The following is a 49,962-nucleotide window of genomic DNA, read 5'->3' on the forward strand; positions in this document are numbered from 1 at the left end:
GCCGCCGTCCGCAGCCACAGCAGGGGCGCTTCCCCCGCCGCCAGCCGCGCCAGGATCAGCCCCAGTCCCGCGCAGGCCCCTTCCTCTTCCGCCGCGCCGAAAAATTCATGAACCCGCCCCCGCGCCAGACCGCCGTCCAGAGCCGCGTCCAGCGCGGCATGACCCGTCCTCATCCGCGCATGGGGCCGGGAGGCTGGAACAGTCTCCAGCGATGCGATATGCCTTTTCAAGGCGATAAGGGTCCGTACCGACTCGGTCATGCCATATGTTCCTGGTTTGTTCTTTTCCTGCTTCCGCGAGCGGCTGTCAATCAGGCGCAGGCCGCGCCCTCCCGATTCTTTCAAATCGCTGACAGACGGGTTCAGCCTCACGACATCGCCCCACTCCTAAAAGAGGGATATGAGGGGCAAGAGGCCCCGCGAAGATGAAGGCGAACGGCATGTTGAGGAAAATGATGCTGGCGGGCTTGATGACCGCGACGGTCCTGGGCGGGATCGCCCCGGCCTACGCCCAGCGGGGCGACGACAATGGCTGGCGCGGGCGCGGCGGCGAGCGGTCGGCGCGGCCCGACGGCGGACGCGGGGGCCAGGGCAACGGTCAGGCGCAACGCTGGCAACAAAGGCAGGCGGAACGTCCGGCGCCGACGCCTCAGGCTCCGGCCCAGGCCCAACCGCAATGGCGCGGCAATGACGCTCGCCCCGAACAGCGCGGTGCGGCGACGGTGACCCGCTGGAACCGGAATGAACGGCGCTTCGAGACAAGCGTGCGCGACGATAATCGCAACGATCGCAACTGGAACGGCCGCCGCGACGACAATCGTCCGGTCTGGCAGGACAACCGCCGTGACAATGACAGGCGCGACAATGATCGGCGCGACAACGACCGGCGCTGGGACAATGGAGACCGGCGCGGCTGGAGCGGCAACAACTGGAACAACGGACGGCGTTTCGACGACCGCACCCGCTGGGAAGGACAGCGGCGTTGGGACAATAGCTGGCGCAACGACCGGCGCTATGACTGGAACAGCTATCGTGCGCGCTATGGCGACCGCTACCGGATCGGACGCTATTATGCGCCGCGGGGATGGAGCTATGGCTATTCGCGGTTCAGCGTCGGGATATTCCTGAACAGCCTGCTCTATTCGAACAGCTACTGGATCGACGATCCCTATTCCTACCGCCTGCCGCCCGCTTACGGCACGCTGCGCTGGGTCCGCTACTATGACGATGCGCTGCTGGTCGACATTCGCGACGGCTATGTGGTCGACGTGATCCACGATTTCTTCTGGTAACGCCGGAAGATCAATCTCCTGGACTGGCCTTCAGGAACCGGACGCATCGTTGACGATGCGACCACCAAAAACTGGGCCCGGCGTCATGCGTGCCGGGCCCTTTTCATTTGCGCGGGCATGCCGCGCAGTGGCATTGGGGCGGCATGAGCGAATTTGTTGACGATGGCGGCATCGCCTCTATTGCCAGGGCGCGGATCGGCGATGCGGTGCGGGCGCGGCTGGACCGCAATCCGATGGTCAGCCGGATCGATGCGCCGCATCTGGAAATCTATGGACGGCAGGAATTTCTGAGCGCGCAGGAATGCGCGGGACTGCGCGACCTGATCGATGCGGGGGCGCAACCCTCCACCCTGTTTTCCGGCAGCGCCAACGCCGATTACCGCACCAGCGCGAGTTGCAACCTCAGCCCCTGGGATCCACTGGTCAGCGCGGTCAGCGACCGGATCTGCGCGCTGACGGGCATCGCCGCCGATCATGGTGAAACCCTGCAAGGGCAGCGCTATCATCCGGGGCAGGAATATAAGCCGCATTGGGACTATTTCCCGGTGACGGCCAATTACTGGCCCGCGATGCTGAAAAGCGGTGGGCAGCGAAGCTGGACGGCGATGATCTATCTCTCGCCGGTCGAGGCGGGCGGGGAGACGCATTTCCCCCATTGTGAATTCATGGTGCCCCCGGTTGAGGGCATGCTGCTGATCTGGAACAATATGGACCGGGACGGATCGCCCAACGGCTCCAGCCTCCACGCCGCTCGCCCGGTGGAGCAGGGCACGAAATATGTCGTCACCAAATGGTTTCGCGAACGACCCTGGCGACCTTGAGGAGCAGCAACTTCTGCTGGCCAGTGAGGAACACCAATCCTCCCTACGCGCAGCGTGGGGAGGGGGACCATGCGAAGCATGGTGGAGGGGAAATACGCAGGTCGTGCCCCCTTTCCCCTCCACCAGCCTTCGATCCTTCCCATCTCCCGATGAGGAGGATTTGGAATACCACTCCACCCCGTCCTGATTCCTCCGCGTACCGCTCCAACCCTATCGCCCTCGACATCGGTCGCCGGCAAATTTCCAATCCCCGCCTGAAAAGAAAAGCGCCGCTGTCTGATCGTTGAACCGACCAGACAGCGGCGCTTTCTTCCCTTAACCGGGCTTGCCGTTACTGCCCGAAAGTGCGCTGCCACCAGCCACGACGGGGCGTGCCGTCTTCACCTTCCTCGGCCGTTTCAGCTTCGCCATCCACCGTGATTGCCTCCGCCGTTTCAGCGGCAGGCGCTTCGACAGCCGGAACGGCCTCGACAGCGACAGCTTCCTCGACCACCGGCTCGGCCCCTTCGACTTCGCTCAGGGCAGGCTTCTTGCGGCGTGTCCGCTTGGGCTTGGCGGCGGCCTCTTCGGCAACCGGCGCGACTTCAACGGCGGCGGCTTCCTCGGTCCCTTCGACTTCGCTCAGGGCAGGCTTCTTACGGCGCGTCCGCTTAGGCTTGGCAGGGGCTTCCTCGGCCACCGGCGCTTCCGGCGCGGCTTCAGCCGGAGCTTTCACCACAGCCTCCGCCGCTTCGGCGGCAGGAGCGGCGGCTTCCTTCGCCTTGCGGGCCCGTGGGCGGCGGCGGGTCTTGGGCGCTTCCTCCTCGGCGGACGCTTCGGGGGCCGCTTCCGCCACCGGCTCAGGCGCGACCGCTTCGGCCTCGACGGCTTCCACCGCTTCCTCGCTCGCGACGGAGCCTTCGCTCACGCCCTCTTCACCGCCCTCGCGGCGGCGGCGGCCACCCCGACGACCGCGCCGGCCCCGGCGACGGCCTTCGCCTTCACCCTCGCCAGCGGCCTCGACCGGCGCGGCCTCGCCTTTGGCCTCAGCCTCCTCATCGGAAGCCTCCGCATCGTCGACAGCTTCACCCTCGGCCGCAGCCTCTCCATGATGCTCGTCGCGCTGGCCGCCCCGGCGGCGACGGCGACGGCGGCGACGGCGACCGCCTTCGCGATCCTCGCCCCGCTCGCCGCGCTCCTCATGGGCGGCTTCGACTTCCTCGACTTCTTCCTCGTCCAGTTCCTCGACAATATCGAGATCGTCCTCTTCCTCGACGATCGGCGTATAGTCGACCACCCGCTCCGGACGCGGCCCGCTGGCCTCGACCGACATGCGCGCGCCCTCAATCTCGCCATCGGGCAGGATCGCGATGCGAACGCCATAGCGCTGCTCGATCTCATCCAGCTCGTGGCGCTTGTTGTTGAGCACGTAGAAGGCCGCCTCCTGGCTCGCCCGCAGCGTGATCAGGCTGCCGCGACCACGCGCCGCTTCCTCTTCCAGCATGCGCAGCGCGCCCAGACCCGCCGACGAAGCGGTGCGGACAAGGCCCGTACCCTCGCAATGCGGGCACTGGCGGGTCGACGCTTCCAGCACGCCGGTGCGCAGCCGCTGGCGGCTCATTTCCATCAGGCCGAAGCCCGAAATCCGGCCGACCTGAATACGGGCGCGATCGTCCTTCAGCGCATCCTTCATCGCCTTCTCGACCTTGCGGATGTTGGAGTTCATCTCCATGTCGATAAAGTCGATGACGACCAGGCCCGCCATGTCGCGCAGGCGCAACTGGCGCGCAATTTCCCGCGCCGCTTCCAGATTGGTGGCGACGGCGGTCTGCTCGATCCCATGTTCGCGGGTCGACCGGCCGGAGTTGATGTCGATCGACACCAAAGCCTCGGTCGGGTTGATGACCAGATAGCCGCCGGACTTCAACTGCACGACGGGATTGTACATCGCCGCAAGCTGATCCTCTACGCTGGCGCGCTGGAACAGCGACACCGCGTCGGCATATTGCTTCACCCGGCGCGCATGGCTGGGCATCAGCAGCTTCATGAAGTCCTTGGCCGCCTTATAGCCATATTCGCCCTCGACGATGACTTCCTCGATATCCTTGTTGTAGATATCGCGGATCGCCCGTTTGATGAGGTCGCTGTCATTGTGGATCAGCGCCGGGGCATCGGATTTCAGCGTCTTTTCGCGGATTTCGTCCCACAGCCGCGCCAGATAGTCGAAGTCGCGCTTGATCTCCGGCTTGGTGCGCTGAAGCCCGGCGGTGCGGACGATGCAGCCCATGGTGGAGGGCAGCGCCATCTCCGCGATGATCGACTTCAACCGCTTGCGGTCGGCGGCGTTCGAAATCTTGCGCGAAATCCCGCCGCCATGCGACGTGTTCGGCATCAGCACGCAATAACGGCCCGCCAGCGACAGGTAAGTGGTCAGCGCCGCGCCCTTGTTGCCGCGCTCTTCCTTGACGACCTGGACCAGCAGCACCTGGCGGCGCTTGATGACGTCCTGAATCTTGTAGCGGCGGCGCAGCGCCATGCGCTTGCGGCGCAGTTCGTCGGCGGCCTCGTCGCCCTTGCCGCGACGGCCGCGGCCCCTGCCATTGTCCCCGCCATTGCCGTTTTCGGCCGCTTCCTCGCCATGCTCCTCATCGTCATGATGATGGGTGGCCTCGACGACTTCCAGACCGCCGTCGCCCGCATCGGCATGATCGTCATCGTCATAGTCGGCGCGCAGCGCGGCCTCTTCCTCGGCATGCTCGCGCTCTTCGCGCAACAATGCCTCGCGGTCCTCGCGAGGAATCTGATAATAATCGGGATGGATTTCGCTGAAAGCAAGGAAGCCGTGGCGGTTGCCGCCATAATCCACGAAGGCCGCCTGGAGCGACGGCTCCACGCGGGTGACCTTGGCGAGATAGATATTGCCCTTGAGCTGCTTGTGCTCGGCCGATTCGAAGTCGAATTCCTCGATCCGGTTACCTTTGACGACCGCGACCCGGGTTTCTTCCCGGTGGCGCGCATCGATCAGCATACGCATTGTCATTCATTGTTCTCCGGCGATGGCGGCCAGCGGCGCTGGGCCGGGCTGCCACGCGATAGTAGGGGGACGGCGCGAGTTGCTGCATCGTCCGGTTTTGAAGGGAAAATTGCGCGTCTGCTGCCGGGGCAGGGCCGGACCATGTGCCGGACACCGCCAACCACGCCGCATCGCCCGGAACCGGGGCCAGCGTGGATTGGAAATCATGCCTCATGCAGCGTCAACCTGTTCGTGCATCCGTGCCGGACGTCGCCGTCCGCCGATGCCATCGTGATTATCCCCGAAAGGACTGCCGCCTAATATGGCGCGCCTTCCAGGAATGTGAATGGTTAGCAGTCAAAATGGCAGGGAGCAACGGCCCCTCGAAATATTGTTTCGCGGCCTGCGCTTCCGGCGGAACTTCGTCGTGCGGTCTATCGCAAACATGGTAAAGATAAGGTTAACCTTGTTATTTCGACGGAAACGGGCGGCAATGCTTCATTCGACAGGGAAGGGGCTGCGGAAGGCGTCATGAAATTGCGCTGGACGGCCATGGGCGGCGCGTTGCACAAGCGGCGCATGTTCCACGGCCTTGCGCTCGCAAGCATGCTCTTTTCAGGCGCGCCCGCCTCCGCCGCCATGCTCGATGGCGACCGGCCCGGCCCGCGCTTCGGCGCGCCCGCGCACATGGCGCCGCGCCCGGCCAGGCGCCTGCACAGCATCACCGTGCCGATCCCGCCCGTGGCGCGCGGCCTGTCGCTGCCCCCGGTGGAGGGCCCGCGTGACGCCTCCCGCCCGCTGGTGGTGATCGACGCCGGCCATGGCGGTCATGATCCCGGCGCGATCAATCGCGAAAATGGCGAGCGGGAGAAGGACGTGACGCTCGCCATAGCGCGGGCGATCCGCGACCGACTGGTGCAGTCAGGCCGCGTACGCGTCGCGCTGACCCGCGACGACGACCGTTTCCTGGTGCTCCAGGAACGCTACGGCGTCGCCCGGAAGCTGAACGCAGACCTGTTCATCTCCATCCACGCCGATTCGGCGGATAATGAAGAAGCGCGGGGCGCGACCGTCTATACCCTGTCCGAAACCGCCTCCGACCGCGAAGCCGCCCGCCTGGCCGCAAGGGAGAACAAGGCGGACGTTCTGAACGGCGTCAACCTCGGCGGGCAGTCGAGCGACGTGTCCTCGATCCTGATCGACCTGACGCAGCGGGAATCGATGGACATTTCGGTCGGTTTCGCCCGGCTGCTTCAGCGCGAGGCGGCAACCTATGTCCCGTTCCGCGGCACGTCGCACCGCTTTGCCTCCCTGATGGTGCTGAAGGCCCCGGACACGCCGTCGGTTCTGTTCGAGACCGGCTATGTCTCCAACAGCGCCGACGCGGCGTTCCTGGCGTCGAAACAGGGCCAGGCGAACATCGCCAGGGGCGTCGCCCGCGCCATCGAGGTGCATTTCGCCCGCAAACTCGCGGCAGGCGGCGGCGATTAGGCTCAACGCAACCCATCCCGACAATGGCCAATCCACTCTGGCGCTTCCCGCATTTTGACCGTACAGCCACGACCATCATGGAAGAGGCTCGCCCCAAAAACGCCGCATCGTCCTTCGTTCAGCGCCTTCGCCAGGGCGCGGGTGGCTTGCGCGAACGTCTCCAGCCGCATTGGGACAAGCGCTGGTTCCGCTGGATCGCGCTCGGTTTCGGCGGCCTTGTGCTCGCCTATGCGCTCTTCTGGCTGATCTTCGCGCGGGGCCTGCCCGACGCGGCGACGCTGCTCAACTATGAACCGCCGCTGCCCACCATCGTGCGCGACACCAACGGCCAGCCGGTGCACAGCTACGCCCGCGAACGCCGCGTGCAGCTCCAGTATAGCGACTATCCGCCGCTCCTGATCCGCGCCTATCTGTCGGCGGAGGACAAGACCTTCTTCGAACATCATGGCGTCGACATTCCCGGTTTCTTCGGTGCGGTGTTCGACTATGCGACCAAGATCGGATCGGGCCAGCGCGCGCGCGGCGGCTCCACCATCACGCAGCAGGTGGCGAAGAACCTGCTGATCGGCGACGAATATTCCCCGACCCGCAAGGTGAAGGAGATGATCCTCGCCTACCGCATGGAAGGGGTGCTGACCAAGCAGCAGATACTCGAACTCTACCTCAACCAGATATTCCTCGGCCGCAACGCTTACGGGGTGCAGGCGGCGGCCCGCGCCTATTTCGACAAGGATGTGGGCGACCTCAAGCTGCACGAAATGGCCTATCTGGCGATCCTGCCCAAGGGTCCGGCCAATTACCGCCCGGAAAGCCCCACCGGTCATGAGCGCGCCCTGGAACGCCGCAACTGGGCGCTGGGCGAAATGTACAAGAACGGCTGGATCACCAAGGCCCAGCGCGATGAGGCGCAGGCCCAGCCGCTCGGCACCGTGGCGGCTCACGGCTCCAGCTTCGACGCCCGCGCAGGCGGCTATTATATGGAGGAGGTTCGCCGCCGCCTGATCCAGCAGTTCGGCGAAAAGGCGGAGGACGGTCCCAACAGCGTCTATGCGGGCGGCCTCTGGGTGCGCAGCCCCTATGACCCGAAGATGCAGGATCTGACGACCACCGCCCTGCGCAACGGCCTGCTGCGTTTCGACGCGGGCAAGGGCTGGTCCGGCCCCATCGGCAAGATCGACATGGATCGCGGCTGGCAGCGCGAACTGGCGGCCAGCTATATCGATGTCGACTATGCCGGATGGCGCGTCGCCGTGATCGTCAGCCGTGATTCCTCCGCCGCGCAGATCGGCTTTTCCGACGGATCGACCGCCACGCTGCCTGCCGACGCGGCGCAACTGCCCTATCGCAAGAGCGGCGGCCCAGCCTTTTCCGCGATGAAGCCCGGCGACCTGATCGTCGTCGCCCGCAACGGTTCTTCATGGGCGCTGCGCAACGTCCCCGAAGTGTCCGGCGGCATGGTGGTGGAGGAAACCCATAGCGGTCGCGTCCGCGCCATGCAGGGCGGCTTCGACAACCGCCTGTCCTCCTACAACCGCGCCACCCAGGCGATGCGCCAGCCCGGCTCGACCATCAAGCCCTTCGTCTACGCCGCCGCGCTGGACAATGGCATGACCCCGGCGTCGATCATCGTCGACGGGCCGCTCTGCGTTTATCAGGGCGCGGGCCTCGGCCAGAAATGCTTCCGCAACTTCACCGGCGGCAGCGCGGGGCCGCAGACCATGCGCTGGGGCGTCGAACAGTCGCGCAACCTGATGACCGTGCGCGCCGCCAGCCAGACCGGCATGGACCGCGTCGTGCGCACCATCAAGGCGATGGGGATCGGCGATTATCAGCCCTATCTCTCCTTCGCGCTGGGCGCGGGCGAAACCACGGTGGAGCGGATGGTGAACGCCTACGCCATGCTCGCCAATCAGGGGCGGCAGCTCAGCCCCAAGCTGATGGACTATGTGCAGGACCGGCGCGGCAAGGTGATCTGGCCGCAGCGCTGGCGCGCCTGCGACGGCTGCAACATGGCCAATTGGGACGGAAAGCCCATGCCCCGCTTCGGTTTCGAGGGGCGGCAGGTGATGAACCCGATGACCGCCTATCAGGTCGTGCACATTGCCGAAGGCGTGATCCAGCGCGGCACCGCCACGGTGCTGGCGGATCTGAAACGCCCGCTGTTCGGAAAGACCGGCACGACCAATGGCCCGACCAATGTCTGGTTCGTCGGCGGATCGCCCGACATCGTGGCGGGCGTCTATATCGGCTATGACCAGCCCCGCAGTCTCGGCGGCTGGGCGCAGGGCGGCCGCGTCGCCGCGCCGATCTGGAAGGCGGCGATGGCGCCGGTTCTGGAAACCATGCCCAAGACGCCCTTCATCGCGCCCGCAGGCATCCGCATGGTCACCATCGACCGCCGGTCGGGCAAGCGCGTCTACGGCGTCTGGCCGACCGACGAACCCAAGCCCGCCGTGATCTGGGAAGCGTTCAAGCCCGAATCCGAACCCCGCCGCTCGATCCGCAAGGAAGAGGTGGCCGCGCAAGACAAGGCGGCCGCCAACATCGAAGCGACGGTCCAACGCCGCCAGCGCACCGACAGCGACTTCCTGAGGGATCAGGGCGGCATTTACTAACCAGCGGTTGAGGGGAAACCCGACCTATCCTATTCCTCCCTGCGCGCAGCGCGGGGAGGGGAACCGCTCGCGGAGCGAGTGGTGGAGGGGAAATACGCAGGTTGTGCCCCATTCCCCTCCACCACGCTTCGCGCGTCGAAGAGAGTCACGTGCCTCTCTTCGACCCTCCCCATCTCCCGATGGGGAGGAATCGATGTCCACTCATGGCCCTTTCCCAACTCAGAATAGGTGGCTCACCAGCAACAGCTTCCCCCAAAAACATCCTATTCTTCCAACAGGCGTCATTTCAGCCTGTCCTATTCCCCGCCCACCATTCTACCCCGCATCCCTCTTTGAAACGGCCGATAAAAACCCGCTTCGCATACGCGCGCCCAGGCACGCGCGCGCATACGGTGTGAACTTCGACGTAAATCCGCCATTTTCCGCCAATCTTTCTCCACAGGCCGCGCAAGGATTGAATCTTCCCAAATCCCCCGCCCTCGGATAGGGGCAGGCACTTGATGCGTTTGCCTCTCCTGAGGGCCAGGCGCCCCGACATTCTGGAGACCACCCATGCGCGCCGAAGCGCAGCAATATATCGACCGCATCGACGCCGCGCTGGACCTGCTGCGCCGCTTCCTCGACTGGGACCGCGCCCTTCGCCGCCTCGACGAGCTGAACGCCCGCGTCGAAGACCCGACGCTCTGGGACAATCAACGCCAGGCACAGGAGGTGATGCGCGAACGCACCCGGCTCGACGCCGCGATCGGCGCGACCCGCGCCATCGACAGCGAGAAGACCGACACCGCCGAACTCATCGAAATGGCCGATGCGGAAGGTGACGAGGATATGGTGAACGAAGCCATCGCCTCGCTAAAGGCCCTGGCCGACCGAGCGGACGAGGACAAGATCAAGGCGCTGCTGGCGGGCGAAGCGGACGCCAGCGACACCTATCTGGAAATCCATGCGGGCGCGGGCGGCACGGAAAGCCAGGACTGGGCGGAAATGCTCAGCCGCATGTACCGCCGCTGGGCCGAACGGCGCGGCTACAAGGTGGAACTGGTCGACTATCAGGCGGGCGACCAGGCGGGCATCAAGTCCGCCACCTTCCTGTTCAAGGGCGAGAACGCCTATGGCTATGCCAAGACCGAAAGCGGTGTGCACCGCCTGGTCCGCATCAGCCCCTATGACAGTTCGGCGCGGCGCCACACCAGCTTCTCGTCCGTCTGGGTCTATCCGGTGATCGACGACAATATCGAGATTGAGGTCAATGAAAGCGACCTCAAGATCGACACCTACCGCGCATCCGGCGCGGGCGGCCAGCACGTCAACACCACCGACTCCGCCGTCCGCATCACCCACGTCCCGTCGGGCATCATCGTCGCGTCGCAGAATGACCGGTCGCAGCACAAGAACCGCGCCACCGCCATGAACATGCTGAAGGCGCGCCTCTACGAAGCCGAACTGCGCCGCCGCGAAGAAGCCGCTTCGGGCGAATATCAGGCCAAGACGGAGATCGGCTGGGGGCACCAGATCCGCTCCTACGTCCTCCAGCCCTATCAGTTGGTGAAGGATCTGCGCACCGGCGTCACCTCCACCTCGCCCGACGACGTGCTGGACGGCGCGCTCGACCCCTTCATGGCCGCCGCCCTGTCGCAGAAGGTGACGGGCGAGAAGGTCGATGTGGAGGATGTCGACTGATGAAAGTCCCGGCGATGGCAGGATGCTTGCTCCTGCTGGCGGGCTGCGGCCCGTTTTCGTCGGACAATAATGGCGACCGCCCGGCCGCCGCCCGCGCCTTCCCCCGCGCCGACCGGCCGGTGGCGCCCATCGTCTCCACCCGCTGGTCGAGCGAGGAGGCGCGCGACCGGGTGAACGAGGCCGAAGACATTATGGACCGCGCCGGCATCCGCGCCGGCATGACAGTGGCGGACATCGGCGCGGGCGAGGGCTATTACACCGTCCGCCTCGCGAAGAGGGTGGGGGACAATGGCCGCGTGCTGGCCGAAGACATCATGCCGGAGGTGATAGAGGCGCTGTCCCGCCGCATCACCCGCGAGGATTGGCGCAATGTCAGCGTCCGCCTGGGCGCGCCGGAAAATCCCCGGCTGCCGGACAACAGCTTCGACCGCATCCTCATGGTCCATATGTATCATGAGATCGCCGAACCTTACGCCTTCCTCTGGAATCTCAGCCCCGCGCTCAAGCCCGGCGGCGAGTTGATCGTGGTCGACGCCGACCGGCCGACCGACCAGCATGGCACGCCGCCGCGCCTCCTGGCCTGCGAATTGTCGGCCATGGGTTTCCGGCTGGAGGAACTGGTGCCCAAGCCGACGGCGGGCGGCTATTTCGCCCGCTTCAAACGCATCGCGGCCCGCCCTGAACCATCCTCCATCATACCCTGCGCCTTGCGGTCCTGACCCCCTATCATCCTGAAATGCTTTCCTTCGCCCATAATATGGTTAATGGGCGGCCAGCATGATTCTCATGCCTTGGGGGAGGGGCGGGATATGACGGACCTGATTGACGCCGCCGGGGAACGGCGGCTCGATCCGCGCCACAAGATGTTCGGGCCGGTCGCGCTGCGTTTCGGCGGCACGGCCGCCAGGGCGCATTTTCTGGACCTGTCCTGTTGGGGCGCGCTGGCCTATTGCGAAACGCCGCCGGGGACAGGCGCCTATCTCATCGTCGAAGCGCTGGGCGTGCAGGCGAGCGCCCGCGTCATCTGGGCCAACGGCAAGCGTTTCGGTATCCAGTTCAACCAGCCCTTGGCGCAGGACGCGATGGACGCGTGGATCGAAGGCGCCTGAACTTCCTTTTCCCTCAGCCCTTCCGCCGCCGCCACTTCCGGAAGAAGGACATGCCCAGCAATCCGCCGCCGACGCACGCCGCGATCGCTCCTCCGGCGCTTGCCAGCGCCCAGGCGCCGGCCGCCAGCAGGCCGGTCAGGAAATCGACGATGATCAGCGTGAGATGGATCATGACCTTAGGAAGGCGTCATTCCTGGCCAAGTTCCTTCGCCTCCTGATATTTCAGTTCCAGAAAGCGGTTCTGCACGGCCAGCTTGTCGCGATCGCCGCTCGCCAGCGTTTCGCTCATCCGGGAAATTTCCGCGTCGATGACGCCGAGTCCCTCGATCAACTGCTTTTCCGGCACGCGGCCATTGCGCTCCTCCCGCCGCAGGGGTTCGGGGATGGACCGGTATCCGGTGACGAGTTCGGGCAGATGATCGGCCAGCAATTTGCGGATTTCCTGTGCGGCGGGTTCCTGCTCGCCCAGCCGCTCCAGTTGCGGTGACAGCGTCTCCAGCTTGACGCCGATGCTGTCGACCAGCGTCACGGCAGGGGCGGGCAGGGCTTTGCGCTGGTTTTCCAGCCATATCTCAGTCTGGAGCGGTAGGGCGGTCAGCGCGGTTTCCGCCAGCGCCTCGGTCCGGACGCGCCGTTCGCCGGGCAGCGCCGCGATCAACAGCACCGCCGCCAGCATGACGCCCAGCGCGATCATCACCCCGGTCGTGCCGAGCGGAACGACAAAGCCCGCCACCGCGCTGGCGACCAAGACCGCAACCACCGCCCAGAAGGCATATTTGACCTTCCGCATCAGCGCGGCGTTGCGCCGTTGCCGCGCCCGCGCCGACAGGCTCCGCCCGCGCTCGCTATGGCGGCGCAGCACCGCCTCCGCATCGGCCAGCACCCGGTCGGAACGGTTCATGGCTACACCGCTCCCACATCGAACGGAGGCCGGGAAATATTCATCCTCACGCCTCGATCGAACTCAACAGGGGATTGTCGATGCGAGCCTGGCTCGCGGCCTGAGCCTGTCCTTCGGCGCGGGCGATATAGCCCTTGGACTTCTCCACCTCGTTCGACAGCGTGTTCACCGTCGTCTTCATATTCTCCAACGCCTTCAGCTTGAACGTGTCGATATTGTCCATGGTGTCGTAGATATTCTGGAAGGCGCGCTGCAACGTCTCGATGGGAATGGGGCTGGACGCGGCCTGTTCGTGAATCTGCGCGGTCTGGCTCTTCAGCATCTCGCCGGTCGAATCGATCATGTTCGCGGTCGTCGAGTTCAGCGCGGTGATCTGCTCCAGCACCAGCTTCTGCCCCACCAGCGCCTGCGCCACGGTCACGGCTGTGCGCAACGCGGCTACCGTGGTGGTGCTGGCCCGGTCCACGCCCTTCACCAGTTCCACATTATTCTTCTTGACCAGATCGAGCGCCAGATAGCCCTGAACGGTCACCGCCATCTGCGTCAGCAAATCCTGCGTGCGCTGGCGGATGTAGAATAGCGCGCTCTCCCGGATCGCCTTGGCCTTGGCCGGGTCGGTCGAATCCAGTTCCAGCGCCTTCGCCTCCAGCCGGGCGTCCAGCGTCTTGGAAATATGGATCATCTGCTCCAGACGGCCCATGGTCTGCCACATATTCTGCCGCTCGACATCGATGGCGGCATTGTCCTTGATCAGCACGTCCTTGCCGCTGGCGAGCGACCCCAGGATCGAATTGATATGGCTCTGCGCGCTCTTATAGCTGTCGAAATAATCGCGCATCCGATTGCCGAAAGGGATCAGCCCGAACAGCTTCTTCGGCGCGGTCAGGCTGCCGCGCTTGCCCGGATCGAGATCCTCGATGGTCCGGCGCAGTTCCGCCAGATCGACGCCGACCTTATTGTCGCTGTCCATCGCCCGCACCGGCCGGTCCAGGAAGCGGTTGCTGTGCCCCGCCGCCTCGGCGATTTCCTTCCGCCCCATATTGGTGAGCTGGTCGACCCGCTGGCCGAATTCCGGCGAATTGGCGTCCTGCGCGACCAGATCGTCGATGAAGGCATCGACCTTCTCGTCCAGCTTCGATCTTTTGTCATCGTCCAGCGGCACCAGCCCCGCCGCCTTTTCGGGCGCGACCGGCGGCACCGGATCGGGCGGGGTCAGGTTCAACGTGTCAGCGGTGGCGGTCGGCGCGGTCGAAGCCATGTCATCTCCCAGGGGCGATCAAGGGTTTGCACTGTTATATGTATATAGAACAGTCCGGCTGCAAGCCTGTCCTCCAAGCTAGAGGCGCGGCCCCATCATTGCAATCTTGCCGCCCGCCCGCAAAGCTTGCCGCAACGCGTCATTTCCTGTAGGGGCGCGCGCAAACATCCTGGACAGGCGCGGTGCCCGCCGGGAAACCCGTAAATCCCGAAGGCTATTCATGTCCCTGCGTAATATCGCGATCATCGCGCACGTCGACCATGGCAAGACCACGCTTGTCGACCAGCTTTTCCGTCAGTCCGGCACCTTCCGCGACAATCAGCGCGTCGAGGAACGCGCGATGGACTCGAACGACCTGGAAAAGGAACGCGGCATCACCATCCTGGCGAAGCCCACTTCGGTCGAATGGAACGGCACCCGCATCAACATCGTCGACACGCCAGGCCACGCCGACTTCGGCGGAGAGGTGGAGCGCATCCTGTCCATGGTCGACGGCGTGATCCTGCTGGTCGATTCGTCGGAAGGCGCGATGCCGCAGACCAAGTTCGTGACCGGCAAGGCCCTTGCCCTCGGTTTGCGCCCCATCGTTGTCGTCAACAAGGTCGATCGCCCGGACGAGCGCATCCAGGAAGTGCTGGACGAAGTGTTCGACCTGTTCGTGACGCTGGAAGCGAATGACGAGCAGCTCGACTTCCCGGTCCTCTACGCTTCGGGCCGCAACGGCTATGCCAATGAAGACCCCAGCCTGCGTTCCGGCACGCTGGAGCCGCTGTTCCAGAAGATCGTCGACCATGTGCCGCCCCCGGCGCTGGACGTCGACGCGCCGTTCAGCTTCCTGGTGACGCTGCTCGATCGCGACAACTTCCTGGGCCGCATCCTGACCGGCCGCGTCAATAGCGGCACGCTGAAGGTCAACCAGCCGATCCACGCCATCGACGCCGACGGCAATGTGCTGGAAACCGGCCGTGCATCCAAGATCCTGTCCTTCCGTGGTCTCGACCGCGTGCCGGTGGAAGAGGCGAAGGCAGGCGACATCATTTCGCTCGCTGGCCTGACCGTCGCGACCGTTGCGAACACCATTGCCGACCCGTCGGTCAGCACCGCGATCAAGGCGCAGCCGATCGATCCGCCGACCCTGTCGATGCGCTTTGCGGTCAATGACTCGCCCATGGCTGGCCGCGAAGGCAGCAAGGTGACGAGCCGCATGATCCGCGACCGCCTGATGCGCGAAGCGGAAAGCAACGTCGCGATCAAGGTGACGGAATCGGCCGACAAGGACAGTTTCGAAGTCGCCGGCCGCGGCGAACTCCAGCTTGGCGTGCTGATCGAAACGATGCGCCGCGAAGGCTTCGAACTCGGCATTTCGCGCCCCCGCGTGCTGTTCGGGGAGGATGAGGCGGGCAACAAGACCGAGCCTTACGAGACCGTCGTGATCGACGTGGACGATGAATTTTCCGGCACGGTTGTCGACAAGATGAACATCCGCAAGGCCGAGATGACCGACATGCGTCCCTCCGGCGGCGGCAAGACCCGCATCACCTTCTCCGCCCCTTCGCGCGGCCTGATCGGTTATCATGGCGAATTCCTGTCCGACACGCGCGGCACCGGCATCATGAACCGTCTGTTCGAGAAATATGGCCCCCACAAGGGCAAGATCGAAGGCCGCAAGAACGGCGTGCTGATCTCCAACGGCGCGGGTGAAGCCGTCGCCTATGCCCTTGGCCCGCTCGAAGAGCGCGGCATCCTGTTCGTGGGCGTTGGCGAAGCGCTTTACGAAGGCATGGTCATCGGTGAGAATGCAAAGCCGGAAGATCTGGAAGTCAACCCGATGAAGTCGAAGGCGCTGACCAACTTCCGCGCCAGCGGCAAGGACGACAGCATCCGCCTGACCCCGCCCAAGAAGATGACGCTGGAACAGGCCATCGCCTATATCGACGACGATGAAATGGTTGAGGTGACGCCCAAGAACATCCGCCTTCGCAAGCGCTATCTCGACCCGAACGAGCGCAAGCGCATGTCCCGGGCCAAGGCCGCGTAAGACACGAATTTCGCGGGATAAAAATGCCGCTCCGGCAACGGGGCGGCATTTTTTACAAGACAATAATAATCGGCTGGCATAGCCTTGGCACATCCGACGACAGGGGGTGTCATCATGGAATATATGTTTTTGCCGCTGAAGCGCTATGCCGACTTTTCGGGCCGCTCCAGACGGAAGGAATATTGGATGTTCCTGCTGGGCTATGTTCTGCTGATGATGGTCACGGCGATATTGGCGGCCGTGGTGGCCGCAGCCGCATCGACAAGATTTACCGGCCCCTTCTTCCTGCTGTTCGGCCTGCTCACCCTGGGGCTGCTGATCCCGTCGCTCGCGGTGCAGGTTCGCCGTTTCCACGATCAGGACAAGAGCGGCTGGTTCTGGCTGCTGAATTTCGTGCCCTATGTGGGTGGAATCATCGTCCTGGTGTTCATGTGCCTGGAAGGGACGAAGGGCCCCAACCGCTTCGGACCCGATCCCAAGGAAGTGGAAAATCTGTCCGACATCTTCAGTTAGGCTGTATCGATCTGGCCGAACAGTCGTGAAGGCATTCGCGCCGCCGCAAGCCGCTGGCATGCTTCCTGCGCGCTTTCTATAGTCGCGCCCGTCCGTTCGTTCTTCCGCGAAAGCTCTTCATGCATCTTCTCATCGGTCTGGCCGGTATCGCGCTGATCCTTGCGATTGCCTTCGCCCTGTCCTCCAACCGTCGCGCCATCAGGCTGCGCGTTGTGGGCGCGGCTTTCCTGTTGCAGGCGGGCATCGCGTTGCTGGTGCTCTACGTCCCCGCCGGGCGCTCGGTGATCGCGGGCATGTCCCGCGGCGTCGCCAACCTGCTCGGCTATGCGCAGGCGGGGACGGACTTCATCTTCGGCCCGCTCGCGAAACCGGAGATCGGCGGAGCCAGCTTCGCCATCGCCGCGTTGCCGGTCATCATCTTCTTCGCCAGCCTGGTGTCGATCCTCTACCATCTGGGCGTCATGCAGCAGGTCGTCCGCTGGGTCGGCGGCGCGATCGAGAAGGTGACGGGCGTGTCCAAGGTGGAAAGCCTCTGCGCCGCCGCCAACATCTTCGTCGGCCAGAGCGAAAGCCCGCTCGTCATCCGACCCTATCTGGCCGGACTCACGCCGCCCCAACTCTTCGCCGTGATGACCAGCGGCATGGCGGGCGTCGCGGGCACCATCCTCGCCGCCTACGCCTCCATGGGGATCAAGATCGACTATCTGCTGGCGGCCAGTTTCATGTCGGCGCCCGGCGGCCTGCTGATGGCGAAGATCATGATGCCCGACGAGCCGGAACGCGAACCCGAACTTCCCCTGGGCGATCATCCCGACATCGTCCTGCCCGAAAGCCGGATCGGCGATACCGGCCCCGCCGCGCTGCTGCCGGGTGGAACGCCCGGCGAACCGATGCCGCCGGCCACCCATGACGAGGAAAAGCCCGCCAACCTCATCATGGCCGCCGCCCAGGGCGCGCAGACCGGCGTGAAGCTCGCCGTCGCGGTCGGCGCCATGGTGCTGGCCTTCGTCGCGCTGGTGGCGTTGGCGAACGGCATCCTTGGCGGCATTGGCGGCTGGTTCGGCTATCCCGGCCTCAGCTTCCAGCAATTGCTGGGCTATTTCTTCTCGCCGGTCATGTATCTGCTCAACATCCCCTGGACGGAGGCGCAGGTGGCGGGCGGCCTGTTCGGCACGAAGGTCGTGCTGAACGAGTTCGTCGCCTATATCAATCTGGGCCAAGTGCAGGGCGCGCTGTCGCCCGCCACCGTCGCCATCGTCACCTTCGCGCTGTGCGGCTTCGCCAATTTCAGTTCCATCGCGATCCAGATGGCCGTCACCGGCAACCTCGCGCCCAACCAGCGGCCGGTCATCGCGCGGCTGGGATTGAAGGCACTGGTGGCGGGCAGCCTCGCCAACCTCATGAGCGCGGCGCTGGCCGGTTTGATGCTCAGCCTGCGTTGATCGTTGCGAGACTATAACGAAAGTTCTACCGCTGACCGGCAGGATCGGCTACGGTTAACATATGGCGGCCAAAGGTTTATTCGCTCTGATGTCCATCTTGCAAGCCATGGCAATGGCGCCTGCATTTGCGCAGGCGCCGAAGCCGGGGACGCTGGCAAGCTATAAGGACTGGACCATCGGCTGCGACAATCGCAGCCGGTGCGAGGCCGTGTCGCTGCTGCCTGAGGGCGGCGCTTGGCCCGACGCGCCGGTCATGCTGGGCATCCGCCGGGATGCAGGCGCGGCCGCCTATCCCGAAATCTGGGTCAGCCGCGACGCCAGGGGGCGGGAGGCGCTGGATTTCCTGATCGACGGCCGCAAGATCGCCAGCGCGGCAAGCGTCGATGGCGAAGCCAGCGTGCAGGGACCGCAGGCGTCCGCTCTGGCCATTGCCATGGCCAAGGGCGGCGGCATGGAAATCCGCGCCAACGGCAAGTCCATCGACCGGCCCTCGCTGGCCGGGTCCGCCGCGGCGCTGCGCTATATGGACGCGAAGCAGGGCAGGGCGGGCACGATGGCGGCGCTCGTCGCGACCGGTCCGCTCGCGCTCAGCGCCGTGCGCCCCGCGCCCGCCACCCCTTCGATCCGGCGGGCCGTCATTCCCGGAGGCGCGCCGCCGCCCGCGCTCTGGCGGGAGGAATTGACGAAGCTCGGCGCGTTCACCGGCTGCGCCGATGAGATGAAGGATGCATCCTCGCCGCCCGACCTGCACCGCCTGTCGAAGACCGAGGCGCTGGTGCTGGTGCCCTGCGGCGCGGGAGCCTATAATTTCTCCGCCGTCCCGGTGATCGCCACCGGCATTGCGGGACGGCGGGCTTTCCGCTTCGCCGCCTTCGACTATCAGCCGGGCTGGAGCGAGGATGACGGCCGTCCATTGCTGGTCAATGCAAGCTGGTCGGCGGAAACGTCCAACCTGCAAAGCTACGCCAAGGGGCGGGGGATAGGCGATTGCGGCGGCAGCGAATCCTATGTCTGGGACGGCACGCGCTTCCGCCTGGTGGAGGCCAGCGCCATGGGCGAATGCAGGGGCGCCTGGCACTGGATCACCACCTGGTCGGCCAAGGTGACGGACTGAAAACCAGGCTTTTTCCTGTCTAATTTGCGGTGTGTTCCTGAGTCCGATCTGGGTTCCTGCCTTCGCAGGAACACGTCACCCTTTTAACATTAAGTGCCTGCGAGGATGAGCGAGAAGAGCCCATCCCCGTCGCTCCATTCGCGTAGCGGCTCCCACCCGCCTGCGCGCAGCAGCAGCCTTTCGTCGCGCGCGCCATATTTGTGGCTGCTCTCGGTATGGATCGTCTCCCCCCGCTCCATGCGGAAACATTGGCCAGCGACATGGAAATGCAGCGGCCGCACCGCCTCCAGATGCATTTCAATCCGCGCCTTGTCGTCATTCCAGACGGCGCGGTGGACGAACCCGTCCAGCGGGAGGTCGCCCTCCAATTCCCGGTTGATGCGCCGGATCAGGTTGAGGTTGAACGCCGCCGTCACCCCCGCCGCGTCGTCATAGGCGGCGATCAGCCGGTCGCGGTCCTTGATCCTGTCCATGCCGATCAGCAGCATGGAGCCTTCCCCCAGCAGCCGGTGCATGGCCCGCAGCAGGTCGACCGCCGCGTCGGGTTCCATGTTGCCGATCGTCGATCCGGGGAAAAAGCCCAGGCGCGGCAGGCCGTCGATGGCGGCGGGCAAGGTCAGCGGGCCGTTGAAATCGCCCACCACCGGCAGGACGGGCAGGCCGGGAAAGGCCGAGGCCAATTCGGCGCTCGCCGCCCGAAGGAAATCGCCGCTGATGTCGATCGGCACATAGGCTGCAGGGTCGACGGCGCGCAGCAGATGCGGCGTCTTGCGCGAACTGCCCGCACCAAATTCCACCACCGCCCGGCCCGCGCCGACGGCAGCGGCGAAATCCGGGCCATGCCGCTCGAGCAGCGCGGTTTCGGTCCGCGTCGGATAATATTCGGGTAGGTCGGTGATCGCCTCGAACAGTTCCGATCCCCGCCGGTCGTAGAACCAGATGGGCGGCGTCGCCTTGGGGTGGCGCGACAGCCCTTCGATGATGTCCCGCCGAAAGGCCGGGTCGGGAGCGCGGGGCGGCAGCATGGCGTCTTCGGTCAGCAGCATCGCGTCACAAATCCTTCGCCAGCCGCAGTCCGGTGAACTGCCAGCGTTGATGAGGGTAAAAGAAATTGCGGTAACTGGCCCGGACATGGCCGCGCGGGGTGGCGCAACTGCCGCCTTTCAGCACGAACTGACCCGCCATGAACTTGCCATTATATTCGCCCACCGCGCCTTCCGCCGCCCGAAAGCCGGGGTGCGGGCGATAGGCGCTGCCGGTCCATTCCCAGACATCGCCATACATCTGGCTTAGCGTGGAACCGCCCTCCGAAGCGCGGGGGCGGGGGCAGACGGCGTCGTCCAACTGGTTGCCGCTGGTCGGCGCGATATTGAGCGCGCCGCTTTCCCACTCCGCCTCGGTCGGCAGCCGGGCGCCCGCCCAGCTTGCATAGGCGTCCGCCTCATACAGGCTGATATGGCTGACGGGCGCGGCGGGATTTACCGGCCTGCGCCCGTCCAGGCCGAAGCGCGTCCAGCCCTTCTCGCCGCGCTGCCAGTAAAGCGGCGCCTCTATCCCCTCCGCCTGCACCCAGGCCCATCCGTCCGACAGCCAGTGCCCGGCCTGCGCATAGCCGCCATCCTCGATGAAGGCGATCCATTCGCCATTGGTGATCGGCCGGTGGGCCAGCGCGTGGGGATGCAGCACCGTCTTGTGGCGCGGCGCTTCGCAGTCGAAGGCGAAATCGCCTTTTCCGTCGTCGCCAATCTCCACCAGCCCCTGTCGCCCCTCTATCCAGTGGAGGGGTCCAGGCACGGGTGCGGGCAGCGCGTTGGGCGCGTCGAACAGCGCGGGTTCCAGCGGGTTGAGCGACAGCAGATGCTGCATGTCGGTCAACAGCAGTTCCTGATGCTGCTGTTCATGGTGCAGGCCCAACAGCACCAGCGCCTGCGCTTCGGGCGGCAGCATCGGCAGGGCGGTGACCAGCGCCTTGTCGACATGGGCGCGATAGGCGCGGATCTCCTTCAGCGCGGGACGGGTCAGCATGCCCCGCATCGGCCGGGCATGGCGCGGCCCCTCCGCCTCATAATAGCTGTTGAACAGATAGGCGTAATGCGGATCGAACGGCCGGTATCCCGCCACATGATCGCGCAGGACGAAGGTTTCGAAGAACCAGCTTGCATGCGCCAGATGCCATTTGGCGGGGGAGGCGTCGGGCATGGACTGGACGGTCGCGTCGGCGTCGGACAGCCGGGCGGCCAGCGCCTCGCTCAACGCCCTGACTTCCCGATAGCGGGCGATCAGGTCGATCTGGCCCAGTGCTGTTCGGCTTGCTGTTCGGCTTTTGGCCATGCATGCCCCTCCGATACGGTTGTGCCGCTCTCCCGCAATAATCGCATGAAGGGGGGGATATGTTCCGGATGGGATTGGAGCGTTGTTAGCCGGGGTGGGGCAAAATCGGCTGTTTTCCGTCGAAGTTCACACCGTATGCGCGCGCGTGCCTGGGCGCGCGTGTGCGAAGCGTTTTTTGGTCGGACTTTTCAAAGACGGATGCGCGGTAAGGCTGCGGGGGTGAATAGGACAGGCCGGAATGCCGACCGTGGGGCAAATAGGATGTTTTTTGGGGGCCTGTTGCAGTCGGGCAACCTATCTTTCCGGGCAAGGTGCGGAATGGCGGGTTGTGGATGGAGGGCGGACCTATCCTGTTCCTCCCCATCAAGAGATGGGGAGGGTCGAAGAGAGGCGCGTGACTCTCTTCGATGGCCGAAAGCTGGTGGAGGGGAAAAGGCGCGACCTGCGAATTTCCCCTCCACCACCGCCTTCGGCGGCGGTCCCCCTCCCCACGCTGCGCGTAGGGAGGATTTAACGTCCGTTAATAGCCAATCCAAAACATCCCGAACGCGACCAGACCCCCTCAACCATAGGCCGAGGCGGAGGGCCTTGCGGCCCGCTGTATCCGGTCGCGCCCGGATCGCTTGGCATGGTAGAGCGCGTCGTCAGCCATGCCGATCGCATCCGTCACCGGCCCGCCGCGCCAGGCGCAAAGCCCCGCGGAGAAGGTGACCGGCTGGCCGTGCACCGCGCCGACCGGTTCCTGCCGCATCCGTTCCGCGATGCGCGCCAGTGACCAGCTTGCCTCATCCTCTATCGCGTCCTGGTAGAATATGGCGAATTCCTCTCCGCCCCAGCGCCCGACGATATCGATGCGGCGGGTCTGCGCAGACAGGCGCGCAGCGAAATCGGCCAGCAGCCGGTCGCCCGCATCATGGCCCAGTTGATCGTTGACCTGCTTGAAATGATCGATGTCGATGATCGCGATGCAGCCCCGCCGCCTGGCGACCGGCAGCGTGTCGATCTGCGCCAGGAAACCGCGGCGGTTGGCGATGCCGGTCAGCGCATCCTCATGCGCGGCGGCGTTCAGCGCGTCGATCTGCGCCTGCGTGGCAGTGGCGGCCCGGCGCACACCGGAAAACAGCCTGGCGATGATGTCGCTGGCTTCGGGCAGGGTCGGGGCGGCCCTTTTGCGTTCCTTCTCCTCCGCCGGGTGCAGCGCATCCGCCAGCGCGTGGATGGGGTTCAGCAAGGCGCCGATGCCCAGCAGCGCCCCGGCCGCGCCCGCCATCGTGGCCAGCGTCAGGACGATGAACTCCGCCCAGGCGATCCGGCCCGTCGCCACCCCCCAGCCGATATAGCCCAGCAGCGGCAGATGGGTGGTGGCGAAGCAGAGCGCGAAGAGCCGGAACCGCAGGGATCGGGGAAAGATGAAGGATGTTGCGAGGTAGAATTGCATCCCGGAACCCTGGCCGTTGAAATCGGGGGCCAAAATTGGCGCGACGCGTGAAAGGAAGGTGAAGGAAAAGGGTTAATGCGTGGCTCATGCCCGCAGCATGGACGAACCGTGCCGCCCGTGAGTCGAACGGTTGGATGGAATGTCGCTACAGGCTAGCGGGACGCCCCCGGCACCCATTTGACATCGTTCGCGCCATTGCCGTTCAGCCGCCGGGCCATCACGAACAGCAGGTCGGACAGCCGGTTGAGATAGGCCAATGCCTGCGGGTTGATCGCCACCTCGACCGCGGCGGCGGTCGCGCTGCGTTCGGCGCGGCGGGTGACGGCGCGAGCGAGGTGCACGGCGGCGGCGGCGGGCGATCCGCCTGGCAGGACGAAGCTGTCCAGCGGCGAAAGATCGGCGTTCATCGCGTCGATCTGCCGCTCCAGCCGCTCGACCTGGGAAGCGACGATGCGCAGCGCCCAGGGTTCGTCGCCAGCATCGGTCACGGGCGTGGCGAGGTCCGCCCCCAGATCGAACAGGTCGTTCTGGATGGTGGTCAGCCAGCCTGCTTCCGGTGCATCGCCGATCGCCACGATGGCAAGGCCGATGGCGCTGTTCGCTTCATCGACGTCGCCCACCGCCTGTATGCGCGGGGCATGTTTGGGCAGGCGCGACCCGTCGACAAGGCCGGTGGTGCCCGCGTCGCCGGTGCGGGTGTAGATTTTGTTGAGCTTCACCATGACGGACGGGGCGTCTTCAACCGTTGCCCTTCATCAGCAGCAATATGGCGACGATGATCACCGCCACCGCCTGGAACAGGATGCGGTTCATCATCATCCGGTTCTGCTTCAGGCTGGACTGGCTGGGACCGCCTTCGGGCGAGTTCAACTGTTCCTTGGTCGCTTGCAGGAAGGCGACGATCCCCCGGACCAGCGCGAACAGGGTGGCGCCCATGGCCAGGATCAGGGCGATGACGAGCAGCATATTCATAGGGCGAATCTAGGCGCTCGCCAGCGAAATGCCAATCGGAAAGCGCGCTTGCCGCAGATCGCTCGCCAATTGCCGGGGGTCGACGCCCTCCGCCCGCAGGTCGGCCAGCGCGATCGACCCGTCCCGCTTGGCCAGCCGCCTGCCGTCCGCTCCCAGCAGCAGGGGATGATGGATATAGGCGGGGGACGGCAGGCCGAGCAGCGCCTGGATCAGCCGGTGGATATCCGTCGCGCTGCGCAGGTCGTCGCCGCGCAGCACATGGGTCACGCCCATCGCCGCATCGTCCAGCGTGCAGGACAGATGATAGCTGGCCGGGGCGTCCTTCCGCGCCAGCACCACATCGCCCGCCAGAAGGGGCCTTGCCTGGACAGGCTGCGCCCGCGCGCCGTCTTCGGCCGGAAAGGGCAGGGCGTCCCAACGCAGCGGCCCCGTCCGCTCCGCCGCCTGCGCCATGTCGATCCGCCACGCATGGGGCTCCCCCGCCGCGATCCGGCGCGCCCGTTCCCCATCGGCCAATCCCCGGCATGTCCCTGGATAGACGGGCCCTTCCGGGCCGTGTGGGGCGGCGGTGCTGGCGATGATGTCGGCGCGGGTGCAGAAGCAGGGATAGAGCAATCCCATCGCCTCCAGCCGCCGCAGCGCCGCCTCATAATGGTCCAGTCGCGCCGACTGGAAGACGATGTCGCCGTCCCATGCGACGCCCAGCCAGCGCAGATCCTCCACGATCCCCGCCAAATGTTCTGGCCTGCTGCGCGTACCGTCTATATCCTCGATCCGCAGGCGGAACGCGCCGTCCCGGGCGTGGGCCATGTCCATGGCCAGCAAGGCCGACCAAGCGTGTCCGACATGCAACCTACCGGTGGGGCTCGGTGCGAAGCGAGTCACCATATGCTGTGGTCCGGTCGATTGAGTCATACTGGCCCTTGACGAAATGGGGTCGTTAATGCTGTCATGCTCCCGTCACGTTTCTGGTTGATCAGGACGGCGGCGAAAGGGGGTTGAAGGGTAATATATGTACCATCCCGACCTGATACGACATCCGGAAAACTGTCCGGCACTGGTCCTGAATGCAGACTATACGCCGCTAAGCTATTATCCGCTCAGCCTCTGGCCCTGGCAAACCGCCATCAAGGCGGTTTTTTTGGAACGGGTGGACATCGTCGCCAGCTATGAGCGGCAGGTGCACAGTCCCAGCCTGCAAATGCAGATTCCCTCCGTCATCGCGCTGAAGCAATATGTGAAGCCGTCGGAACATCCCGCCTTCACCCGGTTCAACCTGTTCCTGCGCGACAAGTTCGCCTGCCAATATTGCGGTTCGCCCCATGACCTGACCTTCGACCATGTCGTGCCGCGCCGCGCCGGCGGGCGCACGACGTGGGAAAATGTCGCCACCGCCTGTTCGCCCTGCAACCTCAAGAAAGGCGGGCGCACGCCCAAGGAGGCGCATATGCAGCTCCACGTGACGCCGATCCGCCCGACAAGCTGGCAATTGCAGGAACATGGCCGCGCCTTTCCGCCCAATTACCTGCACGAAAGCTGGCACGACTGGCTCTATTGGGACGTGGAACTGCTGGCGTAAGGGCGTCACGCCATCCCCGGCAACCACTCCAGGTCCATATCCTTGTGCCGGTTGGTATAATGGCCGATCTCCTCCAGCCGCTCCATGTCCAGAAGCGTGATCCGACCGTTGGACCGGCTGATCAGCCCTTCCTGCTCCATCTGCCGGATCATCCGGTTCACATGGACGGATGTCAGGCCGACCGCGTCTCCGATCTCCTCCTGCGTCAGCTTCAGGTCGAAACTGTCGGTGATCCTGTCGTCCGTCACCCGCAGCCGGTCGAAAATGTCGAGCAGGAAGGACGCCACCCGCGCCTTGGCCGACGTCCGCCCCAGCGAGGCGAGCCGATCCGTCAGCGCGACGCGCTCCGCATTGGACAGCAGGAACAGCAGCGCCGCGACCCGCGGATAGTCCTCCAGCAGCCGCCGCAACGCATGTTTGTCGAACGGACAGACGACCGCGTCGGACAGCGCCACCAGCGATTCCGGCGCCCGGTTGTAGATGGTGCTGGCCGATCCGATGAAGTCGCCGGGGAAATAGACGCGCAATATCTGCCGGCTGCCGTCGGGCAGGATGACGAAGCTCATCACCCGTCCCTCGCGCAGGACGAACAATTCGGTCACCAGGTCGTTGACGCGCTGGATCATTGCGCCGCGCCTTATCTTGCGCGGATTTTCCTCCAGCCTTGCAAGCGCCATCTTCTCCGTATCGGACAGGGGCACATGCTTCGCCAGCCTGTCCGCGAAACAACTTGTCGCCACCAAAAACACCTTTTTGCTTCTCTTGTCGTTACGGTGGTAGAACGCCCGACGCGTCGTTTGGCTGCATTGCCGGTTCCTGCTGCGCGCAGAGGCGGCTTTTTCGCCTCCCCGGCGGCGGGAAGTTGACGCCGCCGCCGCCTTGCGTAAAGGCCAGCCTATGACCGAATTGCCCAAGACCTTCGACCCCGCCGAAATCGAGTCCCGCTGGTATGCCCATTGGGAGGAAAATGGCCTGTTCCGTCCGGAACGGCCGGACGCGCAGCCCTTCACCATCGTCAACCCGCCGCCGAACGTGACGGGCAGCCTGCATATTGGCCATGCGCTGGACAATACGTTGCAGGACATCGCGATCCGGTACGAGCGGCTGCGCGGCAAGGATGCGCTGTGGGTGGTGGGCACCGACCATGCGGGCATCGCGACCCAGATGGTGGTCGAGCGGCAGATGGAGGCGCGGCAGGACAAGCGCACCAACTACACCCGCGATCAGTTCGTGGAGAAGGTCTGGGAATGGAAGGCCGAAAGCGGCGGCGCGATCACGCGCCAGCTTCGCCGCCTGGGCTGCTCGATGGATTGGGCCAATGAGCGCTTCACCATGGATGAGGGCTTTTCGAAGGCCGTCGTCAAGACCTTCGTGGAACTGCACAAGCGCGGCCTGCTCTATCGCGACAAGAGGCTGGTGAACTGGGACCCGCATTTCCGTTCGGCCATTTCCGACCTGGAGGTGGAGACGCAGGAAGTGAAGGGCGGTTTCTGGCATTTCCGCTATCCGTTGGCGGATGGGGTGAAGCTCGCCAATGGCGCCGACCATATCGTCGTCGCCACGACCCGGCCCGAAACCATGCTGGCGGATATGGCGGTCGCCGTGCATCCGGAAGACCCGCGCTACAGGGACGTCATCGGCAAGGACATCCTCCAGCCGATCACCGGCCGCCGGTTCAAGGTGGTGGGCGACGAACATGCCGATCCGGAACTGGGGTCGGGCGCGGTCAAGATCACGCCGGGGCATGACTTCAACGATTTCGAGGTCGGCAAGCGCGCCGGTTTCAGGGCCGCCGACATGCTTAACATGTTCGACGCCGACGCCAATGTGGTCCAGACCGCCGATGGCCTGATCCCCGAACGCTTCCTGGGCCTGCACCGCTTCCGCCGCGACGGCGTGGACGGCGCGCGCGAACTGGTGGTGGCGGAGATGAAGGCGCTGGGCCTGCTTGTCCCGCACGTCACCAAGACCAAGGAAGGCGAGGAAATCGAGGCCGACGCCGAGCCGCGTACCATCCAGACGCCTTTCGGCGACCGGTCGGGCGTGGTGATCGAGCCCTGGCTGACCGACCAATGGTATGTCGATGCCGAAAAGCTGGCCGTCGCGCCCATCCAGGCGGTGCGCGACGGGCGGATCGAAATCGTGCCCAAGACGTGGGAAAAGACCTTCTTCAACTGGATGGAGAATATCCAGCCCTGGTGCGTGTCGCGGCAACTGTGGTGGGGTCACCGGATTCCAGCATGGTTCGGGCCCGATCACGATGGAAAAGGGTCAGCGATTTTCAAAGAGAGCGGGATCGGCAAGGCTCGCGAATTTTATGGCCATACCTTTGTGGAGGAGGATGCAGAAGCTGCCGTTGCTTCCGCAGCTCGCCTTTACAACGTTCCGCATGAGAATATTGTCGTTGTCTCCAATCGAAATGAGGCAGTTTTTCGTTCGCTCTTTCCTGCGAAGGATGGCTCAACCGACGCCCCAGAGTTGGCTGGAAAGTTTCCTATTTGGCAGGACGAAGATGTTCTGGACACGTGGTTCTCCTCCGCCCTCTGGCCCTTCGGCACGCTGGGCTGGCCGGAGCAGACCGAGACGCTCAAGCGCCATTATCCCAACGACCTGCTGATCTCCGGCTTCGACATCCTGTTCTTCTGGGATGCGCGCATGGCGATGCAGGGCATGGAGTTCATGGGGGACGTGCCCTGGCGCAAGCTCTACCTCCACGGGCTGGTGCGCGCCGCCGACGGGCAGAAAATGTCCAAGTCCAAGGGCAATGTGGTCGATCCGCTGGGCCTGATCGACCGGTTCGGTGCGGACGCGCTGCGTTTCTTCATGGCGGCGATGGAAAGCCAGGGCCGCGACGTGAAGATGGATGAGAAGCGGGTCGAGGGCTATCGCAACTTCGCGACCAAGCTGTGGAACGCGGCGCGTTTCCTGCAATCCAACGGCGTCACCGCGTCGACCGCGCATGAAGCGCCCCATGCACAGGCTCCGGTCAACCGCTGGATCATCGCAGAGACGGTCGCGACCGTGCAGGCGATCGACACCGCTATGGTCGAACTGCGCTTCGACGCGGCGGCGAACGCCATCTACCACTTCGTCTGGGACCAGTTTTGCGACTGGTATATCGAACTCACCAAGGGGTCGATGGACGAAGAGACGAAGGCGGTCGCTGGCTGGGCGTTCGACCAGATATTGGTGATGCTCCACCCCTTCATGCCCTTCATCACCGAAGAGTTGTGGAACCTGACCGGCGCCCGCGAGAATGAGTTGATCGTCGCCCGCTGGCCGCAGGCGCTCTATGCCGTCGATACCGAGGCGCAGGCGGAGATCGACTGGCTGATCCGCCTGATCGGCGCGATGCGCGCGGCGCGCACCGAACTCAACGTGCCGCCGAGCGCGAAACTCAAGCTGGTCGTCCGCGACGAGGCGGAGGAAACCCGTCGCCGCCTGGACCGTCAGGGCGCCGCACTGGCGCGATTGGGCCGGGTGGAAAACCTGTCTTTCGGCGAAGAGGTTCAGGGCGGCGCGGCCCAGATCGTGGTCGACGAGGCGACCTTCATCCTGCCGCTGGAAGGCGTGATCGACATCGCCGCCGAAAAGGCGCGCCTCGCCAAGGCTCTGGCGGCGGCGGAGAAGGAACGGGATTCCCTGTCCGGCCGCCTTTCCAATGCCAGCTTCGTGGAAAAGGCCAAGCCCGAAGCCGTCGCCAAGGCGCGGGAGGATCATGCCGAAAAGGCGGCCGAGGCGGAACGGTTGAAGGCGGCGCTGGAACGGCTGGCCTGACCGGCCTCGGTTCGTCGGCATCACGAAAAGAAGAGGGACGATGAACAGAGGGGCGCAAGGAAAAGATCAGGGGCCCAAAGATAAAGGGCAAAGGGATTTGACCCAAGGCCCCATCGGTCCGGCATTGCTGATGTTCGCGCTGCCGACGCTGGGTTCCAACGTGCTTCAGTCGCTCAACGGATCGATCAACGCGATCTGGGTCGGTCGCTTCCTGGGCGAGCGGGCGTTGGCGGCCACCGCCAATGCGAACATCATCATGTTCCTGATGTTCTCTATCGTCTTCGGCTTCGGCATGGCGGCGACCGTGGTGATCGCGCAATCCTATGGCGCGCGCGACATGGTTTCGGCGCGGCGGACATTCGGTTCCGCGGTCGGCTTCTGCACCCTGCTGGCGCTGGTCGTCGCGATGACGGGATGGCTGGGCGCGCCCGCGTTGCTGCGATTGCTGGCGACCCCGGCCGAGGCGTTCGAACCGGCGCTCGTCTATCTGCGCGTGATCTTCGTCGCCATGCCCGCCACCCTGCTGGGCGTCATGATCATGATGGGCCTGCGCGGCACGGGGGATGCGCGCACGCCGCTGATCTTCATGTTCGTCAGCGTGGGCGTCGATATGGTGCTGAACCCCGTGCTGATCCGCGGCATCGGCCCGTTCCCGGAAATGGGCATAGCGGGATCGGCCGCCGCCACCGCCACGGCGGGCTTCGTCAGCCTGATCGGCGTCATCGCCTATATCTATCGGAAAGACCTGCCGCTGCGCCTGCGGGGGGAGGAACTGTCCTATCTGCGCCCCACCGCCGCGCAGGTGCGGCTGCTGGTGGGCAAGGGGCTGCCCATGGGGTTGCAGATGATCGTCATGTCCGCGTCCGGGCTGGTGATGATCGGCCTCGTCAACCGGGAAGGGCTGGTGGTGACGGCGGCCTATGGCGCGGCGCAGCAGCTATGGACCTATCTCCAGATGCCCGCCATGGCGCTGGGCGGGGCGGTCAGCGCCATGGCGGCGCAGAATATCGGCGCTGGCCGGTGGGACCGGGTGGGGCGGATCGCCTCCTATGGCCTTTTCTATCTGCTGCTCGTCACCGGGGCGATGATCGCGGTGATGCTGCTGTTCCACGAACCCTTGCTGACGCTGTTCCTGGGTTCCGGCAGTCCCGCCGTCCCGGTCGCCTGGCATATGCAGTTGCTGGCGAGCTGGAGCTTCGTCCTGTTCGGTTGCGCGATGATCTTCTTCGGCGTCATGCGGGCGAACGGGGTGGTGGTGGGGCCGCTGCTCATCCTGATCTTCGCCCTGTTCGCGGTGCGGCTGGGTTTCTACGGGATCGGCTACGGGTCGTTGGGGGCGGACGCGCTGTGGCTCAGCTTCCCGGTCGGTTCGGGCACGACGCTGCTGCTCGCCGCCGCTTATTATATGCAGGGCGGCTGGAAGAAGGCGAAACTTCTGGCGCAGCCCAATGAGGAGGAATGCCGCGAATCGATCAATGCGGAGGGGGAGCCCGCCGGGCGGATCGCGCCGACGGGCTGAACCTTACCGTCCCTGGCTGCGCCAGCGGGTGATGGTCCGGTCGAGGATTTCGGCCTCTCCGCCCGATTGGCGCCACAGGTCGGTGAAGCTCGGATCGCTCGAAGCGGGCCGCCTCTCCTCTTCCAGATTGTCGAGCGCCACGCGGATCGGCACGGCCACGCCTTCGCCGCAGATGATCGCCTCCCGATTGCGCAGCGCGGGGATGGAATCCAGGAAGCCGCGCGCGCCTTCGGGCATGGCGGCCTTCACGAAGGCCTGGTCGCGGTCGTTGTTGAGGCGCATCGATATGATCGTGCCGCATTGCGACAGCACGCCTTCGGCCAGATCCGACGGCCGCTGCGTGATCAGGCCCAGCGACACGCCATATTTGCGGCCTTCCTTGGCGATGCGTTCCAATATGCGGCGCACCGCCTGACCCGATCCGCTGGTGGTCGACGGGATGTAGCGATGCGCCTCTTCGCAGACGAGCAGGATCGGCCGCTGCGGCTCGTCCCGCGCCCACAGCGCATAGTCGAACACCAGCCGCGACAGCACCGAAACCACGACGGAGGTGATGTCGGACGGCATGGAGGATACGTCGATGATGGAGATCGGCTTGCCGCCCGAAGGCAGGCGGAAGATTTTCGCGAGGAATTCCTGCATCGAATCCGCCACCAGCATGCCGGAGAACATGAAACTGTAGCGCGGATCGCTCTTGATCTCGTCGATCTTGGTCTTCAGCCGCATATAGGGCAGCGACCCGGTGCCCTTGTCCAGCTTCCCCATTTCGTTCTGGAGAATGTTGGTGAGGTCCGACAGCAGATAGGGGACCGGCGAATCCACCGTCAGCCGCCCGATGCTTTCCGCCAGCCGGTTCTTCGACCGCGCGGCGAGCAGGCATTTGGCGAGGATGTCGGAATCCACCGTCCGCTCGGAACCTTCGGAGGTGACGAACACCTCGCAATGTTCCTCGAAATTCATCAGCCAATAGGGGAGGGCCAGGTTGTTGACGTCATAGACCGCGCCGTTGCCCTGGAAGGCCGCGCCATATTCGCCATGGGGATCGATCATCACGATATGCCCCTGCGGCGACAGGTCGCAGATGCGGTGCAGGATCAGCGCTGCGCTGGTCGATTTGCCGGTGCCGGTCGACCCCAGCAGCGCGAAATGCTTGCCCAGCATCGAATCGACATAGAGGGCGGCGCGGGTGTCGGCGGTGGGATAGACTGTGCCGATCTGCACATGCGGCCGGTCGTCGGCCGCGTAGATTTGCTGCATGTCCTGGCTCGACACCGGATAGACCTCCGTCCCCGGCGTCGGATAGCGGGTCACGCCCCGGCGGAAGCGATGGATGCGCCCGGTCAGCTTCTCCTCGTCGCCCTCGCCCAGAAAGTCGATGTCGGCGACGATGATGTTGCTGTCGCTCCGGTCCATGGCCAGCGACCGGACGCTGGCGATCAGCCAGACAGGGCCGACCCGCATCTTCACCTGCGCGCCGACCTGCCCCGCCATGGCGATGCACGGGTCGGGATGATGGGCCAGCGCGGCGATCCGCGTGGCGTCGATGATCAATTGCGAACTGGACCCGGCAATCTGGAAAACCATGCCCATGGCGTCGGCCGCCGCCTGAAAGCCGTGCGGTTGCGCGCCCGCAAAATGGTCTGCGCCGTGCATCTGGGTCATGAACCTCTTCCCCCTCGACCGGACGGGATTCCGGCACGTCGGACCGATTTAACGCGCCACTGGTAAAGAATCTGCTTATCGCCTCCCCATGTCAAAGGCGCGGCGCATGGCTGCGCCGCGGTCTTTCAGAGGAATGCGTGTCGGGCCTGGCTGTTGAAACATTTTCCGGAAGTGGCGAAAATCCTGTGGCGCGAACGCTGACGATCCATGCGGCGCGCCGCTCCGACGCCATCTCCATCGCCCGCGTCATCTGCATTTTGGGGGTGGTCTATGTCCACGCCTGGACGGGCCTGAGCGGCCATGATCTGGAAAGCCTGCGCGGGACGCCGCAGGACAGTTTGCGCTGGGGATTGATGGAGATTTTCGGGCGCAGCGCCGTGCCGCTGCTGGGCCTGATTTCCGGCTGGCTGGTTCAGGGCTCTTCGCGGACCCATGACTGGTTCCGCCATGTGGTCCGGAAGGCGCGGACCATCCTGCTGCCGATGATCCTGTGGAACGCGCTGGCGATCCTGTTCGTGTCGGGCGCGGCCTGGGCATTGGGCCTGTCCGCGCCCGTGCCTTCCTCCACCGGCTGGATGTTTCAGGAATTGTTCATCGTCAGCCGCAATCCCGACATCAACGTGCAGATGCCGTTCCTGCGCGACCTGTTCCTGTGCATGCTGGCCGCGCCGCTGTTCGTCCGCTTGCCGGGATGGGCGCTGGCTTGGGTCGCCGCGACGGCCGCGCTGTGCCAGATCATGGGCTGGGGGCCGCCGGTGTTGATGCGCCCGGCCATCCTGTTCTTCTTCATCATCGGCATCATCGCGCGGCGCGAGGGGCTGGCCGACCGCGTGGCGGCGATGCCCTGGACGGTCGCCGCGCCGCCCTTCGCGCTGCTGATGACGGCGCAGCTTTATTCTTCATTGCATCCGGGCGTGGTGTCGTCGGGCGTTGGTACGGCGGTGCTGGATATGACGGTGCGGATCGCGGCGGCGCTGTTCTTCTGGCGTTTTGCCTGGTCGCTGGCGGCCAGTCCCGCGCGGGGGATGCTGCTGCGGATCGAGCCTTTCGCCTTCTTCCTTTTCTGTTCGCACCTTATCCTGATCTGGCTGGGCGGGCCTGCGCTGGGCATAGTGTTCGGCAAGCTCGGCTCGCCTTTCTATCCCGCCTATCTGCTGGTGCAGCCGCTGCTGGTGCTGGCGACCGTGCTGCTGCTGGGATCGCTGCTCAGCCGCGCCGCGCCGGGATTGGCGAAGCTACTCAGCGGCGGTCGCCTCATGGCTGGCTGACACTGCCTGACCGGCCGCCATGGCGATTTCCAGACTGCGCTTGCGGGCCTCGAAATCGTGGATCTGACCGCCCAATATGACCTCATCGACCTGGGTGCGGCGGATGAAGGCGGCCAGATCGCGCTCGACATCGGCCTGAGTGCCGATGCTCGACGCGCTCAGTACGTCGGCCAAGATCGCCTGCGCCTGGGGCGGCAGGCTTTCATAATAGCCGGGGACCGGGGGTTGCAGCTTGCCGGGCTGACCCGTGCGCAGGCGAATGAATGCCTGCTGCATGGAGGTGGCGACCAGCCGCGCTTCCTCCATCGTATCAGCGGCAAAGACGTTGAAGCCCGCCATCACATAAGGCTGTTCAAGCTGCGCCGATGGCCGGAAATCGCGGCGATAGATGGCGATGGCATCGTCCAGCGCGCCCGGCGCGAAGTGAGAGGCGAAGGCATAGGGCAGGCCGAGCGCCGCCGCCAGTTGCGCGCCGTAAAGGCTGGAACCCAATATCCACAGCGGCACATCCTCGCCCGCGCCCGGCGTCGCCTGGAAGCCCAGCCGCCCATCGCCCGCGAAATAGGCCTGCAACTCCATCACATCGCGGGGGAAATCGTCCGGCCCGCCGTTCAGGGTGCGGCGCATCGCCTGCGCCACGCGCTGGTCCGAACCGGGCGCGCGGCCCAGCCCCAGGTCGACGCGGCCGGGGAACAGCGCGGCGAGCGTGCCGAACTGCTCCGCGATCAGCAACGGTGCATGGTTGGGCAGCATGATGCCGCCCGCGCCGATGCGGATGCGGCTGGTAGCCTGCCCGATATGCGCCAGCACCACGGCGGTCGCGGCGGATGCGATCCCCGGCATGCCATGATGTTCCGCCACCCAATAGCGGTGGGCGCCAAGGCTTTCGGCATGGGCGGCAAAGGCGGCGGCGCGCTTGAGCGCCTCGTGCGGGTTGCTGCCTTCGTTGACAGGGACGAGGTCCAGGACAGAAAAACGGGTCATGCCCGCATATGGGGGGATGGCCGGTTTTATTTCAATACGGGAATTGGAAGTTATGTTTGGGTGGCAGGAAGGGGTGGGACGTGGACCTATCCTATTCCTCCCCATCGATAGATGGGGAGGGGGACCGCCGCTGAAAGCGGTGGTGGAGGGGAAGATACGCAGGTCACGCCATTTCCCCTCCACCATGCTTCGCATGGTCCCCCTCCCCACGCTTCGCGTAGGGAGGATTAGGAGCGTTCGCCATCGGCCAAAAACCGCAAAATCACCCAGCGGCGCGGCCAAATCCCTGTACCGGACCGTCTATGCGGCGGCCGAAGCCCTGTGGGCGGCGGGCGACCAGAGGATTGGAATCGCGGTCGAGCAGGACCATCGTCTCGGTAAAGCACGGCCTCAGCGCGACCACATCCTCGATCAGCTCGTCCGGGCCTTCTCGTCCCTCGACGCAGCGGCGGGCGACCATCTCGATCTTTTCGGCCATGGCGCTCAGGCTATAGGCGCCGAACTGCGCCGATTCCCCCTTCAACTTATGGGCCGGGGCGACCAGCGCGGCGGCGTTGCGGGCGCGAAAGGCCTCCTCGATCGCGCCGATGGCCTTTTCGCCATCCTCGCGGAAATAGCCCAATATGCGGAGGAAGGCGGCGCCAAGCTCCGAACGGGATTTGGCAAAATCGGTCCAGTTGACCAGTTCGGCCTCTTGATTTGACACCCTTCGACACTCCCTGCTCTGTCGCGGGACTATAGAAGAAGGGGCGTAAACATGGGGTTAAGCGGAACGGCTGTCCTCAGCGCAAGCGGGAGATGGCGAAGAGATGCGCGCCCTTCGCCGCGAATTCCCAGCCCTGTTGCCGCGCCAGCGCTTCCAGTTCGGTCGGCGCGACCGGGTCGTCCGCCTCCACCGTCACGGCGTCGGCGGATCGCATCGCCCGTGCCACGCGCAGCGCGGGCCAGGGGCATTTCATGCCCCTGGCGTCGATATGCGCCGCTTCACTTGCTGGCATAGGGGTTTTTGGCGCTGCGCAGCGTCAGCCGCACCGGCACCGCGCCGAAGCCCAGTTCCTTGCGGATGCCGTTCACCAGATAGCGGCGATAGCTTTCCGGCAATTCGTCCAGCCGCGTGCCGAACAGTACGAAGGTCGGCGGGCGCGTCTTGTTCTGGGTGATATAGCGCAGCTTGATCCGCTTGCCGCCGGGGGCGGGGGGCGGATTGGCCTCCAGCGCGCGTTCGAACCAGCGGTTGAGGATGCCGGTTGATACGCGCTGCGACCAGGCGGTGCGGGTTTCGAAGGCGACGCGGATCAGGTCGTCCAGCCCCTTGCCGGTCGCGCCGGAGACGGTCATGATCGGCACGCCGCGTATCTGCGCCAGGCCGTCGGACAGCGCCTGCTTGATGCCCTGATAGAGCGCCGAGCCGTTCTCCACCGTATCCCATTTGTTGAGCGCGACGACCAGGGCGCGGCCTTCCTCCAGCACTTTGTCGGCGATGCGCAGGTCCTGCGCCTCCAGCCCGCGGGTGGAATCGAGCAGCAGCACCACGACTTCGGCGAAGTTCACAGCGTTCAGGCCGTCCGAAACGGCCAGCTTTTCCAGCTTGTCTTGCACCTTGGCGCGCTTGCGCATGCCCGCCGTGTCGATCAGGCGGACCGGGCGTTCCTGGCCGTCCGGGCTGGTCCATTGCCAATCGACCGCGATGGAGTCGCGGGTGATGCCCGCTTCCGGCCCTGTCAGCAGGCGATTTTCGCCCAGCAGGCGGTTGATGAGGGTCGACTTGCCCGCATTGGGGCGGCCGACAATGGCCAGTTTCAGCGGTGCGGATTCGAAATCGGCCTCGTCCGGTTCGCCTTCTTCCTCTTCCTCATCCTCCCGGTCGATATAGGGGAGCAGCGCTTGGAACAGGTCGGCCAGGCCCTGGCCATGTTCGGCGGAAAAGGGGACGGGATCGCCAAGGCCCAGGCTGAAAGCCTCCATCACGCCGTCGTCGCCCGCCCGGCCTTCCGCCTTGTTAGCCATCAGCACGACGGGCGCGTCGCCCTCGCGCAGCCAGCGGGCGATTTCCTCGTCCAGCGGGGTGATTCCGGCGCGGGCGTCCACCACGAACAGGGCGACATCGGCATTTTCGACCGCCGCCTGCGTCTGCATGCGCATGCGGCCGGGGAGGGTCTGGGGGTCTTCATCCTCATAACCGGCGGTGTCGATAATGGTGAAATCGACGCCGAGCAGGGACGCCTGCCCCTCTCGCCGGTCGCGGGTCACGCCGGGCTGGTCGTCGACCAGCGCCAGCTTCTTGCCGACGAGCCGGTTGAAAAGGGTGGACTTGCCCACATTGGGCCGCCCGACAATGGCAACGGTGGGCAGCATGAGAGGCCCTATTCCTTTAAACTATGAGTGCTCCTGCGAAGGCAGGAGCCCAGTTCCAACGCTTGGACTGGGCTCCTGCCTTCGCAGGAGCACGGTTACTTAACATCATCGATGGCGTCAGCGAAACGCCGTCAGCTTCCCGTCATCCGCGAGGATATAGAGAGTGTTGTTCGCGACCACCGGCGACAGCGACATCGGCCGGTCCAGGTCGATTTCCGCCTGGACCTTGCCCGTGGTCGGATCGACATAGTTGAGGTCGCCATGGGTCGACACCAGAACCAGTCGTCCGCCCGCCAGCACCGGGCCTGTCCAGCGGATCGCCTTGTCCTTCTTCTTTTCCTTCTGCCAGCGGCGAAGCTGGCTGATCCAGCGGATCTTGCCGGTGGCGCGGGCGACGCAGAGCAGTTTCGCGTCGCTGGTCACCGCGAACACCCATTCGCCCACGACCGAGGGGGTGGAGATGCCCGCGATGTTGATTTCCCAAAGCCGCTGGCCGCTCACCAGTTCATAGCTGGCCATGCGGCCGCCCTGGCCGATGGCGAAGACCCGGCCCCGGTCGATCACCGGATCGGCGTCGATGTCGGTCAGAGTCGCCACGGCGGTCGAGATGCTGGTGCGCGACAGGGCGTCGCCCCACAGGGTCCGGCCATTTTCATAGCGATAGGCGGTGAGTTCGCCCGAACTGTAACCCGCGATCACCGTACCCTGCGCGGCGGCCGGGGCGGCCACGCCGAAGATTCCGGTTACTTGCAAGGTGCCGCTATCGGTCCACTGCACTTCGCCGTCGCTCTGGTTGAGGGCGAAAATCTGATTGTCCTGGCCCATCACATAGACATGGCCGTTGGCCAGCGTCGGCGCGCCACGCAGCGGGCCGCCGGGGCGCTTCTTCCATAGGATCGCGCCGCTGTTGGCGTCGATCGCCGCGACATCGCCTACGCCGGTGCTGGCGTAGAGCTTGCCGTCGATCACGCTGACGCCGCCGCCGAACAGGGCGCGGCCGCTACCCTGGGCGGGCAGGGGCGTCTGCCACAGTTTCGCGCCGCTATTGGCGTCGAACGCGATCACCCGCGCATCGGCGTCGATGACGTAGAGCTTGCCGCCCACCACCACCGGGGCGGAGGCGAGGCGCGCCTGTGGCGTGCTGCCCGCGATGGAGATGGTCCAGGCCCGCGTCGGCGAAGCGCCCAGAGCCAGATTGCCCATCGTCTTGGCGGGGCTGCCCCCCGGCTGCGACCATTGGTCGTTCACATAGGGTTCGGGCAGGGCCACGGGCACGTCGGCCAGCGTCGGGTCGACCTCCACCCCCTGCTCATTGCTCAGGATCGAGGTGCGCTTGCCGACCACGGGGGTCTTGGGACCGCCCTTCTTGCCGCCGATCACGCCGCATCCCGCCAGCAGGGCGATCATCATGGCCACGGTCACGGCGCGACCGGCGCCCGAAAATTTCGTCATGCTGTGCTTCCCCATGCGCCCGATCATTCCTGTCCCGCCCCATTCGGCGTTTCGACTGCATCCACACCCAATAAGCCCGCCATCTGTCGCGCGCGTGAACGGATCGACTGGGGCACGTTCTTGTCCTTCGCCATGGCGGCGAACAGCGGCCCGGCCAGATCGGGCTTGCGCATCTTCATATAGGCGATGGCGACCAGTTCCCCGGCGCTGCCGAACCAGGGCGCGCCCTCCACCGCGAGCGGCTTCAACCGGTCGACCACCTGCTGCGGTTGCAGGCTTTCATATTCCAGCGTGGTCTGGCGGATCAGCGCCAGGTCGCGATAGGGCCGGTCGAGCGAAGCGTCGTCGGCCATTGCCTTGTATGCGGCGATGGCGGCCTTGGAGTCGCCCTTACGCGCGGCGGTGCCCGCCTTCACCAGCAGGGCGGATGCGCGGAAGCCGGGCTGGCTGGCCTGGGTCAGCTTGTCCAGTTCCTTGGCGTCGGGCGTGCCGCCGCCGACCGCCGTGGAAATCACCTTGTCCATTTCCTCGGACACGGCCTGCGACTGCGTCTTGGTGTAATGCTGCCAATAGAGGAAGGCGCCGAACAGCAGGAGGCCGCCGAGCACCAGCGCGACGATCCAGCGGCCGAAGCGCTGCCAGAAGGTCAGCAACTGGTCCTGCCGGACGGCCTCGTCCACCTCGCGCATGAAGGCTTCGCTATTTTGCGGCGTCAGGGCCACTTGGGTCTCCAGAAATTCGTCGGTTACGGCACGCGGAAGGCGCGATCATTAGCGGCGCTCGTGGCTCGCGCAACTCACTTTTTGGGCCGATAGACCTGATCTTCGGTCGGAAAGTTCCGGTTTCGGACATCCGCCGCATATTGGGCGGCGGCATTGCCGATGGTTTCCGCGATATTTTCATAGCGTTTCACGAAACGGGGCACGCGTTCGAACATGCCCAGCATATCCTCCGCCACCAAAACCTGCCCGTCGCAATGGGCCGATGCGCCGATGCCGATCACCGGCACGTCGACGCTGTCGGTGACGGTGACGGCGATCTCCTCCATCACCCCCTCCAGCACCATGGCGAAGGCGCCCGCCTGCGCCACGGCGCGGGCGTCGGAGATGATCTTGTCATGCTCCTCCTGGCTCTTGCCGCGCGCGCCATAGCCGCCCAGCGCGTTCACCGCCTGCGGCGTCAGGCCGATATGCGCCATCACCGGAATGCCGCGCTGGCTGAGGAAAGCGATGGTTTCCGCCATCGCCGCGCCGCCCTCCAGCTTCACCCCCGCGCAGCCGGTTTCGGCCATGACGCGGCTGGCGCTGGCGAAGGCCTGTTGCGGGGAGGCTTCGTAGCTGCCGAAGGGCATGTCGACCAGCACGACGCTGTGATAGCTGCCCCGCACCACGGCCGCGCCATGGGCGATCATCATGTCCAGCGTGACGGCCAGGGTGGAGGGCAGGCCGTAGATCACCTGCCCCAGCGAATCGCCCACCAGCAGCATGTCGCAATGCGGATCGAGCAGTTGCGCCTGCCGCGCCGTGTAGGCGGTCAGCATCACCAGCGGCTGTTCCGTCCTGCCCCCGGCCTTGCGGCGCTGGATGGCGGGCACGGTCAGGCGCTTCATCGGCGCGGGCGTGGGATTGGCGCGGCTGGTCGACGTGTCGAGCGTGAAGGTCGTGGACATGGCTGCGCTCTACAGCAGCGCGGCGGCGGGCGCAAATCGGGGTTAAATTCGTCATCCTGGCGGAGGCAGGGATTCCGCGCGATAGGGCACGGAGTAGCTTCACGAGATCCCAGCCTTCGCTGGGATGAAAAAATACGGGGAGCGACAGGGCTGTGTCGCTCCCCGCAGGGGGTGAACCTCGCTAAAGGATCAGAACGAGAATTTGATCGTTCCGCCCCAGGTTTGCGGATCGCCCGGCTGACCGGCGATCAGGCCGGTATTGCCCGGCGCGACCTGGAGATTTTCGATATAGTTCACATCGAAGGCGTTGCGGACCCAGCCGAACACGTCGAACCCTTCGCCACGGAAACCGGCACGGAAGTTGGTCAGCGCATAGCCCTTCACCTCCGTATAGATGGACGGCGAGGCGTTGCTGTTCCAGTGCGACCGGTAATTGCCGTCGACGCCCAGATAGACCTGGCCTTCCTTCGCCAGCAGCGTGACCGGAATGTTATATTCCGCGCCGTAGGAGAAGGCCCATTTCGACACGCCGGGCAGATCGAAGCCGGAAATGTCGCATGCCCGCGGGCTGAGGGTGTTGGGAACACCTGCATTGGAATAATCGGCGGGTTGATTGGCCGGTTGCGACGTGCCCCCGGACAGTTCGGGCGGGCAGGGGGCGTTGGTGAACTTCTTATACTTGGCGTCGGTATAGGCGCCATTGGCATAGGCCGTGAAACGGTCGCTGACGACGACCTTGAAGTCCGCCTCAATGCCCTGCGACCGCACCTTGTCCGCATTGGCGAGATAGCCGCGCACGGTGCCAAACTGGCCGCCGTTCACCGTCGCCTGGAAATTCTTTATGTCCGTGCGGAAGGCGGTGAGGTTGAAGGTTGCCCGGCGATCCCAGAACTGGGTCTTCAGGCCGATTTCATAATGGTTGACCGATTCCGGCTTCACCGTTTCGACCGACGTGTCGGGCAGGTTGGTGACGCTGTTGAGTGGCAGGCCGTTCTGGTTGATGCCCAGCGTCTTGAAGCTCTTGGCGTAGGTGGCATAGGCCAGCACGTCGGGAGCGATCTTGTAGTTTACGTTGAAGTCGTAGGTGAAGTTCCAGGCGCTGTCGGAGGGCGTCGTGCGCTGTCCCTGATAGACGCTGCACTGCGCCGTGCGGACGGACGACAGGGGAAGTGCGGTGCAGTCCACCAACACGCCCGCCCCGTCCGTCACGACGCGCTGGTAGAAGCCCGACTTCTTGTCATAGTTCAGGCGTGCACCCGGCTGGATGGTCAGCGAGTCGGTCACCTTCCAGCTCAACTGGCCGAACAGCGCCGCGCTTGTGCTCTTGAGCCATTGCGTGTTGGTGGCGGTCAGGCCCTGGAGGATGCTTGGATTCCCGGCATTTGCGCCAGTCAGGCTCCAACGGCTGGCGTCCGCGCCCTGCTGTTCGGTGCCCTGGGTGTCGATCCGCTGCTTGAAGCCGAACAGGCCGACCACGAAGTCGATCTTCTGGCTTTCATAATTATAGCGGAATTCCTGGCTATACTGGTCCTGCTGAGAGGGGTTCTGCGATTTCGACACGACCGACAGGCCGGTGAAGTCGCGGTCATTCTCCGGCTTCCAGTCCCAGAAGCGCCATGCGGTGACGGAGGTCAGCGTGCCGGGGCCGACATCCCACTTGATCCTGGCCGACACGCCGCCGATCTTGTTGCCAGCGTTCAGGTTGCTGTCGAGATCGGTCAGCCGGTCATAGGGATTGCGGCTGGGAACGGCGTAGTTGCGGCCGGGGAAGGCGGGGTTCGGGTTGGCGTTGATCGCGGCGACCAGCGCATCATATTGGCGCGTGATCGGGCGCTGCGTCGTGCCCACCCGCACGAACACAGTGCCGCAGCATTCCGGGTCCTGCTTGCTGTAGTCGCCCGACAGGGTCAGGCTGAAATTATCGGTAGGCTTGAACAGCAACTGGCCGCGAATGCCCAGATTGTCCTGTTCGTTGATCCAGCGGTCGGTGACCGTGTTGAACAGCGTGCCCCGGCGGCTGGTCGCGGCGATGGCGACGCGGGCGGCGACCGTTTCGGACAGCGGGCCGGAAATGGCGGCCTTCGCCTGCTTGTAATTCAGGTTGCCGACGGTCAGTTCGGCGCGCCCTTCGAAATCGAAGGTCGGCTGGTTGGTCGTGATGTTGATCGCGCCCGCCGTGGTGTTCTTGCCATAGAGCGTGCCCTGCGGGCCGCGCAGCACCTCGACCTGGGCGACGTCCAGGAAGTCGAAGGTCGCGGCGGCGACGCGGCTGTTATAGACGTCGTCGACATAGATGCCGACGCCCTGCTCGAACCCGTCGCTGGTCAGGCCGAACGGCACGCCCAGGCCGCGGATGTTGACCGACGTGTTGCGTGGATTGGTGGTGTAGACCTGTAGCGTCGGCGCCAGTTGCTGGAGCTTCACGACGTTGAAGTTGCCGGTCGCCTCTATGCTGTCGCCCCGGATGACGGAGATCGCCAGCGGCACCTCCTGCGCGGTTTCGGCGCGGCGGCGGGCGGTGACGATGATCACTTCGCCACGGGCGCTGGATGCCTGTTCGCTATTGTCCGCCGCGGATTGCGGAGCGGTTTGAGATGCATCCTGCGCTTGTGCGCTGGACGCGATGATGGATGCGCCCGCCACGCCGGCGAGCAACAGAAAACGCGCAATCATGATGATTCCCCTTCCGGATGTCCGGTGAATATTGATCGCGGCCTCTGCGGTGATCCGCTCAAAGCCGAAGGTCTGGGAATGGAAAATGTGGCCCACCCCTTGCCACCTGTTATTCGGCCCTTTTCCGGGCCTTTTTCAGCAACCCTGCATCTTGCCCCCCGCTATTGCTTCAGGCGGTGAGGCGTGTCTTTTCCGTGACGTCGATCTGCACCACCCGCGCATCGTGGACGGTCAGCGTGACCGAACCGAACCGCAGCGCTTCGAGCACGCTGCGCACCTTTTCGATGCTGATCGCGATGTCGTGGCGCTGGCCTTCGCGGCCGTTGCGGGCAAATTCAATCGAACGGTTTTCACTCATAAACACCTCTTGATCGCTCTTTATCTCAACTGGATTGATAGACAAAAAAGCAAATATAAGGGGCGCTCAAGTTTCTCTTGTCGCGCCCCATTCGAATTCAGCCGTTGACCCGCAGCGCCGCCAATCGCCGCTCCTGATGCGCCAGCGGTATGGCGGGCCGTAACTGGCGCATCGCAGAGGCCTGCTCATGCGCATTGTCGATCAGCTTTTCCAGCAGTGCCTGACCGAAGCGCCATTCGCCCAGGCCCGATTCCGCATTGATGTGGCCGCAATAACCGGCGTCGACAAAGCTGCTGCCCCAATTCTTACCGATGCTGTGGGCGCGTTCGAAGAAGATATAGGGATCGTTGCGGCTCGCCACGACGATCGACGGGAAGGGCAGTTGGGCGCGGGGCGTGGGGCCGAAGCCGCCGATCGTTTCCGGCGTTTCCATCCGGTCGCAATCGGGCGGCGCCACCAGCAGCGCGCCCGTCACCGGCCAGCCATAGGCCTGGCTCTGCAAGGCGCCCCACCAGGCGACCGCCAGGCAGCCCAGGCTGTGCGCGGCCAGGATGATCGGCCCGTTCGCCGCCCGGATCGCTGCGTCCAGTCGCGTGACCCAGCTATTACGGCTGGGGCTGGCCCAGCTTCCCAGGTCGACGCGCTCGCAATCTCCACGCGTTTCTTCCCACAGCGTCTGCCAATGGCCGGGGCCGCTGTTGTTGAGACCGGGTATGGTCAGCACGACCGGTTGGCGCGCGTCACCCGAATGTCCGAATCGCTCCATGGTCAGATCCTCGTCCTATTGTCGAGGGAGAGATAATTCTATTTATCTGGTAGACAATGGTCAAGCGACAAAATGTGTCGAAATCTAGGCAATCCGATTCATCTGGCATTCATGTTGCGGAGGCTGCGCCATGGACATGTTCGCGCCAGGCGATGTACAGGCCGCTCGCGATGATCAGCGCGGCGCCGATCCAAGTTGTCGCCATCGGCCAATTGCCCCAGATCGCCCAGCCCAGCAGCGTGGTCCAGATGATCGAACTATAGTCCATCGGCAGCACCACGGACACGGGCGCCCAACGCAGCGCGGCCGTCATGCAGATCTGCGCGATGCCGCCGGTCACGCCGATCAGCAGCAGCAACGCCCAGGTCATGGCGTCATGCCCCTGCCCAAAGAAGAGCATGGCTGCGCCCAGCGGCGGCAGGGACAGGAAGGTGAACCAGAAGACGATCACCCCCGCATTTTCCGTGCGCCCCAGTTCGCGCAGCACCAGGCTGACGCTGGCGGTGACGAAGGCGGCGGACAGGGCGACCGCGACGCCGATGGCGGGGAAATGCCCGGCGTCGGGCCGGACCATGACGATCACGCCCAGAAAGCCGACCAGCACCGCGCTCCACCGGTGGATGCCCGTCGCCTCGCGCAGGATCAGTGCGGACAATATCGTGCCGAAGATCGGCATGGTGAAACCGATCGTGACCGCCTCCGCCGGCAGCAGCAGGATGTAGGACAGGAAGTTCAGGACCATGCCGGTCATGCCGATGGCCATCCGCGTGGCGTGGACGCCGATGCGACGGGTGCGGATCGATCGCACGCCGGTGGTCGCCATGATCCAGGCGAAGACCACGGGCAAGGCCAGCGCCTGCCGGTAGAAGAGCGATTCGACCACATGCACGCCGCGCGCGTCGGCCAGCCGGACCGTCACGAACATCATGGACAGACAGATCACCGCGACCAGCCGCAGGCCGATGGCGGTTAGCGGGCGATGCGGACGGATGGAGGAGGACAAGGGCGGCACGCGACTTCCCTTAGCCCCGCGGCGGGAGGACGCAACCGTGTAAGGGGGTATGGGGAATTTGGAATGGGGGGAGATGGGCAATAGACGATATCAATTCCTCCCTACGTGAAGCGTGGGGAGGGGGACCGCCGCTGAAAGCGGTGGTGGAGGGGAAATTCGGAGGTCGTGCCCCATTCCCCTCCACCAGCCTTCGGCTGGTCCCCCTCCCCATCTATCGATGGGGAGGAATGGGAGAGGCCCGTTCTGCATCCATCAGCGCCGCCTTACTTCCCCGGCTTGCGAAAGCGCAGCGTCATCCGGTCGCTTTCTCCCACGGCCAGATATTTCGCCTTGTCGACGTCCCCATTGCGCAGCGTCGGGGGCAGTGTCCATACGCCCTTCTCCCAGTCGGCGCTGTCCTTGGGATTGGCGTTGATCTCCGACGACCCGGCATATTCGAATCCGGCCGCCTCCGCGATGCGGCGGATGGTCGACATTTTCAGATAGCCGCTGCTCTTTTCCAGCGCCGTGTCGCGCCCTTCGGGCAGGCGATGGTCGACGACGCCCAATGTCCCGCCCGGTTTCAGCAGGTCGTAAAAGGCCTTGAAGGTCGCCGCCTCCGTCCCTGCCATCACCATATTGTGGACATTGCGGAAGGTCAGCAGCGTGTCGACGCTGCCCGCCGGAATCTCGCTGGTCCGGTCGGGGAAGGGGACCAGCTTCACCTTGTCGTAAATGTCGGGCTTGGCCGCCAGGAACGCCTTGTAACCGTCCAGGGCGCGTCCGGTCGGCTGCAACGCGTAGAATGTGCCCTTCTCATGCAGCAGGGGTGCCAGTATCTCCGTATACCAGCCGCCGCTGGGCGCATATTCGACCACCGTCTGGTCCGGCTTCACGCCGAAGAAGGCCAGCGTCTCTGCGGGATGGCGATATTTGTCGCGTGCGACATTGGCGGGCGCGCGGCTGGGCGCGGCGATGGCGGCGGCGATCGGATCGGCGGCCTGATGATGATGTCCCGCATGCTGGGCGGCAAGCGGCAGCAGGGGCAGGGAGAGGCCGGTCAGCAGCAGCGCGGCGCGGGCGGTTCGGGTCATCGGCAATCCTCTCTTGCAGGGAAAGCGATGATGTGCCGGGGATGCAGGCTCCATGCAAGCGAACCGGCGGAGAAAAGCCCCCGCCGGAAACAGATTGTCACATGATGGCCGTTACAGGCAGGCTTCCAGGAAGGGCTGGTCGAAGCCGAACTGCCGCGCCTTGTCCAGCGTATAGGGGCGCAGGCCCATCGACCGATATTCGCCGATGATCTTCCCGCTGTCATCCTCGTCATGATATTCGAACTTGAACAGTTCCTGGGTGACGATGACGTCGCCTTCCATGCCGATCACTTCAGTGATGTTGGTCACGCGGCGCGAACCGTCGCGCAGGCGCTTCACCTGCACGATCAGGTCGACCGAGTCGGCGATCTGCTTGGAAATGGCTTCCTTCGGGATCTTGATGTCGCCCATCAGGATCATATTCTCCATACGGCCCAGGCATTCGCGCGGGGAGTTGGAGTGAAGCGTGCACATGGAACCGTCATGGCCCGTGTTCATCGCGGCCAGCAGGTCGAAACATTCCGCGCCGCGAATTTCGCCGAGGATGATGCGGTCGGGACGCATACGCAGGGCGTTCTTGACGAGGTCGCCGATGGTGATCGCGCCCTGGCCCTCCAGGTTCGGGGGGCGGGTTTCCAGCGGCAGCCAGTGCGGCTGTTGCAGGCGCAGTTCGGCCGCGTCCTCGATGGTCAGCACGCGCTCGCCCGGATCGATCATCTTCGACAGGGCGTTCAGCATGGTGGTCTTGCCCGAACCGGTACCGCCCGAAATCACGATGTTCATGCGGCAGGCGCCCGCGATCTTCAGCGCGGTGCACATCTTCTGGCTCATCGCGCCCCATTGGGCGAGATTGTCCAGCGTGATCGGCTTGGCCGAGAATTTACGGATGGAGATGGCGGTGCCGCGCAAGGATAGCGGCGGCACGATCACGTTGACGCGGCTGCCGTCGGGCAGGCGGGCGTCGGCCAGCGGCGTGGTCTGGTCGACGCGGCGGCCGACCTTGTTCACGATGCGCTGGGCGATCTGGAAAAGATGTTCCTCGTCGCGGAACTTGATCGGCGCGATCTGGAGCTTGCCCTTCTTTTCGATATAGGTCTGTTCCGGACCGTTGACCATGATGTCGGTGACGTCCGGGTCGGACAGCAATTCCTCCAGCGGGCCCAGGCCCAACAGTTCGTCCACCAACACCTTTTCCAGCGCGAACTGCTCGCGCCGGTTGAGGGTCAGCTTCAGTTCGGCCAGCACTTCCAAGATGATCGGGCGGAATTCCTCCGCCAGTTCGTCCTTGGTCAACGTCGCGGCGGCTTCGGGATCGACGCGCTCCAGCAGGCGGGGGAGGACCTGTTCCTTGATCTTGTGGACGGAGGCTTCGAAACCCTGCGGCCCGGTATCGACGGCATGGTCGGAATTGGCGCGATCCGACAGGCGCTGCATCGCGTCGGCGTTGCGCTGCATCTGGCCGGTCGGGGCGGAAAGCGGGTCGAGCGGCGCTTCCGCGGGAACGGCCGTCATGTCCAGCGGGGGAAATTGTTCGCCGCCCTTAATCTCTTCCCTGGGCGCGCCGCCCTGCATGGGCCGGGCTAGGCCGAAGCCCGGCTTGATGCCGGCAGGTCCGTTTTTCCGTCCAAACGCGCTCATGATTCTCCGCCGAAATATTCTGGATCAGCTCTGATCGTTAAAGGTGAATAGGGCGGAAACTTTGATAAATGGCTAATGCGCCGGAAATGGCGGTGTGGGCGATTGGGGGATAAGGCGGAGCCGCCAATCAAAAAGGCCGCGCTCCTGAGGAGCACGGCCTTTTTGGATCGGTGGGGCGGTCAGGCCGGACGGCGTATCAGCCGGCATGCTCCGCAAGGACGGTCAGGCCCTTTTCGTTGACCTCGGCAAAGCCGCCGCGGACCGGGATCACTTCCGGAGCCGAACCAGCGCTGGCGAAAATCTGGATCGCGCCGTCGCGGACGGTCGACATGAAGGGCGCGTGACCCTCCAGCACGCCGAAGTCGCCATCGGTGCCGGGAACGACCACCTGATAGACCTCTTCCGAGCGGACGAGCTTTTCCGGGGTCACGAGTTCGAAATGCAATGCCATTCTATTCTTCTCCTCCCTCCCTTCCAGGGAGGGGCCGGGGGTGGGTGCCATCGCGGAGCGATGGCCTGCGCCCTAGCTGAAAGGCAGGAAGCTCGCTGCGCTCGCTACCCGCCCCTTGATCCCCTCCCTGGAAGGGAGGGGAGACTTTGTAGCTTACGCCGCTTCCGCAGCCAGCTTCTTCGCCTTTTCGATGGCTTCGTCGATGCCGCCGACCATGTAGAAGGCGTTTTCGGGCAGATGGTCATATTCGCCTTCGACCACGGCCTTGAACGACTTCACCGTGTCTTCGATCTGGACGAACTTGCCCGAAATTCCGGTGAAGACCTCCGCGACGTGGAAGGGCTGCGACAGGAACTTCTGGATCTTGCGGGCGCGGGCGACGGTCAGCTTGTCCTCTTCGGACAGCTCGTCCATGCCCAGGATCGCGATGATGTCCTGCAGCGACTTGTACTTCTGCAGGATCGCCTGGACCGCGCGGGCGGTTTCATAATGTTCCTGGCCGACGACGCGGGGTTCCAGAACGCGGCTGGTCGAGTCCAGCGGGTCGACCGCAGGATAGATGCCCAGTTCCGAAATGGCGCGGTTGAGAACGGTGGTGGCGTCCAAGTGCGCGAACGAGGTCGCGGGCGCCGGGTCGGTCAAGTCGTCCGCGGGGACGTACACGGCCTGAACCGAGGTGATCGAACCCTTGTTGGTCGAGGTGATGCGCTCCTGCAGCGCGCCCATGTCGGTCGCCAGGGTCGGCTGATAGCCCACGGCCGAAGGAATGCGGCCGAGCAGAGCCGACACTTCCGCGCCCGCCTGGGTGAAGCGGAAGATGTTGTCGACGAAGAACAGCACGTCCTGGCCTTCCTGGTCGCGGAAATATTCCGCGATGGTCAGGCCCGACAGGGCGACGCGAGCGCGGGCGCCCGGCGGCTCGTTCATCTGGCCGTAAACCAGGGCCACCTTCGAACCTTCGCTGATCGCGTTGCCGTCGGCGTCCTTGGCGATGACGCCGGCGTCGAGGAATTCGTGATAAAGGTCGTTGCCCTCGCGGGTGCGTTCACCGACGCCTGCGAACACGGAGGTGCCGCCATGGCCCTTCGCGATGTTGTTGATCAGTTCCTGAATGAGCACGGTCTTGCCCACGCCCGCGCCGCCGAACAGACCGATCTTGCCGCCCTTCGCGTAGGGGGCGAGAAGGTCGATGACCTTGATACCGGTGACCAGGATGCTGGCGTCGGTCGACTGGTCGACGAACTCCGGCGCCTTGGCATGGATCGGGGCGGTGACGGTGGTGGCGACCGGGCCGCGCTCGTCGATCGGCTCGCCGACGACGTTCAGGATGCGGCCGAGCGTGGCCGGGCCGACAGGAACGCTGATCTGCGCGCCGGTGTCGGTGACTTCTTGACCGCGGGTCAGACCGTCGGTCGAGTCCATCGCGATGGTGCGGACGGTGTTCTCGCCCAGATGCTGGGCGACTTCCAGCACCAGGCGCTGGCCATTGTTGCTGGTTTCCAGAGCGGAAAGAATCGCGGGGAGCGCATCCGGGAAGGTCACGTCGACGACGGCGCCGATGACCTGCGAAATGCGGCCTACATTGTTGGTGGTTGCCATGACTGCTTCCTTGCGTGCGTGATCTTAGTGTCCGATCCGAAACTAAGGTGAGTGGTATCAGCAGGTTAGCTTGACGTCTGGACCTGTCGTTGATTCAGGGGTTTTTGCGAAACTACCAAGG

The 49,962-nt window shown here is 64.8% G+C and carries 42 protein-coding genes and 1 pseudogene; 15 read left to right on the forward strand and 28 right to left on the reverse strand.

The window, feature by feature from the left end; genetic code table 11:
- Positions 1 to 260: pseudogene (locus tag BV95_RS15325) on the reverse strand (ImuA family protein); the annotation flags it as partial.
- A 194-nt stretch (positions 261 to 454) separates the two neighbouring features.
- Here BV95_RS15325 and BV95_RS15330 point away from each other — a divergent pair.
- Both BV95_RS15330 and BV95_RS15335 read left to right on the forward strand, forming a co-directional pair.
- A complete protein-coding gene (locus BV95_RS15330) occupies positions 455 to 1,291 on the forward strand; it encodes an RcnB family protein (RefSeq protein WP_081873404.1) in 837 nt (278 codons plus the stop codon).
- Positions 1,292 to 1,434: 143 nt separating this feature from the next.
- Positions 1,435 to 2,112 carry a prolyl hydroxylase family protein gene (locus tag BV95_RS15335; RefSeq protein ID WP_037453769.1) on the forward strand — a complete coding sequence of 226 codons (678 nt, stop codon included), beginning with the start codon at positions 1,435 to 1,437 and terminating at the stop codon, positions 2,110 to 2,112.
- 331 nt (positions 2,113 to 2,443) lie between these two features.
- Here BV95_RS15335 and BV95_RS15340 read toward each other — a convergent pair whose 3' ends face one another.
- Positions 2,444 to 5,131, reverse strand: a complete 2,688-nt coding sequence (locus BV95_RS15340) for an Rne/Rng family ribonuclease (protein ID WP_218016624.1) — start codon at positions 5,129 to 5,131, stop codon at positions 2,444 to 2,446.
- Between the two features lie 504 nt (positions 5,132 to 5,635).
- On the opposite strand from BV95_RS15340, the gene BV95_RS15345 reads away from it, so the two are divergent.
- From BV95_RS15345 to BV95_RS15365, 5 genes are all read left to right on the forward strand, one after another.
- Positions 5,636 to 6,595 (forward strand): N-acetylmuramoyl-L-alanine amidase family protein, encoded by a 960-nt coding sequence (locus tag BV95_RS15345; protein ID WP_037453775.1) that lies wholly within the window; start codon positions 5,636 to 5,638, stop codon positions 6,593 to 6,595.
- A gap of 77 nt (positions 6,596 to 6,672) precedes the next feature.
- Complete coding sequence (locus BV95_RS15350; protein ID WP_037453860.1) at positions 6,673 to 9,210, forward strand: penicillin-binding protein 1A; 2,538 nt, start codon at positions 6,673 to 6,675, stop codon at positions 9,208 to 9,210.
- 552 nt (positions 9,211 to 9,762) lie between these two features.
- Entirely contained in the window at positions 9,763 to 10,890 is a 1,128-nt protein-coding gene (gene prfB / locus BV95_RS15355) for a peptide chain release factor 2 (protein ID WP_037453778.1), read from the forward strand.
- 14 nt (positions 10,891 to 10,904) lie between these two features.
- On the forward strand, positions 10,905 to 11,609 hold the full coding sequence (locus BV95_RS15360) for a class I SAM-dependent methyltransferase (protein ID WP_420806757.1): 705 nt from the start codon (positions 10,905 to 10,907) through the stop codon (positions 11,607 to 11,609).
- A gap of 90 nt (positions 11,610 to 11,699) precedes the next feature.
- Positions 11,700 to 11,999: a PilZ domain-containing protein gene (locus BV95_RS15365; protein ID WP_037453863.1), complete on the forward strand. Its 300-nt coding sequence runs from the start codon at positions 11,700 to 11,702 to the stop codon at positions 11,997 to 11,999.
- 13 nt (positions 12,000 to 12,012) lie between these two features.
- Here the strand turns inward: BV95_RS15365 and BV95_RS24375 are convergent, their stop codons facing one another.
- The 3 genes from BV95_RS24375 to BV95_RS15375 are packed head-to-tail and all read right to left on the reverse strand — an operon-like array spanning position 12,013 to position 14,158.
- Complete coding sequence (locus BV95_RS24375; protein WP_013846009.1) at positions 12,013 to 12,171, reverse strand: hypothetical protein; 159 nt, start codon at positions 12,169 to 12,171, stop codon at positions 12,013 to 12,015.
- Positions 12,172 to 12,186: 15 nt separating this feature from the next.
- Positions 12,187 to 12,900 (reverse strand): hypothetical protein, encoded by a 714-nt coding sequence (locus BV95_RS15370; protein ID WP_037453784.1) that lies wholly within the window; start codon positions 12,898 to 12,900, stop codon positions 12,187 to 12,189.
- Between the two features lie 46 nt (positions 12,901 to 12,946).
- Positions 12,947 to 14,158 (reverse strand): toxic anion resistance protein, encoded by a 1,212-nt coding sequence (locus BV95_RS15375; RefSeq protein ID WP_037453787.1) that lies wholly within the window; start codon positions 14,156 to 14,158, stop codon positions 12,947 to 12,949.
- Positions 14,159 to 14,378: 220 nt separating this feature from the next.
- On the opposite strand from BV95_RS15375, the gene typA reads away from it, so the two are divergent.
- From typA to BV95_RS15395, 4 genes are all read left to right on the forward strand, one after another.
- Positions 14,379 to 16,196, forward strand: a complete 1,818-nt coding sequence (gene typA / locus BV95_RS15380) for a translational GTPase TypA (RefSeq protein ID WP_037453790.1) — start codon at positions 14,379 to 14,381, stop codon at positions 16,194 to 16,196.
- 114 nt (positions 16,197 to 16,310) lie between these two features.
- Complete coding sequence (locus BV95_RS15385; RefSeq protein WP_037453793.1) at positions 16,311 to 16,709, forward strand: DUF805 domain-containing protein; 399 nt, start codon at positions 16,311 to 16,313, stop codon at positions 16,707 to 16,709.
- 119 nt (positions 16,710 to 16,828) lie between these two features.
- The gene (locus BV95_RS15390; RefSeq protein ID WP_037453796.1) at positions 16,829 to 18,151 is read left to right on the forward strand and encodes a NupC/NupG family nucleoside CNT transporter; all 1,323 of its coding nucleotides are present in this window, start codon (positions 16,829 to 16,831) and stop codon (positions 18,149 to 18,151) included.
- A 112-nt stretch (positions 18,152 to 18,263) separates the two neighbouring features.
- Positions 18,264 to 19,265, forward strand: a complete 1,002-nt coding sequence (locus tag BV95_RS15395; RefSeq protein ID WP_420806758.1) for a DUF1176 domain-containing protein — start codon at positions 18,264 to 18,266, stop codon at positions 19,263 to 19,265.
- Positions 19,266 to 19,354: 89 nt separating this feature from the next.
- Here the strand turns inward: BV95_RS15395 and egtD are convergent, their stop codons facing one another.
- From egtD to gluQRS, 6 genes are all read right to left on the reverse strand, one after another.
- Entirely contained in the window at positions 19,355 to 20,311 is a 957-nt protein-coding gene (egtD, locus tag BV95_RS15400) for an L-histidine N(alpha)-methyltransferase (protein WP_051749808.1), read from the reverse strand.
- Positions 20,312 to 20,315: 4 nt separating this feature from the next.
- Positions 20,316 to 21,596 (reverse strand): ergothioneine biosynthesis protein EgtB, encoded by a 1,281-nt coding sequence (gene egtB, locus BV95_RS15405; protein ID WP_051749809.1) that lies wholly within the window; start codon positions 21,594 to 21,596, stop codon positions 20,316 to 20,318.
- Between the two features lie 562 nt (positions 21,597 to 22,158).
- Positions 22,159 to 23,034 (reverse strand): GGDEF domain-containing protein, encoded by an 876-nt coding sequence (locus tag BV95_RS15410; protein WP_037453803.1) that lies wholly within the window; start codon positions 23,032 to 23,034, stop codon positions 22,159 to 22,161.
- 152 nt (positions 23,035 to 23,186) lie between these two features.
- Positions 23,187 to 23,756 (reverse strand): cob(I)yrinic acid a,c-diamide adenosyltransferase, encoded by a 570-nt coding sequence (locus tag BV95_RS15415; protein ID WP_037453806.1) that lies wholly within the window; start codon positions 23,754 to 23,756, stop codon positions 23,187 to 23,189.
- Between the two features lie 16 nt (positions 23,757 to 23,772).
- Positions 23,773 to 24,006 (reverse strand): twin transmembrane helix small protein, encoded by a 234-nt coding sequence (locus BV95_RS15420; protein WP_013846020.1) that lies wholly within the window; start codon positions 24,004 to 24,006, stop codon positions 23,773 to 23,775.
- Positions 24,007 to 24,015: 9 nt separating this feature from the next.
- On the reverse strand, positions 24,016 to 24,894 hold the full coding sequence (gene gluQRS / locus BV95_RS15425; protein ID WP_051749810.1) for a tRNA glutamyl-Q(34) synthetase GluQRS: 879 nt from the start codon (positions 24,892 to 24,894) through the stop codon (positions 24,016 to 24,018).
- A 124-nt stretch (positions 24,895 to 25,018) separates the two neighbouring features.
- Between gluQRS and BV95_RS15430 the strand changes: the two genes are divergently transcribed.
- Positions 25,019 to 25,585: an HNH endonuclease gene (locus tag BV95_RS15430; RefSeq protein WP_013846022.1), complete on the forward strand. Its 567-nt coding sequence runs from the start codon at positions 25,019 to 25,021 to the stop codon at positions 25,583 to 25,585.
- 5 nt (positions 25,586 to 25,590) lie between these two features.
- On the opposite strand, the gene BV95_RS15435 is transcribed toward BV95_RS15430, so the two are convergent.
- Positions 25,591 to 26,325 (reverse strand): Crp/Fnr family transcriptional regulator, encoded by a 735-nt coding sequence (locus tag BV95_RS15435; protein WP_234703205.1) that lies wholly within the window; start codon positions 26,323 to 26,325, stop codon positions 25,591 to 25,593.
- A gap of 157 nt (positions 26,326 to 26,482) precedes the next feature.
- Between BV95_RS15435 and BV95_RS15440 the strand changes: the two genes are divergently transcribed.
- Both BV95_RS15440 and BV95_RS15445 read left to right on the forward strand, forming a co-directional pair.
- Complete coding sequence (locus BV95_RS15440) at positions 26,483 to 29,362, forward strand: valine--tRNA ligase (RefSeq protein ID WP_037453810.1); 2,880 nt, start codon at positions 26,483 to 26,485, stop codon at positions 29,360 to 29,362.
- Between the two features lie 40 nt (positions 29,363 to 29,402).
- Positions 29,403 to 30,881, forward strand: coding sequence for an MATE family efflux transporter (locus BV95_RS15445; protein WP_051749811.1), 1,479 nt, complete (start codon positions 29,403 to 29,405; stop codon positions 30,879 to 30,881).
- A gap of 3 nt (positions 30,882 to 30,884) precedes the next feature.
- Here BV95_RS15445 and BV95_RS15450 read toward each other — a convergent pair whose 3' ends face one another.
- On the reverse strand, positions 30,885 to 32,543 hold the full coding sequence (locus BV95_RS15450) for an ATP-binding protein (RefSeq protein ID WP_037453812.1): 1,659 nt from the start codon (positions 32,541 to 32,543) through the stop codon (positions 30,885 to 30,887).
- A gap of 185 nt (positions 32,544 to 32,728) precedes the next feature.
- Between BV95_RS15450 and BV95_RS15455 the strand changes: the two genes are divergently transcribed.
- Complete coding sequence (locus tag BV95_RS15455) at positions 32,729 to 33,811, forward strand: acyltransferase family protein (RefSeq protein WP_037453814.1); 1,083 nt, start codon at positions 32,729 to 32,731, stop codon at positions 33,809 to 33,811.
- Here BV95_RS15455 and BV95_RS15460 read toward each other — a convergent pair.
- The 15 genes from BV95_RS15460 to atpD all read right to left on the reverse strand — a co-directional run bounded on the left by BV95_RS15460 (position 33,779) and on the right by atpD (position 49,841).
- Positions 33,779 to 34,795 (reverse strand): LLM class flavin-dependent oxidoreductase, encoded by a 1,017-nt coding sequence (locus BV95_RS15460; RefSeq protein ID WP_037453816.1) that lies wholly within the window; start codon positions 34,793 to 34,795, stop codon positions 33,779 to 33,781. The two genes, BV95_RS15455 and BV95_RS15460, sit on opposite strands and share 33 nt — an antisense overlap.
- Positions 34,796 to 35,057: 262 nt before the next feature.
- A complete protein-coding gene (locus BV95_RS15465; protein ID WP_037453817.1) occupies positions 35,058 to 35,501 on the reverse strand; it encodes an Hpt domain-containing protein in 444 nt (147 codons plus the stop codon).
- 76 nt (positions 35,502 to 35,577) lie between these two features.
- Positions 35,578 to 35,793, reverse strand: coding sequence for a sulfurtransferase TusA family protein (locus tag BV95_RS15470; protein ID WP_037453819.1), 216 nt, complete (start codon positions 35,791 to 35,793; stop codon positions 35,578 to 35,580).
- Entirely contained in the window at positions 35,780 to 37,150 is a 1,371-nt protein-coding gene (gene der, locus BV95_RS15475; protein ID WP_037453821.1) for a ribosome biogenesis GTPase Der, read from the reverse strand. Before der ends, BV95_RS15470 begins: the two co-directional genes overlap by 14 nt.
- Positions 37,151 to 37,267: 117 nt before the next feature.
- The gene (locus tag BV95_RS15480; protein ID WP_037453823.1) at positions 37,268 to 38,629 is read right to left on the reverse strand and encodes an outer membrane protein assembly factor BamB family protein; all 1,362 of its coding nucleotides are present in this window, start codon (positions 38,627 to 38,629) and stop codon (positions 37,268 to 37,270) included.
- Complete coding sequence (locus tag BV95_RS15485; RefSeq protein ID WP_037453825.1) at positions 38,626 to 39,324, reverse strand: tetratricopeptide repeat protein; 699 nt, start codon at positions 39,322 to 39,324, stop codon at positions 38,626 to 38,628. The genes BV95_RS15480 and BV95_RS15485 overlap by 4 nt, the downstream gene beginning before the upstream one ends.
- Positions 39,325 to 39,398: 74 nt before the next feature.
- The gene (gene panB / locus BV95_RS15490; protein ID WP_037453828.1) at positions 39,399 to 40,271 is read right to left on the reverse strand and encodes a 3-methyl-2-oxobutanoate hydroxymethyltransferase; all 873 of its coding nucleotides are present in this window, start codon (positions 40,269 to 40,271) and stop codon (positions 39,399 to 39,401) included.
- 189 nt (positions 40,272 to 40,460) lie between these two features.
- Positions 40,461 to 42,944: a TonB-dependent receptor gene (locus tag BV95_RS15495; protein ID WP_037453881.1), complete on the reverse strand. Its 2,484-nt coding sequence runs from the start codon at positions 42,942 to 42,944 to the stop codon at positions 40,461 to 40,463.
- Positions 42,945 to 43,113: 169 nt separating this feature from the next.
- Complete coding sequence (locus BV95_RS15500) at positions 43,114 to 43,302, reverse strand: YezD family protein (protein ID WP_037453831.1); 189 nt, start codon at positions 43,300 to 43,302, stop codon at positions 43,114 to 43,116.
- 97 nt (positions 43,303 to 43,399) lie between these two features.
- Positions 43,400 to 44,068, reverse strand: a complete 669-nt coding sequence (locus BV95_RS15505; RefSeq protein WP_037453836.1) for an RBBP9/YdeN family alpha/beta hydrolase — start codon at positions 44,066 to 44,068, stop codon at positions 43,400 to 43,402.
- 109 nt (positions 44,069 to 44,177) lie between these two features.
- Complete coding sequence (locus BV95_RS15510) at positions 44,178 to 45,080, reverse strand: DMT family transporter (RefSeq protein ID WP_037453841.1); 903 nt, start codon at positions 45,078 to 45,080, stop codon at positions 44,178 to 44,180.
- A 263-nt stretch (positions 45,081 to 45,343) separates the two neighbouring features.
- Positions 45,344 to 46,153: a class I SAM-dependent methyltransferase gene (locus BV95_RS15515; RefSeq protein ID WP_037453846.1), complete on the reverse strand. Its 810-nt coding sequence runs from the start codon at positions 46,151 to 46,153 to the stop codon at positions 45,344 to 45,346.
- A 111-nt stretch (positions 46,154 to 46,264) separates the two neighbouring features.
- A complete protein-coding gene (locus tag BV95_RS15520) occupies positions 46,265 to 47,791 on the reverse strand; it encodes a TadA family conjugal transfer-associated ATPase (protein WP_013846040.1) in 1,527 nt (508 codons plus the stop codon).
- 196 nt (positions 47,792 to 47,987) lie between these two features.
- Positions 47,988 to 48,242: an ATP synthase F1 subunit epsilon gene (locus BV95_RS15525; RefSeq protein ID WP_013846041.1), complete on the reverse strand. Its 255-nt coding sequence runs from the start codon at positions 48,240 to 48,242 to the stop codon at positions 47,988 to 47,990.
- Positions 48,243 to 48,395: 153 nt separating this feature from the next.
- Positions 48,396 to 49,841 carry a F0F1 ATP synthase subunit beta gene (atpD, locus tag BV95_RS15530; protein ID WP_037453853.1) on the reverse strand — a complete coding sequence of 482 codons (1,446 nt, stop codon included), beginning with the start codon at positions 49,839 to 49,841 and terminating at the stop codon, positions 48,396 to 48,398.
- Positions 49,842 to 49,962: the final 121 nt, after the last annotated feature.

The organism is Sphingobium chlorophenolicum (genome assembly GCF_000722875.1).
Classification (GTDB): domain Bacteria; phylum Pseudomonadota; class Alphaproteobacteria; order Sphingomonadales; family Sphingomonadaceae; genus Sphingobium; species Sphingobium chlorophenolicum.

What these genes read in the sequence shown, in the direction of transcription:
- BV95_RS15330 (WP_081873404.1), top strand. Translation starts at nt 455, where the DNA reads ATGCTGGCGGGCTTGATGACCGCGACGGTCCTGGGCGGGATCGCCCCG.
- BV95_RS15335 (WP_037453769.1), top strand. Translation starts at nt 1,435, where the DNA reads ATGAGCGAATTTGTTGACGATGGCGGCATCGCCTCTATTGCCAGGGCG.
- BV95_RS15340 (WP_218016624.1), bottom strand. Translation starts at nt 5,131, where the DNA reads ATGACAATGCGTATGCTGATCGATGCGCGCCACCGGGAAGAAACCCGG.
- BV95_RS15345 (WP_037453775.1), top strand. Translation starts at nt 5,636, where the DNA reads ATGAAATTGCGCTGGACGGCCATGGGCGGCGCGTTGCACAAGCGGCGC.
- BV95_RS15350 (WP_037453860.1), top strand. Translation starts at nt 6,673, where the DNA reads ATGGAAGAGGCTCGCCCCAAAAACGCCGCATCGTCCTTCGTTCAGCGC.
- prfB (WP_037453778.1), top strand. Translation starts at nt 9,763, where the DNA reads ATGCGCGCCGAAGCGCAGCAATATATCGACCGCATCGACGCCGCGCTG.
- BV95_RS15360 (WP_420806757.1), top strand. Translation starts at nt 10,905, where the DNA reads ATGGCAGGATGCTTGCTCCTGCTGGCGGGCTGCGGCCCGTTTTCGTCG.
- BV95_RS15365 (WP_037453863.1), top strand. Translation starts at nt 11,700, where the DNA reads ATGACGGACCTGATTGACGCCGCCGGGGAACGGCGGCTCGATCCGCGC.
- BV95_RS24375 (WP_013846009.1), bottom strand. Translation starts at nt 12,171, where the DNA reads ATGATCCATCTCACGCTGATCATCGTCGATTTCCTGACCGGCCTGCTG.
- BV95_RS15370 (WP_037453784.1), bottom strand. Translation starts at nt 12,900, where the DNA reads ATGAACCGTTCCGACCGGGTGCTGGCCGATGCGGAGGCGGTGCTGCGC.
- BV95_RS15375 (WP_037453787.1), bottom strand. Translation starts at nt 14,158, where the DNA reads ATGGCTTCGACCGCGCCGACCGCCACCGCTGACACGTTGAACCTGACC.
- typA (WP_037453790.1), top strand. Translation starts at nt 14,379, where the DNA reads ATGTCCCTGCGTAATATCGCGATCATCGCGCACGTCGACCATGGCAAG.
- BV95_RS15385 (WP_037453793.1), top strand. Translation starts at nt 16,311, where the DNA reads ATGGAATATATGTTTTTGCCGCTGAAGCGCTATGCCGACTTTTCGGGC.
- BV95_RS15390 (WP_037453796.1), top strand. Translation starts at nt 16,829, where the DNA reads ATGCATCTTCTCATCGGTCTGGCCGGTATCGCGCTGATCCTTGCGATT.
- BV95_RS15395 (WP_420806758.1), top strand. Translation starts at nt 18,264, where the DNA reads ATGGCGCCTGCATTTGCGCAGGCGCCGAAGCCGGGGACGCTGGCAAGC.
- egtD (WP_051749808.1), bottom strand. Translation starts at nt 20,311, where the DNA reads ATGCTGCTGACCGAAGACGCCATGCTGCCGCCCCGCGCTCCCGACCCG.
- egtB (WP_051749809.1), bottom strand. Translation starts at nt 21,596, where the DNA reads ATGGCCAAAAGCCGAACAGCAAGCCGAACAGCACTGGGCCAGATCGAC.
- BV95_RS15410 (WP_037453803.1), bottom strand. Translation starts at nt 23,034, where the DNA reads ATGCAATTCTACCTCGCAACATCCTTCATCTTTCCCCGATCCCTGCGG.
- BV95_RS15415 (WP_037453806.1), bottom strand. Translation starts at nt 23,756, where the DNA reads ATGGTGAAGCTCAACAAAATCTACACCCGCACCGGCGACGCGGGCACC.
- BV95_RS15420 (WP_013846020.1), bottom strand. Translation starts at nt 24,006, where the DNA reads ATGAATATGCTGCTCGTCATCGCCCTGATCCTGGCCATGGGCGCCACC.
- gluQRS (WP_051749810.1), bottom strand. Translation starts at nt 24,894, where the DNA reads ATGGTGACTCGCTTCGCACCGAGCCCCACCGGTAGGTTGCATGTCGGA.
- BV95_RS15430 (WP_013846022.1), top strand. Translation starts at nt 25,019, where the DNA reads ATGTACCATCCCGACCTGATACGACATCCGGAAAACTGTCCGGCACTG.
- BV95_RS15440 (WP_037453810.1), top strand. Translation starts at nt 26,483, where the DNA reads ATGACCGAATTGCCCAAGACCTTCGACCCCGCCGAAATCGAGTCCCGC.
- BV95_RS15445 (WP_051749811.1), top strand. Translation starts at nt 29,403, where the DNA reads ATGAACAGAGGGGCGCAAGGAAAAGATCAGGGGCCCAAAGATAAAGGG.
- BV95_RS15450 (WP_037453812.1), bottom strand. Translation starts at nt 32,543, where the DNA reads ATGACCCAGATGCACGGCGCAGACCATTTTGCGGGCGCGCAACCGCAC.
- BV95_RS15460 (WP_037453816.1), bottom strand. Translation starts at nt 34,795, where the DNA reads ATGACCCGTTTTTCTGTCCTGGACCTCGTCCCTGTCAACGAAGGCAGC.
- BV95_RS15470 (WP_037453819.1), bottom strand. Translation starts at nt 35,793, where the DNA reads ATGCCAGCAAGTGAAGCGGCGCATATCGACGCCAGGGGCATGAAATGC.
- der (WP_037453821.1), bottom strand. Translation starts at nt 37,150, where the DNA reads ATGCTGCCCACCGTTGCCATTGTCGGGCGGCCCAATGTGGGCAAGTCC.
- BV95_RS15480 (WP_037453823.1), bottom strand. Translation starts at nt 38,629, where the DNA reads ATGATCGGGCGCATGGGGAAGCACAGCATGACGAAATTTTCGGGCGCC.
- panB (WP_037453828.1), bottom strand. Translation starts at nt 40,271, where the DNA reads ATGTCCACGACCTTCACGCTCGACACGTCGACCAGCCGCGCCAATCCC.
- BV95_RS15495 (WP_037453881.1), bottom strand. Translation starts at nt 42,944, where the DNA reads ATGATTGCGCGTTTTCTGTTGCTCGCCGGCGTGGCGGGCGCATCCATC.
- BV95_RS15500 (WP_037453831.1), bottom strand. Translation starts at nt 43,302, where the DNA reads ATGAGTGAAAACCGTTCGATTGAATTTGCCCGCAACGGCCGCGAAGGC.
- BV95_RS15505 (WP_037453836.1), bottom strand. Translation starts at nt 44,068, where the DNA reads ATGGAGCGATTCGGACATTCGGGTGACGCGCGCCAACCGGTCGTGCTG.
- BV95_RS15515 (WP_037453846.1), bottom strand. Translation starts at nt 46,153, where the DNA reads ATGACCCGAACCGCCCGCGCCGCGCTGCTGCTGACCGGCCTCTCCCTG.
- BV95_RS15520 (WP_013846040.1), bottom strand. Translation starts at nt 47,791, where the DNA reads ATGAGCGCGTTTGGACGGAAAAACGGACCTGCCGGCATCAAGCCGGGC.
- BV95_RS15525 (WP_013846041.1), bottom strand. Translation starts at nt 48,242, where the DNA reads ATGGCATTGCATTTCGAACTCGTGACCCCGGAAAAGCTCGTCCGCTCG.
- atpD (WP_037453853.1), bottom strand. Translation starts at nt 49,841, where the DNA reads ATGGCAACCACCAACAATGTAGGCCGCATTTCGCAGGTCATCGGCGCC.